Here is a 57,671-nt window from a genome sequence, read left to right as displayed (position 1 = left end):
CTACGAGCGAGCTAGCTTTCGTCCAGGAACTGCAAGACTCCTTCAGGTCCGCCTGAATCGATAATCCCCTTGAAGGAATCCAGCATCGCAGCCAGACCCCCCTCCGGAATGATCACGAGATCGGGACACTGAAAATATGCCCCGCCGGAGCATTCTCCAGTCTCCTTCCATCGATCCATCACTTGCGCGATCGCGCGCAGCGTCATGAACGTGGCACTCCACCGTGTCCCATCCGGGAGGGTGAGTTCCGCGTCTACATTCTCAACGGTTTCCTTGTCGTCCTCTGCACCCAACATGAAGAGCGCGCTGAACTGCTGGTTCTCTACGCGGTAGAGAGGATCACTGGCCATAGAGCTGATTCAGCCTCGCAATCACCTTGGACTCGTTCGCTTTATCGGACTTCCCGACGACCTGGATCCCTCCGTCAACGTTCCGGAAGAACAGGCGACCGCCGTTCCTTCCTCGCGCGTAGGTGACATCCGTTCCGGCCAACGCCTTACTTCCGAGGCCCGGATTCATATTTCCGCGCGACAGCTGCTGAAACAGGCTGTCCAGATCGGCCTGAACCTTCTGATTCTTCCCTGCCTGCTGTGCGGCCTTCGTCAGTGCTGAATCCTCGCCAATGACAGAAGACATCGTTGTGAGGGGGCAGTTGGAATTGTGAACCAGTACCGGAGTGGCGCCCGCCAGCACATAGTACGTGTGCAGGTCGTCGATGGTCAGGTTGTACGTCCGTGCATGGCGCGTGTACGCCCTGTTGCCGGTGACGGAGACCTCGGCGCCGCGGTCCGTGAGGAGCGTCATCCCCGGCTCGAGACTGCGGGCTTCGAGCCAGCGGTTTTCGGAGACCACCCAGAACGGGTGCTCGTGGGTCGCGGTGAGTTTCGCGGCCCCCTTCTCCGTGGCGACGGTCAATTCGTTGAAGTGCTTGTCGTCCTCGGTGACGATGAGCTGCGTGACCTTTCGGACACCGCGCTCGCCATTTTCCGGATCGGTCGCCAGAACTTCGTCGCCGACCTCGATCTTCTCGATGTCCTTGGTCGACCCGTCGGCCATGAGCACGTCCGTGCCCGCGAGGAAGCACTGATTGCAGTACCTCAGCGGAGTCGACGTCTGCCCCGCCTTCGCGTTCGCCTTCCCGCCGCCCTTTCCGGCGTGACCGGCGGCGCGCATCCCGCTGTCGTCCCCGAACTGCGCGGCGACGACGAGGACCTTGAAGAGGTCGAGGAACGCCAGATCCCATCGCATGTCCTCCGTGCAGATGCCCCCGTCGGGACCTCCGCAGGAGTTTGCGGCAGCGGCCACCAGATCTTCAGGAATGAAGTAGTCGCGCCAGGGCGCCTTGTGGAGCTCGCTCTGGTACTTCTTCCGCCATTTCTTGTACGCGGCGCCGGTGCCGAGGTTCTTCTTCGCCGTCGTGGTGATGAACTCTTCGACGATGTTGACCGGGTTGTCATTCGCGGTGACGTCATTGACCGTCAGGGTCTGACCGCCCCTGTCGTGCCGCTGCACCCCGTCGCCCTGGCCGGCCTGGCCGTCCGTCCGCTCGGTGTGGCCGGTTCCGTCGTCGAGACCGAGGCCCGTGGGGTCGGAGAACGTGACGGGGTTGTTGGCCGCGTAGCTGTAACCGGTCAGGGTCTGGAGTTTCTCGATCTCCAGCAGGGGGTCGACGCTGATGAAACGGCCGAGGTTCGGGTCGTATTCACGCGCGCCGATGTGGGTGAGGCCGGTGTCCAGGTCCTTGGTGCCGCCGACGAAGCCCTTGTCGCCGGTCCAGCCGGTGGGCTGGGTGCCGCGCGGTCCGCCGAAGATGCCGGTCTTGCGACGGGTGACGGTCTGCTTGGCGTCGGCGGTGATCTGGGTGGTGCTGGTGCCGAGGTGGTCGGCGAGGGTGAAGACGAGCCCCTTGGCGGTGCGCAGGGCGGTGGAGCCGTAGTAGCGCGTCGCGTTGGCGGTCGTGGCGCCCTTCTTGAGCTGCAGCTCGTTGCCTTCGGGCAGGTAGAACGTGGTGCCCGTGGAATCCCGCCGGAGCAGACGCTGGCCCGCGGTGTCGTAGACGAAGCTGCTGACGTCCGTGACCTTCGTGACGGACTTCAGGTGCCCTTCGTCGTCCCACTCGAACGTCTCGAGCGCGCTGTTGCCGATCTTGCGGGTCTTGGTGTTGCCGTTGTCGTCGTAGGTGTAGGTCTCGGTACGCGGGGCGGACCCGGTCTGGGTGACCGAGGTCAGGTCGTGCGTGCCGGGGGTCGGGTCCGCGTAGGTGCGGAGGGTGTCGGTGGCGGGGCCGGCGGGCGTCTGGTGCTGGACCTCCGTCTTGCGGTTGCCGACCGCGTCGTAGGTGTAGCTGGTCCAGTACGGGTCCTGGCCTCCGACGACCGCGGCGGACGGAGCCGCCGCACAGGTCTCACCCGTGTTGGTCCAAGCCTCGGTGATGCGCCGCAGGGCGTCGAGGGCGAAGCACTGGGTGTCGGTGGTGCGGGCAGCGTCCTGGCCGTAGCCGGCCGCGATCTGGGTGATGTTCCCGGCGAGGTCGTAGGTGTAGCGGGTGTCCTCGACGCGCTGGGGCGCCAGCTCCCGGTCGACGACCCTGCGGGTCAGGTTGCTCGTGTGGTCGTCGTACTCACTGGTGACGAAGAGCTGCTGGGCGAAGCTGCCGTACTCCAGGCGCGTGTTGCGCCCGTAGTGGTCGTACGTCGCGGCCGCGATCAGCGGGTCGACGCCGGAGTGCAGCGTGTTGAGCTGGCCGCCGTTGGTGTAGCTGTAGGAGACCATCTCGCCGGGCAGGTCGCCGATGGCCGGGTGTTCGGTCGCGACGGGCTGGCCGGTGTTCTGGTCGTAGTAGTGGAACCACTCGTAGGTCCCGGCGAGGGCCGCTCCCTCGGCCTCCGGGATGGTCACCGAGGTGCCGGCGGCGCGGTTCATCTCGTCGTACGCGGTGACGGCACTGGTGTAGGCGTTGCCGTTGGCGTAGCGGGTCGACGAGGCGGGCAGCCCCAGGGCGACCGTGTCGAAGGTCCACTCCGCCAGCTTGGTCGTGCCCTTGCTCAGGGCGGTGCGGCGGCCGAGCCGGTCGTAGGTGTTGCGGAGGGTGATCGACGGCTCGGTGGTCCGCACGGTGGTCATGTCGACGGGCCGGTCGGCCTTGTCGTACGTCGTTCTGACCGTGCCCTTGTCGGGGTCGACCGCCTGGGTCTGACGTCCCCGGACGTCATAGGTGTAGGACCACTTCGCGCCGGAGGCGTCGGTGATCTGCTCCAGGAGTCCGCGCTTGTCGTGCCTGAACCAGGTGGACTGCGGGGCGGTCAGGTTCGCGCCGGCGTACTCGCGCATCTCCGTGGTGCGGCCCAGCGCGTCGACCACGACGGTCTGCACGGTGCCGCCCGCGGGCGGGACGACCGTCGTCGTGTCACCCGTGTAGGTCGTGGTGGTGACCTCGACGGGGTCGGTGAACCGCTTCGACGTCACGACCGTAGGGCGGCCCGCGCCGTCGAAGGTCGTCTCCGTCGAGGCCGGGTACTTGGTCTGTTGCCCGGTGACGGGCGTAGTGGACGGCTGGAGCGCGGCGAAGTAGACGCCGGAGTCGAGCCAGGCCTCACCGCGGGAGTTGTAGTACGTCTCGCTGATGAGCGAGCCGACGCGGTCGGGCGACCTGGTCTGCGTCTGGCGGTGCCGCAGCAGGCCGTCGAGGTGCTCGTACGTGCTCTGGTACTCGGAGTTGTGGTCGAGCACCTTCTTCGTGATGACGGAGGAGTCGCTGGTGCGGATCAGGTAGTCGAAGTCGATGTGCGGGCCGTTGGGGTACGTGGCCTGGGGCCGCGTCGGCAGCCACACCTTGTCCGCGCGTCCGAGGGCGTCGTACGTGCTGGTGGTGACGTTGTTGTTGGCGTCCGTGATCTTCGTCGTACGGCCGCGAAGCGGCTCGAACTCGGTGACCACCTTGTGCTGCAGCGGGTTGGTGAGCGTGACCTTGGTCGCCGGCTCGCCCGTCAGCGGGTAGTGGTCGATGTACGAGATCTCCCCGTCGGCGTTCGACGAGGCGATCGCCCGGCCGTAGCGGTCGAAGCACAGCTGGGTCTTGGTCGCGCCGCAGACGCTGGGGACCGCGGTGTCGACGTCGTAGCCGGTGCCCGTTCCGTTGATCCGCTCCTTACGGGTGACGAGCCCCTTGGTCGGGGCCGTGCCGACGGCGGCGCCGTCGTACGCCGTGCGCACGTCGTCGATCACGTCGCCCGGCCGGGAGATCGCGGTCGCCTGGCAGTCGGCCGCCACCTTCTCGACGCGCGAGACGGTGGTCAGGATGTTGGCGCCGGTGTTGCGCGCGTAGGTGATGAACGAGCAGGTCTCGTCCCCTGCCTTGCTCACGTCACCGAGCTGCGACTCGGTGGTGAGCATTCCCTGGGCGTCGAACGTGCGGACCAGGCGCGTCGTCCGGACACCGCTGGACACGGTCTTCCTGGTCTCCTCCACCCCGACGTTCGTGTGGTAGGCGACGAGGTCGCCGACGGCCGCGGGCCGGGCGCGGGTCGCGGTCGCGGCGGACCGCCACGGCGTGTACGAGGTTGCCGAGACGAGGTCGCCGCCGTCGCCGTTGTAGACCGCTGTCTCACGGAGCATGCCGGCGAACTGCTCGCGGTCCGTGACGGAGACGTTCGCGGAGTTGGGAACGTCCTCGCCGTCGATGCCGCGGAAGTAGCGGTTCTCGGTCAGCGTCTTCGCCGTGGTGACATCGCCCTTGCGGACCTGGACCCGGTGGTAGCCGCGGGCGACCGAATACGTCAGGTCCTCGGGCTTGCTGAACTCGTCCTCGCTCTTCGCCCACTTCGCCCCGCCGAGGTAGGAGTACTTCGTGAGCGTGTTGGGCGTGGCGAGGACGTTGTCGTCCTCGGTGACGGTGTCGACGACGTAGGAGTTGAACCAGTCGAGCTTCTTGGTCTCCCCCTCGTACGCCCACTTCACCGGGTAGCAGCGCGTGGTGTTCGTGTCGTCGGCCGGTGGCAGGTTGGTCGGCGTACAGCCGGTGTCGAGGTAGTTCACGCCGATGGCGCCGCCGGATTCGGTGGTGATGGCGGCGATGCGCATCCGCACGAAGGGAGCGAGACCGTCGCCCACCGCGTCGACCCTGTTGGCCTTCTGCACCGGGGCGAAGGTGGTCGCCGGAAGGGTGAGGGGCGTCGCGCCCGCCCGTCCGGTACGGGTGATGCTGTTGAGCCACATGGGCGTGGAGATGCCGTCACCGGAGCCGGCCGGGAAGGTCTGCGCCAGGGCCCAGTGGTCGACGTCCTTGTAGACGCCGCCGGTCAGCACCTGTGTGGTGATGCTCGTCAGACGGGTGCGCGACCAGAAGGAGGGCGAGGTGTTGCCCGTGCAGGCGGTCGCCGTGTCCTTGCAGTACAGGTCGAAGGGGACGTCCGGCCAGTTCTTCGCGTTCGTCGCGTCGAACGTGCCGCACGTGGTCAGGCAGCGCTCGCCGAGGCCGAAGTTGACCTTGGCCATGGCCTTGGAGCGGTACGGTGCGGGGTCGGCCAGACCGTACTCGATCCGCTGCAGCGAACCGCCGCGGTGGTACGGGGTCTTGGTCGACGCGCCGGTCGTCACATTGACGTTCCGGCCGTAGTGGTTGGTGTCCTTGTTCCAGTAGTACGCCATCGCGTTGCCGCGCGGGTCGACGACGTAGTCCAGGTTCCAGCGCCAGGTCTGCTGGCACCAGGCGGCGGCGAAGGACGCGTTGTAGCAGGGCTCGCCGGAGTGGTTGCCGAAGACCGGGACCTGCCAGGCCGCGTTGGTGACCGGGTCGTCCGCCGCGGTGCCGTTGTCCTGCCAGCCGGGCAGCTTGTTGCGGCCGAAGAAGTACTGCGTGCCGTCCGCGGTGGTGATCTTCCAGTGCTCGCCGGTGCCGTCGACGCCAGCGGTGCCGCCGTCGCCGTTGTCGGCGCCGGTCAGCTTCTCGACCTTCTCGGCCGCGTCGTTGGCGGTGCGCCAGCCCTTGCCGGCTTCGTAGACGAGTTCAGTGGTCTTGCCCCCCAGGGACATGACCACGTTGTCGTTGAACCAGCACTGGTCACCGACCCTGGTGGTGTTCGTGCCGCCGGTCTTGTCGTCCTCGCAGGACTTGTAGCGGCGCTCGACGTATCCGGGGCTCCAGTCCCAGCCGTCGCCGATCCAGCTGGCCTGCGTGTTCGAGGCTCCGGTGAGGCCGTCGACCGCCTGCGAGTTGTAGGTCAGCGCGATGCCCGGCTGAAGGCCACCGGGAACAGCGGGTACGGAGACCGGGTACGACCAGTTGAACGCGCCCGTGGAACCCCCCGCGCTCCAGGAGCCGGACGGCTCCAGCGAGGTCGCCTTGTACGTTCCCGTCGGACCGCTGTCGCCGGCCGTCACGGCCAGCACCGTCGCGCCCGAACCCGAGGCCGAGGCGGCCGCGAGGGGGACGTCGGCGGCGAGCGTCCGGGTCTCCGTGTCGTTCGCCGTGGGCAGCGGCGTACCCGTGCGGCACTCCGTCTTCTCCGGCGTCGTGAGCGCACAGGCCGGCATCCGCACCAGGCGCAGGCGCGACGCCCAGCCGCCGCCGTAGGCGCCGCGGAAGGCGTCATAGCTCACCTCGACCCGGGTCGCCCCGGCGCTGCGGGCGCCGTCGGCGCGGCCCACCGACAGCAGGACGCCTTCCACACCCGCCTTGCGCGCCGCGTCCTGGCCGGTGACGGTGATCTGCACCTTGCCGGGCCGTTCGGCCGCGGTACGTGCGCGACCGGCCGGTGCCAGTGCGACCGGGAGGGCCTTCGCGCGCCTTGATGACGCCGTCCCGGTCTCGACCGTCTCGCTGCCGGCGGACGGCCAGGTGACCTTGGGCGCCTTCCACGCCGGAGCCGCCGTGGGCTTGACCTTGTCGCGGCCGAAATCCATCTCCCGGACGGCCACCCCGGGCGGCTGTCTCAGCTCCGGCAGGTCCGGCCCCTCCTGACTCATCGGCCCGGCGGCCGCCGTCGCGGGCAAGAGGCCCACGAGTAGAGCGGTCGCTACCGCTCCGATCCATCCACGCTCGCCCAATAGGCGCACGCCCCACCCCTTAATGGAGACAAAAATTCCCCGCACACTAACAAGGCACCAATGGAAAATAAAGATTCATGATGCAATCAGGAGCAATTGAGGCCTCTTGGGGGCTGATGTCCGCTTCAAGATCATTACGGCCCGGAGGGGCGCAATCGACCAAAAGGCGCCCGCGACAGCCAGGGTTAAGCTGGGCACGCTTTTCCAATAGGGAGGGGATTTCATGTCCATGACAGTTCAGAAATGGGGGGCGACGGGCAGACGCGGGAGACGTCTGCTCGTCGCCGTTCTCGCCGGGGGGCTCATGGCCTCCTGCGTGAGCGTCCTGCCGGCCCACGCCACCACTCCGGCCACCGCACCCGCGCTCGCGTCCATGGCGCTGGAGTCGGACCCCGTGGCCGACGGATCCATGACCGAGGCCGAGAAGGCGTCGCTCGACGCGGCCGCCACCGGCCGGCCCGTCGAGGTGGTCTCGCGCCGCCAGGAGGCCGCCGACACCTGGGCGATGCCGGACGGGACCTTCACGGTCAAACAGTACGCGTCCGTCAAGTGGGTCATGCAGGACGGCGCCTGGGTGGCCGCCGATCCCACGCTCGTCTTCGCGGCCGACGGAACCGTCGTGCCGAAGGCGGCCTCGGTCGGGATCCAGTTCTCCGGAGGCGGCACGGGCCCGATGGTCACCGGCGTGCAGGACGGCCGGACGCTCAGCCTGACCTGGACCAAGCCGCTGCCCGTCCCCACCCTGGCGGGCAACATCGCAACGTACGCCGAGGTCCTTCCCGGCGTTGACCTGCAGCTCAAGGCCGAGGTCGAGAGCTTCTCCCAGGTCCTGATCGTCAAGACCCGGGAGGCGGCGGCCAACCCCGAGCTCGACCAGCTGCGCTTCGCCACCAACACCGTGGGACTCGACCTGGCCAAGGACGAAACGACGGGCATGCTCGTCGCGACGGACTCCGACGGCCAGGAGGTCTTCACCAGCACCGCCCCGGCCATGTGGGACACCCCCGAGCCGACCGCGGCCCCCGCCTCCGGCGGCATGTCCGCCATGGCGATGGCCGCCGCGGGAGAGGGCGGGAGCGAGGGCGAGACGGCTGAACCCCAGGACGCCTTCGAGCCCGGCGTCGGCGCCACCGAGGCCGAGATGCCGACCACGCTCAGCAACGACGTCCTGACCGTCACGCCCGACCAGCAGCTGCTCCAGGGCGCGGACACCACCTATCCCGTCTACATCGATCCCGAGATCGACTACGGCGAGTGGAACCACTGGTCCTGGATCCACAGCCTCTGGCCCAACAACGCGTACTGGGACAAGGAGAAGGTTGTCCGGGTCGGCTACGAGAGCGACACCGGCGGAAAGTCGAACTCCTTCTTCCAGATGAACCTCGGCCCCGTGTCGCACACCAACGTCTCCAAGGCGACGTTCCGCATCAAGAACACCTGGTCCTGGTCCTGCACAGCACGACCGGTCGAACTGTGGCAGGTCAACGGAATCTCCCGGAAGACCACCTGGAACAACCCGCCCAGCAAGGTGGGTACGGTCCTCAGCAGCGTCAACGCCGCCAAGGGCTGGATCGCCGACGGTGCAAGCACCTCCGAGTGCGCGGCGGGCGACCTCGAATTCGACGCCACCCGCGTCGTCGCGCCGGCGGCGAAGCGCGGCGACCGGCACATCACGTTCGGCCTCTACGCCGACCAGTCCGACGTCTACGCGTGGAAGAAGTTCGACCCGAAGACCGCGGTGCTCGAGTTCGAGTACAACACCCTCCCGCCGGCTCCCGACCAGCTCGGAACCAGCCCCCACACCGCGTGCACCTCCGGCGGCGTCATCGGCAACACCAGTGTCAGCCTCCACGCCCGCGTGAGCGACGAGGAGACGGGCAACCTCACCGCCGAGTTCGTACTCGACGGTGCGCTGAGCGCCCCCAAGACCTACCGGATCCCCGGGGCGATCAACGGCCGGGTCGTCACGGTCGCCCTTCCGGCGGGAGACACCCCCACCGACAGCTACACGTGGAAAGTCCGCGCCTTCGACAAGGAGAACGCGGCCTCCCCGTGGAGCCCGACCTGCAAGTTCTCCGTAGACCGGACGCGTCCCTCCAAGCCGCCGACCATCACCTCGGTCGGAAACGTCTACCCCCGCGGTGACAACGGCTGGCCCAACCCCACCGGCCCGGCGCGGGCCGACGCCGACTTCACGTTCGGACCGGCGTCGGTCACCGACGTCCAGTCGTACGTGTGGTGGACGGACACGGACCCCAAGGTCCGCGAAACCCCCGCGACGAAGCCGACCGTGCGGACGCGCGTGGCCTCCGTCGGCCCCCACCTCATCTACGCCTACAGCGTCGACAAGGCGGGAAACCGCTCGGACACCGCCACGTACCTCTACTACGCCAACCGGGCATCGAAGGTCCGTGACGCCGACGGCGACCTCAACGGCGACAAATTCGCCGACATCTGGAGCGTCGACCGCTACGGCGCCCTGCTCACCTATTCCGGCCAGGGAAGCACCAATTTCAGCGCCGCCGTGAATGGCGGACAACTGGGCGAAAGCGATGCCAAATCCTTCCCCGATGAATTGGTTGCCTACAGCGGGGACTGGGGAGAAGACGGTTACAACGACCTCGTGGCCCTCGAATACAACACCGCGGACAGCGGTTACCGAATGGGCTTCTACACGGGCTCCGGATCCGGAGTCATCGATCCCAACCGCTTCACGGCATTCAACGCAGTCATCAAGCACTGGGCCCAGGCCAGTCAGGTGGCGGTGACGGACACCAACAAGGACCAGAAGCCGGACGTCCTCGTCAAGGTGGCCGGAAAGCTCTACGCCTACCTCGGCAGCCGACAGGCCAACCTCACGGCCATGGGCGGACCGAAGCCGGTCGGAGGCGCCGACTGGGACAAGTTCACCATCGCCACGCCCGGAGACCTCAACGGCGACGGCCTGGCGGACCTGCTGATGCGCGAGGACGCCACGGGCGACATCTACCGCTCCTACGGGTCGGAGAAGCTCAAGCAGTTCGATTACAGGCAGTGGGGCACCCCGGCCACCCGCACGAAGATCGCCACCGGACTGCTCCCCAAGGCGAAATACCCCACCTTCGGAACCCCCGGAGACTTCGACGGCCAGAAGCCGGCCACCGGGGCCACCGTCGTCGGCGACCAGATCGTCGACCTCTGGGCCCGCAGGACCGACAACACCATGACCGGCTGGCGCGGCACCGGCAGCCCCACGAACCTGACCGGTTTCGGGGCACAGTTCGCCATCGACGGCATCATCGGCGGAGCCCGGCTCTTCCCCGGCGCCACCCTCGCGTCCGGCCAGAGCGTCACCTCCAAGTCCAACACGCTGATCATGGGCGCGGACGGCAACCTCGTCATCAAGTCCAAGGCCAACAAGGTCCTGTGGTCCTCCCAGACCATCGGAAACAACGGCGCGACGGCTCACGTCGAACGCGACGGCAACATCACGATCCGCCGCACGGACGGCACCACGGTCCGCGCGCTGAGCGGCGTCTCCCCGAGCACGGCCGACGGCTACGCCGTCCTGACCGACCGCGGCGACCTCACGTTCTACGACGCGAGGGGACAGTCGTACTGGTCCAGCGGCTCGGCCGTCCGGCACGACTACAACAACGACGGCCGCAGCGACATAGCGGACTGGTACAACTACTCCGACGGCAGCGACAAGCTCCACACCTTCACCACCGACGCGAACGGCGTCTTCAACGCCCCCGTCCATGCCTGGGAAACCGCCTCCGGTAACTACTGGGTGGAGAACATGAAGCACACGACGGGTGACTTCAACGGTGACGGCATCGGAGACATCGCTTCCTTCTACGGCTTCGAGGACGGCCGCATGAATCTGCGCACCTGGCTCGGAAAGGGCGACGGAACCTTCAACGCCCCGTTCGTCTCCTGGCAGGTTCCCGCCGGCCACTGGAACTTCGACGCCATCCGCGTCCTGTCCGGTGACTTCAACGGCGACGGCCGGGACGACATCGCCACCTGGTATGCCTACGGCGACGGCAGCGACAAGCTGTTCACGTTCGTCTCGAACGTGCGGGGAGGCTTCAACTACCCCTTCGCCTCCTTCTACCGGGCCGACGGCTGGTACGCGCCGAACATGAAGTTCACGACCGGCGACTACAACATCGACGGCCGCGACGACATCGGCGTCTTCTACGGCTACGACAACGGCACCACCACGTTGTTCACCTTCACCGCCAAGCCGAACGGCGCCTTCAACGATCCCGTCACCCGCTGGACCAGCCCCGAGTGGGGCAGCTTCGACGCCACCTCCCTGCACTCCGGCGACTTCGACGGCGACGGCCGTGACGACATCCTCACCTGGTACGACTACGGCGACGGCCACGACGCCATGATCACCTTCACCTACAACCCGGCGACCGGGAAGTTCGACCGCAACGACCCGGCCGCGTGGTCCGTTCCGAGCGGCCACTTCTGGCGTCAGAACCTGAAGATCGTCACCGGCGACTTCAACGGTGACGGCCGTGACGACGTCGGCGGCATGTACGGCTACGAGAACGGCGGCGTCCGGATGCTCACCTGGACGGCACAGCCCGACGGCGACCTCAACAGCCACGTCGGCGGCTGGGAAGCGGACCCGGGCAACTGGTGGTTCAACTCGGTCCGCATGATCGAGCGGTACAGCCCGGCGTAGGGAAGCACCACCTCAGCCCCGCGGCTCTTCGCCGGGGTGACAGGCACAGGCCTCGACGGCCCGGGAGTGGCGACACTCCGCGGTGACGGCGAGGACCTGTGCCTGTTCTGCTGTACGGACCGGGGATCCGCCCCTCTCCCCCGTCACGCGCCCCGCACCCCTGTTCCGCGCCGCGCGACGACCAGCCGGACCAGTTCGGGGGCCGCGCCCAGCGGGGCGGCGAGGACGTCGGCGCCGGCGGTCGTCGCGTCGGCGGCGATGCGGTCGGGCAGGAGGCCGGGCGCGAGGACGTACGGGGCGACGGCCACGCGCGCGAGGCCGCGGGCGCGCAGGTGGCGTACGGCGTCGCCGGGGCGGAGCCCGGGGCCGGTGGCGTACGCGGGGAGGGCGTCGCCCCAGCCGGCCCGCCGCAGCTCGCGGGCGACGGCGGCGACGGAGGCGCGCGCGTCCGGGTCGCGGGAGCCGGTCGCGGCGACGACGACCCCGGTGCCGGCCCGGTCGGCGGGGCCGAGACCCGCCTCGTACAGCCGTCGTTCGAGGGCGGCGACGAGGAGGGGCGAGCCGCCGAGGACCTCGGTCGTGCGCACCGGCACCGGCCAGTCGCCGGCCAGGGCGGCGGGGAGGTCGGTGGTGGCGTGGTAGGCGCGGGAGAGCAGCAGGGGCACGACGACGACCTGCTCGGCTCCGGCGGCGACGGCGGCGCGCAAGGCGTCGGGGACGCCCGGCCGGTCGAACTCCAGGAAGGCGAGCGCGGTCCGTGGGCACCCGGCGGAGCGTACGGCCGTGGCGAGGCCGCGCAGGGTGGCCGCGTGGCGCGGGTCGCGGCTGCCGTGGGCCACCAGGAGCAGGGCGGTCGTCGACGGCGGCCGCCCGACGCGTACGCCCGGTCCCGGTACTGCGGCGGCGAGCGTGCGGCCCACGGCCATCGGGCACCTCCCGTCCCCTGCCCCGCGGCGGGGGGTCCCGTCGCGGGGGGCACGCTACGCGAGGCCGGTCACACGGCACTGACCGTGCGCTGACCGGCCCGGGAGGCGAGGCTGAGGTTCAGGCGCTGCGCAGCTGACCGAAGGGGGACTCTCCACGGACGACCGGGCCGCCGTTTCCGGCCACGTCGAGGGTGAGGGTGGGGTCCCGGCGGAGCATCCGCTGGTGCGCGTCGCGGACGGCCTCGGAGGGTTCGAGCCCGAGCTCGGTCACGAGCCGGGTGTGCAGACGGCGGTACGTCTCCAGGGCCTGCCAGATCCGTCCGACCTGGTACTGGGTGACCATCAGCTGGAGGTGGAACCGCTCGTGCATCGGGTAGCGGGCCGTCAGCTCGGTGAGGCGGCTCAGCACTTCGGCGGTGTGCCCGGCGGCCAGGTCCACGGCGACGCAGGTCTCCAGGACGCTGAGGCGGGACTCCTCGAGCCGCAGCGTCTCGACCTTGAGGGGCGGGCCCTGGGCGATGTCGGAGAGGGCGTTGCCCCGCCAGAGGGAGATGGCCTGGTTGAGGAGTTCGGAGGCGCGGGGGTGGTGCCCCCGGCGAGCGGCCAGGAGACCGGCGGCGGCGAGGCTCTCGTGCTCCAGGGCGTCCACGAAACCGGAGCCGATGTTGAGGACGTACCCGCCGTGCGTGGTCGCCAGGATCTCCTTGACGCGGCACTCCGCCCCGCTCTTGGCGCCGGCGGCGCTGATCGCCCGGCGCAGCTGCATCATGTACGTCTGCAGCGTCGCCTGGGCGCTGCGCGGTGGGCTGTCGCCCCAGAGCTCGTCGACCAGCTCCCACATCGGCACGGTGTGCCCGGCCCGCAGCGCCAGCAGGGCAAGCACCTGACGGTGCTTGGCCGCGCTGGGTGTCCATGGCGTACCCCCCAGGTGCGCGGCCAACGTCCCCAGCAACGTGATCTCCACTTTGCCATCCTCCCCCGGACCAGTGAGCACCTCGATGCTGGCACGGGCGATCGAACTCCAGTAGTGATCCGGTCATCAATCGATCGTGAACCGTCATGTGATCGCTTTGGCCGGATCTCGACTCCAGCGAAAGCCCAGAGGGGCATCAGACGCGTCTCAAGCACCGGCTGCTGGGGCCGTGTGAGGCTTCCCCCATGAGATTCACCATCCTCGGACCGGTCGGAATCATCACGAACAACGAGCTGACCCCCGTCGCCGGCCATCGGCAGCGGATCCTCCTCGCCTCCCTCCTCCTCGCGGACGGGCGGCTCCTCACCAACGAACAGCTCTACAACGAACTCTGGGGCGACGACCCGCCCCACACGGCCCACAACGCCCTCCAGGCGCAGGTGTCCCGGCTGCGCCGCACGCTGGGCCGCCTCTCCGCCTCCTGCGACGACATCCCGCCCGTCGTCACGCACTCGGCCGGTTACGTCCTCAAGGTCGACCCCAGCGCCGTCGACATGCACACCTTCCGATGTCGCACCACGGAGGCGAAACGCGTCGCCGACACCGACCCGGGCCGCGCCGTCGACCTCCTGGACTCCGCCCTCGCCCTCTGGCGCGGCAAACCCCTCCAGGACGTCGGCAACAGCCCCCTCTGTCACAGCATGGCCGTCCAGCTGGAAGAGGAGTACCTCACCGCCCAGGAGACCCGCCTGGAACTGAAGCTCCACTGCGGCCGCACCGAGGAGGCGATCGGCGAGCTCCGCGCGATCAGCGTGGTGCACCCGTGGCGCGAGAAGATCACCGAGATGCTGATGCTCTCCCTCTACCACGTCGGCCGCCGCGCGGAGGCCCTGGAGACGTACCACAGCGCCCGCCGCCAGCTCACCGACCACCTGGGCATCGAACCCTCCCGCCGCCTGAAGGACACGCTCCGCGTGATCCTCCACGAGGAGCCCACCCCCGCCCCGCGCCCCCGCCCGGCCCTGGTGCGCTGAGCGCCCGGCCTCTCTTGCCCCCGTCCGGCTCAGCTGCGGACGAGCGCGAGCTGCTCGCTCATGCGGGTGAGGAAGCGCACCACCACGTGGAGTTCGTCGGACGTGAACTGCGTGCGGGTCGCCTCGGTGCTGAGCGCGAGCGGACGGAAGTAGTCGCGTGCCACCTGCTTGGCGGCCTCGGCATAGTGGACGTGGACGACGCGCCGGTCGTCGGCGGACCGGACGCGGTGGATGTGCCCCGCCTTTTCCAGGCGGTCCAGGCAGGCGGTCATGGCTCCGGAGGTGAGGTTCATCTGCTTGCGCAGCCGGCCCGGGGTCATCGCGCCCTGGCCGTGCGCCTCCGAGTCCAGGACGGCGATCAGGGCCTGGACGTCGGTGAGGTGGAGTCCCTGGGAGTGGGCGAACTCCAGTGCGATGCGGTTGAACTCGGCGTTCATCCGTCGCAGGAGCACCGCGAAGGACTGCAGCCCGATCGGGTCGTCGGTCGGGAGCGAGGCGGTGATCGGACTTTCGGCGTCAGGCATGACCTCAGCATAAGAAGCCGCCTGACCGCCGCACCGTCGTCGGGCGAACGCCGTCAGGCGATCGTGGTCATGCGCTCGCGGTCGTGCTCGTGGTCCCGGTCGTGGTCCCGGTCGCGGTCGCGGTCGGCGGCAGGCTGGGCGGTCAGGGATTGTTCGAGGACGTCGAGCGCCTCGCGCATGCCGGCGATGCGCTCGGCGAGCTGCCGAGAGTCCACCGGTACGGGGTGAAGCTCGCCGTCCCGGAGCGCGGCCTCGTCGCGGGCCGCCTCGTCGAGCGCGGCCTTGTCGAGCTCGCGGGCCTCGTCCAGGCTGTTGAGCACGACGCCGATGAGGACGTTGACCAGGACGAACGACGCGAGCAGGACGTAGGAGCCGTAGTAGAGCAGGCTCAGCCGGGAGATGGCCAGCCCGTTGTAGATGGCGTCCTGCAGCCCCTCCAGCGTCATGAGCAGGAACAGGGTGAGCAGGGCCCGGCCCAGGGAGCCGAAGTGGGCCGGGTCGTGGGAGCCGAAGCAGACCCAGCCGACCATGGCGTACACGTAGAGGATCACGGCACCGACGAAGAGGAAGCTGACGGTGCCCGGCAGGCTGCGCGAGACGGCGACGAACAGGACGCGGAGCTGCGGCAGGAAGCGGGCCGTGCGCAGCACCCGCACCAGGCGCAGCAGGCGCAGGACGGTGGCGTTCTCCCGTACGAAGGGCACGTAGGCGCAGGCCACGACGGCGAGGTCGAAGACGTTCCACCCGTCGCGCCAGAAGTCCCCGGGGCGGTCGGCGTGCGCGAGCAGCCGCAGCAGCATCTCCGCCGTGAAGAAGGCGAGGCAGCCCTGCTCGGCCCAGCGCAGCTGCTCGGCGTGGTCGGTGGCGAATCCGCGGTAGGTCTCGGCTCCGAGCAGCACCGCGTTGAGGAGGATCACGGCCAGGACGGCGAACGAGAAGGCCGGGGCGTCGGTCAGGGTGCGGCAGGCGGCCGCGATCCGGACTCGGACGGGCGCCGGGGCGGTGGTCATGAGGGGTCTCCGTAGCGTGAAGCGCGCGAGCACCGTCCTGGTGAGGTCGGACGACACCAGGCAGCACGAGGGTCTTGTCCTTCCGCGCCTAACGTGCCGACACGCCGCTGGGCTGCGGGGTGCCGCGGAATTGAGTGAACGATTCATCCGCCCCGGCGAAAGACCGTCCGTCCGGTCTCCGTCGGGGCGCCCGATCCGTAACCCGCCCGGCCCAAGATCGTTGGTTCCGGCCGCGCGGCGCGAGGCCCGCCGGGCCCGCCGAGGCCCCGGCCGAGTCGCACCGTCCGGGATATCGGGTCAAGCTCGCCTGTACAGCCCTGTGCGGGAACGTCGGACCGAGGAGGCGGACGTGGGCGAGCTCATCGTCATCGGATACGACCACGGCGACGCGGCGCGCCGGGCCTGCGAGACGGTGCGGGAACTCCAGCGGGACTACGTCGTCCACCTCGACGGTCTGGCGGTCGTGGAGGTCGACGAGAACGGCCGCACCCACGTCGACTCCGACAGCCGCGTCGTGGGCACCACCGCGGCCACGGGCGGCATGTGGGGCGCGATCTTCGGCATCCTCTTCCTCAACCCCGCCCTCGGCCTCCTGACGGGTGCCGCCCTCGGCGGTCTCATGGGCAGGCTCAGCAGGTCCGGCATCGACGACCGGTTCCGTCAGCAGGTGGCCCATCTGCTGCGGCCCGGCTCCGCGGCGGTCGTGGTCATGGCCTCCAAGGTCACCGACGACAAGTTCACGGCGGCGATGCGGCCGCACGGCGGCACCGTCCTCAAGACCTCGCTCAGCGACGAGGACGAGAAGGATCTGGCCGAACAGCTCGCCGGACCGCAGTGACGCGAAGCGCGCCCCCTCCCGTCCCCCCTTCCAAAGGAGACACGACCGTGAGTCCTTCACCCGAGCGGCTCAGCCGCCCGGTCCGCTCCCGCGCCATGAGCGCGGCAGCCGCCGTCGTCCTCGTCGCCGTCGGCACGGTGACCGTCGCCGCCTGCGGCTCCGACGGCGACGACACGGGCCGACCGGGTTTCAGCGAACGCCCGACCCCACCCGTCACCGACTCCTTCGGCGGACTCCCGCCCTCCGCACTCGCCTCCTCGGCCTCCGAGGCCGTCGAGTCCGCCCGGGCCTCCGCCTCGTCGGCCGCCGCGTCCGCGTCCGCCGGGGAGGCGTCGCGCAAGGCGTCGATCGGGGCCGAGATCGAACGCTCGCGCCGCGCGGCCGAGGACGCGCTGAAGGACGTGCGGGGCCGGGGGAACGCCCTGGACCAGGTGGCGCTGACGGGCACGCCGCGCAAGGGCGACGACGGTGCCACGACCGCCGTCGTCACCATCACCAACAAGACGCAGGACACGGCCTCGTACGCCGTCCAGGTCGACTTCGTCGACACGGCGGGCAAGGTCGTCGAGACCCGGTTCGTCGGCGAGGAGGACCTTCCTCCCGGCGAGCGCAGACAGCCCCTGGTCGTCAGCCGGCCGGCGCCGGACACCGTCCTCACGGCGCGGCTGACCAAGGCCCAGCGGTACTGACCCCGACCCCGCTTCGCCAGGAGTGGCGAGGTGCGTCGTGGACCCCTCGGCCGCGCCGGGCCCGCCGGGACCTCACGAGCCCTCGCGGCTCACCGGTGCGCTGTCCCGCGTGTAGCGGTTGACCGGACGCGGCAGGCCGTAGTTCTCGCGGAGCGTGCGGCCGGTGTACTCGGTGCGGAAGAGGCCCCGGCGCTGGAGGATCGGCACGACGTGGTCGACGAAGTCGGTCAGGCCGGTCGGCAGGACGGGGGCCATGATGTTGAAGCCGTCGGCGGCTCCCTGCGTGAACCACTCCTCCAGTTGGCCGGCGATCTGCTCGGGGGTGCCGGCGAAGGTGCGGTGGCCGCGGCCGGCGCCGAGGCGGGCGATCAGCTCGCGCAGACTGAGCCCGTCGCGGCGGGCGAGCTCGGCGACGAGGGTGAAGCGGCTCTTGTTGCCGTTGATGTCCCGCTCCTCGGGGAGGTCGGGCAGCGGGCCGTCCAGGGGCAGGCCGGTGAGGTCGACGTTCAGCATGCCGGAGAGCTGGGCGAGGCCGTACTCGGGAACCTGCAGGTCGGTGAGCTGCTGCTGGAGGGCCTTCGCCTCGGCCTCGGTGGACCCGATGACGGGAGCGATGCCGGGGAGGACGAGCAGGTCGCTCTCGGCCCGGCCGTACCGGGCGAGCCGGGACTTGAGGTCCTTGTAGAAGGTCTGGCCGTCGGCGAGGGTCTGCTGGGCGGTGAAGACGGCTTCGGCGTACCGGGCGGCGAACTCCTTGCCGTCCTCGGAGGATCCTGCCTGCACGAGCAGGGGGTACCCCTGCGGGGAACGCGGCACGTTGAGCGGTCCGGCGACGCCGAAGTGCTCCCCGCGGTGGGCGGCGGGGTGGAGCTTGTCGGTGTCGGCGTAGACGCCGCGCTCCTTGTCGAGGACGATCGCGTCGTCCTCCCAGCTGTCCCAGAGCTTGGTGGCCACGTCGAGGAACTCGCGGGCCCGCTCGTAGCGGCGGGCGTGCTCCAGGTGCTCGTCCCGGTTGAAGTTGCGGGCCTCGTCGACGGTGCCGGAGGTGACGATGTTCCAGCCGGCGCGGCCGCCGCTGATGTGGTCGAGGGAGGCGAACTTCCGGGCCAGGTTGTACGGCTCGTTGAACGTGGTGGAGACGGTGGCGATCAGTCCGATGTGCTCGGTGACGGCGGCGATCGCGGAGAGCAGGGTGAGCGGCTCGAAGCCGCCGAGGGCGTTGTGGCGGGCCTTGCCCCAGAGGGCGACCCCGTCGGCGAAGAAGATCGAGTCGAGCTTTCCGCGCTCGGCGGTGCGGGCCAGCTCCTGGAAGTACCGCACGTCGGTGACGCGTTCGGGGCTGCTGTCGGGGTGACGCCAGGCGGCGTCGTGGTGTCCGGCGTTCATGAGGAACGCGTTGAGGTGCAGGGTGCGGGATGCGGTCATGTCCGGTCCTGGGATGTCGGTGGGCGAGACGGTGGCCGTCCGGGGCCCGGGTCGTGGTTGTCCGGCGAGCGCTGCTGCGGCGCGCGACGCCGTGGAGCGAGCGGCTCAGGCCGGGACGCGCCAGAGGCTGAGACGGCGTTCGATCGTGACCAGCAGCTGGTTGAAGGCCACGCCGACGGCCGAGATCGTGATGATGCCCGCGTACATCTGCGGGATCGCGAAGTTGAACTGCGAGGCGTTGATCAGGTACCCGAGGCCCGCCTTGGCGCCGATCATCTCGGCGGCCACGAGGACGAGGATGGACACGGCCCCGGCGAGCCGGATGCCGGTGAAGACGGCCGGAACGGAGGCCGGGAGGATCACCTTCTGGAAGAGCCTCGGGGTGGAGAGGTTCATCGAGCGCCCCAGCTTGACCAGGGTGGGGTCGGCGTTGCCGACGGCGCTGATGGTGTTCAGCAGGATCGGCCACACGCAGGCGTAGACGACGATGGAGACCTTCGAGGTCTCCCCGATGCCGAGCAGCAGCACGAAGACCGGCAGCAGGGCGAGCGCGGCGGTGTTCCGGAAGACCTCCAGGAGGGGGCCGAGGAGCGCGGCCACGGGCCGGTACCAGCCGATGAGCAGGCCGAGCGGGACGGCGACGGCCACGGCGATCCCGAAGCCGCCGAGGGAGCGGGTCAGGCTGGCCGAGGCGTGCTGGACGAGCTGGCCGTTGCCCAGCAGTTCCCACCAGGCCCCGCCGACCACGCTGACGGGCGGCAGGAAGGTGGCGTCGACCAGGCCGATCCGGGGTGCGACCTCCCAGACGGCGAGCAGGGCGAGCAGGGCGACCGAGCGCAGGCCTGCGGCCCTCAGTCCGCGCAGCAGTGCCGTGACGCGCGGCCGGACGCGCAAGGCCGCCGGGGCCGGGGCCGGGGTCGGGGCGGTGGCCGGGGCGGTGGCCGGAGCCGTGGCCGTGGCCGTGCGTGGATCATCGGCCGTCGGGGCCGGGGCCGGGGCCGTGCGCGGGTCATCGGCCGTCGGGCCCCCGGGCGAAGCCGGAGTGCGGGCGTCCTTTCCGGGCCGGGCCGGGACGGTGGGACCCGGGGTGCTCGCGAGGGTGGTGGTGTCGGTGGTCATACGGCGGCCTCCTCCTTCTCCAGTTGCTGGGCGCGCGCCACCTCGTCGTGGAGCAGGGTCCAGATCTCGTGGCGATAGCGGGCGAACTCCGGGCTGGATCGCAGGTCCTCGCCCAAGAGCCCGGCGGTGCGGGCCTCCCCGAAGGAGAGGGGAACGACCTCCTTGATGCGTCCGGGGCGGGAGGTCATGACGGCCACCTTCTGGCCGAGGTAGACCGCCTCCTCGATGCCGTGGGTGATGAAGACGACCGTCTTGCCCGTGCGCTGCCAGATGCGGCGCAGCTCGTCCTGGAGCGACTCCCTGGTCTGGGCGTCGAGTGCGGCGAACGGCTCGTCCATCAGCAGCACGTCCGGGTCGTACGCCAGGGAGCGGGCGATCGCGACGCGCTGGCGCATGCCCCCCGAGAGCTCGTGCGGGTAACGGTCCTCGAATCCGGCGAGTCCGACCAGTTCCAGGAACTCACGTGCCCGGTCGCCCCGTTGGCGTCTCGGTACGCCGGTCGCCTCCAGGCCGAACTCGACGTTTCCGAGCGCCGTCCGCCAGGGCAGCAGCGCGTACTGCTGGAAGACGATGCCCCGGTCGAGTCCGGGCCCGGTGACCGGCTCGCCGTCGAGCAGGATCCGGCCGGACGCGGGCCGGGACAGGCCGCCGAGGAGGTCCAGGAGGGTGGACTTCCCGCACCCGCTGGGGCCGACCACGACGACGAACTCCCCGGCCTCGATCTCCAGGTCGACGCCGTCGAGCGCCGTGAACTCCTCCTTGTTCCGCCTTCCCTTCGCCGGGAAGGTCTTCGTCACCGCCTCGAACACGATCTTCGCCATGCCGGTCAGCCCTTCCCGTACCCGTTGAACTCGTTGGTGTAGAGGTCGGACGGCTTGAACCGCCCCTTCTCGATCTCGCCGCGCTCACCGAGCCAGTCGAGCCAGAGCTGGAACTCCTTGTCGGGTATCCGGCCCCCCGGCTCGGCGATCCCGTAGGAGCGCCAGTACCGCAGGGCGCTGGTGTCCTCGTTGCGGCCGCGCTTCCTGACGATCTCCGTCATCCGCGCGACGACCTGGTCGCGCGGGGTGGTGCGGGACCACTCGATGGCCTTGGCCACGCCGGTCGTGAAGGTGCGTACGGTGTCCGGGTTCTGCTTGATGAAGCGCTCGGTCATGATGTAGGTGCCCGCGCTGAACGGCCCGAGGAGCTCGACGTCGGTGAACAGCGGGCGGATGCCGCCGCCCGCGACGGCCTTGTCGCGCAGGATCCCGGTGAGCACGCCGACCTCGATCTGCCCCTGGCGGAGCGCCTGCTCGGTGTTGACCGGCGGCACCACGAGCGGTTCGACCTTCTCCGCGTCGTCCTTGGAGAGCCCGTTGCGGCTGAGGTAGAGATCGAGCAGCGCCTGGTAGTGCGCGCCCAGGGTGTTCATTCCGACCTTCTTGCCGATCAGGTCGCGGGCGGAGCGGATCGGGCTGTCCTCCAGGACGTAGTAACCGGCGTAGGAGTGCCGGTCGGAGCCGTAGGACGAGATGACGGCCTTGATGGGGGCGTTGCCCGCGGCGAGTTTGATGACCGCGCCGTTGAAGGCACTGCCGAAGTGCGTCTGGCCGGTGGCGGCGGACTGGATGTCCTGCGGACCGCTGATGGTGTTGCCGACCCATTCGAGTCTGACGTCTCCGAAGTAGCCGAGGTCGGCGGCGAGTTCGGGGAGGGTGACCGCGCCGACCGCGCCCTGGTACTTCAGGGTCCTGATCTGCGCGCCGGAGCCCGATCCGCCGCCGGCGGTGGCTGTGCCGCAGCTCACCGCGGCCGCCGAGATGCCGAGCAGGGTGAGGAACTGGCGACGGGAGGTGGTGGTCGGGGTGAAGGCTGCGGCCATGACGGTTCCTTGTCGGTACGGGGGGTTACGGGGTGGCGGTGAGCGCTGCGGCGGGGGCGGACCGCAGGGCGTCGGCGAACTCGTCGACGGCCTGGTAGAGGTCCAGTTCCGCCTCGGGCCGCAGCCGGTCGGGGCCGCTGCCGCGCTCGACGGAGGAGTCGAGGACGAACCGGCCCGCCGTGACGTGCCGGGCGCCGAGCGCGGCGAGCACGGGGCGCAGGGCGTAGTCGATGGTCAGGACGTGTGCGAGGCTGCCGCCGGTGGCCAGGGGCAGGATCGTCTTTCCGGCGAGCCCGTCCTGCGGGAGCAGGTCGAGGAAGGCCTTGAGGAGGCCGGTGTACGAGGCCTTGTAGACGGGGGTCGCGACGACCAGGCCGTCGGCCTCGGCGACGGCTTCGAGCGCCCGGCGGACGGCCGGCTCGTCGCGGCGCCCGGAGAGCAGGTCGGCGGCGGGCAGGTCGCGTACGGAGAGGTGCGCGGTCTCGAAGCCGGAGTGCGCCAGGCGGCGCACCACGTGGTCGGCGACGACGGCGGTACGGGAGTGGGCGGAGGGGCTTCCGGTGAGGGCGAGCAGGCTGGGCACGAAGGGGCTCCTTGCGGCAGGGTCAGACGGCGGTCGAAGCTCCGGAGGCGATGCCGAAGGCGGGGTCCGGAACGCTCTCGGGGCTGATCAGTCGGGACGGCACGCCGTCGGGCCCGACCGGGACGTCCCCGTCGACCGTCACGCGGCGCAGGGTGCGCTCGTGCTCGTCGGAGTCGTCCACGCCGTAGTGCTGGGTGGCGCGGTTGTCCCAGATCGCGACGTCGCCCGCCCGCCACTGCCAGCGCACGGTGTTCTCGGGGCGCTCGATGTGCGCCTGGAAGAGGTCGAGCAGGGCGCGCGAGTCGCGGCCGGTGAGGCCGACGATGCGCTGGACGAAGTTGCCGAGCAGCAGGGAGGGTTCGCCGGTCTCGGGGTGCACGCGGACCACCGGGTGTTCCGTGAGGAACGAGGTGGAGGTGAACACCTCGCGGTACTGCGCCAGCGCCTCCGGCAGCGCGTCGGGACGGAGGGCGGCGTAGTCGTACTCGTTGGAGTGCAGCGCGCGCAGGCTGTCGGCGAGGGCGCGCAGGGGCTCGGGGAGACCGGCGTAGGCGGTGGCCGTGTTGGCCCAGAGGGTGTTGCCGCCGTACGGGGGGACGGTGACGGCACGGAGGACGGAGAAGGCCGGGTAGGCGGGGACGAAGGTGACGTCGGTGTGCCACTGGTTGGCGCGGGCACCGTGGTGGGAGTCGATGCCGAGGGCGTAACGCCCGTCCGCGGAGGGGACGGTGGGGTGCGCGACGGGCGTGCCGAGCAGCCGGGCGAAGGCCTCGTGCGCGGCCTCGTCGAGGTGGCCCTGGTCGCGGAAGAAGACGACCTTGTGGGCGAGCAGCGCGGCCCGGACCGCGGCGACGGTCTCCGTGGGGAGGTCGCCGCCGAGGCGGACGCCGCCGATCTCGGCGCCGATGCGGCCGCCGATCTTGGTGATCGTGGGCAGGGGGGTGGTAGCGGTGGCCATGGGAGCTCCCTGGGGGTACGGATGAGACACCCGCCGCGGTGAGGGCAAACGGGTGGGGAAGGAAAAGCGGAGCGGAGTGGTCCCGTACGGCGGACGCGGCAGCGCGGCCTCTCGGGCGCGGCGCGGCCCCGGCGGTCGGGACGAGCGATCAGACCGTGCTCAGGCCTGGCAGCGGCCCGGACACGCGCCCGGCGCGGTACGGGGGCCGGGGGTGTGGAGCCGCGGGACGAGACGTTCGTTCGCGGACATGTCCCGGAGCGTCTCAGCGCCCCCACCCCGGGTCAACCCCCGCCCCCACCCGCCCCGCTCCCCGCCCACCCCCGCCGACCTGCCCTTTTGCCGCCCCGGGTCGGCCGAAACCCGTGGCTGAATTTCACGCCCCCGCAACGCCCCCGCCACGCCGCCGCCCACGGCGCGGCTGCCGCCGGCCTGATCCAGTCTCTGGCGAGTGCCACGGAGCGGCGACAGGGCACCCGTGCGGGCGATCGGGGGCGGCTGCGGCTGCGGCAATGAGGGACGGACGGTAGACGCACCTGTCTGCCTAGGAAGTCCATGTACTTGCCCCCCAGGACATGCGGCCCGTGCCCCAGATTCGGAGGCGATCGGGGAGGTCAGCGCCGGACCGGAGGCCGGCGCTGCTTCCCTGTCAGTCCTCGGACAGCACGCACCTCCGGAGCAGCGGTTCCAGGCGCACGTGGCTCCCCTCGTGGTCGAAGACCTGCAGGGCGTCGAGACAGGTCACGATCCAGCGGGCTTCCTCCTCGTCCTCGATCCGGACGGCCACGGCGGTCACCGCGCTCTCCCTGTCGAACGGATCGTCCGGGAACTCCTCGGCGAGGGCCCGGTACCCGGTCACGAGCAACGGGTCCGCGTACACGCCGGTCGCCTCGGCGAAGGCGCGGGCCCGGCTCCGGTCCCCGCACAGGTCGGCCAGCCGGTTCAGCACCGCGTCCGGATCACCCAGTTCGCCGTGGAGACGGTGGGCCCGGTCGACCAGGGCCGGCCAGCCTCCGGTCAGCTCGTGGAGCCGGTCCAGACGGTCCTCCGTGTGAAACTTCTCGACCCGCTGCGCCCAGCCGCGCAGACTGCGGCGGTCGTGCCGGCGCAGCACCACGGGTGCGGCCGAGGTGGTTTCGGAGCCCGTCAACAGGGGGCGCCACAGGCCCAGCTGGGAGGGGTCCGTCACCACGACGACCGCCCGGGTGACCCCCGGCGTGACGGGCAGCAGCGTGTCGGCGAGATCCACGGCCTGTCGGGGCGCCTCGGGCCGGGCGTCCGGGTAACGGGCGAAGTCGCTGATGACGACACGACGCTCGCGCGGGCGCCCGCCGGTGAGTTCCTGCTTGTAGACACTGGGCTTGCCGACCGGGGGCAGCGTCCAGTCCGCGATCCGCCCGGCAACCGTACGGAGGGTGTCGCCCACGTCGCGGACACCGGTCGCCGTGCTCCCGAGGACGACCCTCGTCTGGTTGGACCGCTCGCCGAGGAGGTCGTCGAGCTGGGTGATGGTGAGCGGGGCCGGCCGGCCGTCGGGCAGCTCGGGGCGCCCCTCCTGCACGATGCTCTCCTGGAGCTCGCAGTCCTGCTCGGCCCTGAGCAGGCGGGCGTCCACCTCGTGAGAGGTGCCGATCATGCGCAGGGCGTTCGGGCCCCGCAGGTGCCAGCCCTGGCCGTCGTGGTTGGGGGCGAGCACACCGAGGCCCACCATCTCGGAGAGATACGCACGGAACCCCTCGGTGTCGAGCTGTTCGAAGCCCTTGCGCCAGAACGTCTCGCACTCCTCGCGCAGCTCGGCGTCGCTCAGCCGCACCTCCAGGCCGCGGTGGCGCGCGTGGTAGGCCAGCACGTTCGCGATCACGTCGTAGCGATGGTCGAGGCTCAGGGTGTCCTTGAACGCCGCCGAGATGCCGTCCCTGAGGCCGCTGTCCGACTCGACGACCTCGATGTCGGCGCCCTCCACCGCGTACGGAGGGCCTTCGACACCGCGCCGCGCCCGCTTGCGGTGCATCACCTCGACCAGTCGGTGACCGAACATCTGGAGGAGGAACGGCTGGTAGGAGCAGTAGCCGAGGACCCGGTTGACGAGGTCCACGTCCTGGAACTCGAAGCCGAGCGCCCGCATGGGGTCGACCAGCAGTTCGGCGGCGGACTGGGGTGCGAGCGGGCCGATCACCTTCGGGGTCTGCGCGAGATGACCGAACGGCCCGTTGCTGGCAAGCTTGGAGAACCGCTGTACGGAGTGCAGGCCAGCGAAGACGACCTTGGCACGGTCCTTCGTGTCGGACCCCAGGCCCTTGAGCTTCTTGGTCTGGTCGAAGCGGGGGGCGTCGGCCTCGAAGAACTGGTCGCACTCGTCGAGCAGGACCAGCAGCCGCCGACGGGAGTCGCCGTCGAGCCAGGCGCGGATGCCCGCGCGCACCCGTTCGGAAATGTCCTTCCCCGACTTGCGGCTCGGCTGCCCGCCCAGTACCTCCGACGCCCTGAGCTTCTGGTCGAGGACACTCCACAGCGCCTCAGGGCCCAGCGAGCTGCCCTTGCCGATGTTCTCCTGGTCGAGGTTCACGTACACCGCCAGCTGGTAGCCCGGGCGCTGCTCCTCGAACCGCTCCCCGGCGTCACTGAGCAGGGCGGACTTGCCGAGTCCCCGGCCGCCGAAGATGACCTGGGTGCCGCTCCGGTCGAGAACGCTCTTGCGCTCGACGTCCCGTCCGTAGAACATCTCGCGGCCGATCCGGCCACGCTTCTCCCGGATGTAGGGGTTGACGCCCGAGAACGGCAGCAGGGTCTGGGTGGCCGTGCTGACCTGCCGGTTCCCCCGTGCCGCGAGATAGGCCAGGGCGGCGTCGTCCACGACCAGCATCGGCTGCAACCGGGCCGACCCGACGGCGAGTTCGACGCGGGCCTCACGGCTCAGGGTGCCGAAGTAGAGGACCAGGAGGCTCGCACCGCTGGTGTCGCCCTCCGCCAGGCTCATCACGTACTTGGCGGACGGGCGGCCCCAGACCATCAGCACGCGGAGACTGCCGCCCTGCTCCCGGATCTCCGATCCGAACGCGGGGGCCTTCGCCCGGCCGTTGATCTCCACCTCCGTCACTTCGAAGAGGCGGTACTCGCGTCGCCGGTGCGACTTCTCGTCCAGCGGCTTGGCGCTCTTGGCGTCGTAACCGAGGAGTTTGAGGGCCGGGAGCAGCTGCCGCCGCGCCGATACTTCGAGCCGGTCCTTCGGTTCGGTGGCGCCCAGCTCGCGCCACTCCTCCAGGGCGTCCGCGGCCAGGGCCGCCTCGTCGGTCGACAGCGCACCGTACTCCAGGACGGGGACGTCCGGATGCGTTCCGCCGCACCGCACGAGGCCGACGAGGGCGCGGTCGATGCCCTTGGGCAGTCCGTCGGGCACGGCCGGGAAGAACTCGGTCAGGTGGGACTCGCCCCCGTCGATCTCCGGGACGTCCTCGCCGATCTCCAGGAAGTACACCAGGTCCGCTGCCGTGGCAAGACCGCCGGTGTCCAGGTGCCGCAGGACCTGCGCGCGCAGCGCCTCTGTGGGTTCCAGGGCGTCGAGCCGGGCTCGGATCCGGTCCGACGCCTGCTGCCGGAAGGCGGGGAGGTCGTTGCGTACGGTGTCCAGCGCCCGCCGTACGTCCACGAGGTCGTACGCGGCGGTGTCGTCGAGCCGGTCCTTGGCGTCGGCGAGGAGTTCCTGGAGGCGCAGGTCCTGGTCGTCGGTGACGGCGCCGTCGGCCTGAGCGCGGTGCAGCTCGGCGACGAGGTCGTCGTGCTCGCCCCGCAGCTCCGTTCGCCGTGCGGCCGCCCGGGACTCGATCTCGGGCACGGGGGGCGGGGTGAACCCCTCGGCCTGCACTCCCGGCAGCAGCCCGTGTCCGGCCAACTCGACGAGCGTGCGAGCCGCGGCGAAGGCGTCGCGGTCGAGCCGTTCGGCAAGGCCGTCCTGCCAGGTCCGGTCGACCGCGGCGAGCAGCTCGTCGAGCGACGGGCGCTCGTCTCGGCGGTCGCGGACCTTCAGCAGTTCCGCGTCCAGTACGAGTTCGGGATCCACCGGACTCCCGGGACGCGCGGGCGCGGCGTCACCGGCCAACAGGGCGAACAGCTCCTCCACCGAGGCGCGCGCCGCCCACGCAGTCGCGGCGTTGACCGCGCCGGAGTTCCGGGCCAGCTGCTCCAGTTCGGCCAGTGTCGCCTCCCGACCGTCCAGCAGGGACCGGCGCAGGGAAGAGATCTCTTTGACTGCGCGGTTGCCGTCCGAGCGGTCGCCGCGGCGGATGGTGTCGACCGCCAGGCACCACTCCTTGGCCAGGCCGACGGCTCGTTCCACGAGATGCACCAGGTCCTGTCGCCCGGAGCCCTGAAGCGGCTTGCCGCTGGGCGAGCGGTGCTTGCGGTCCATCCGGTCGATTTCGTTGCTGACCTCGGGCAGCTTCGACAGGCGCTCCGCCTGCTCGCGCACCCGTGCCGCCCCGTCGCGCTGGTCGGCGACCACGGTCGTGAGCAGCGACCCGAGGAGCCCGTCGTCGGCCAGCCAGCGCTTGGCGATCTCCGTCGCCCGCGCGAACCGGAGCCTCGGCGGTACGAGCAGGACACGACACTGCTCCAGCAGGTCCCGCAGCCGTGCCTCCGCCCCGGAGACGTCGGCGCTCACCACCAGGGGCGAGGCCATCATCAGGGCGCCGCTGAGGGTACGGTCGGCGACCGCGGTCGCCGCCTCGGCCAGCCGCTCCGGCAGCCGGGGCGCCAGGGCCTTCAGCTGGGCACCCGCCAGGTGGTCTCCGGTGATCAGCGCTGTGCGCAGCAGGGCGGGCAACAGAAGGAATTCGCTGCCTTCCGCGTCGCGGCCGGCGTGTCCGCCGTACCGCTGGAGCAGGTCGGCGGTCAGCCGGGCGCTCTGGCTGTCACCGGACGTCAGCAGCCCGGCGGCGCCGGCCAGGTGAAGCGCGGCCACCTGCGGCTCGGGGTGTCCGGCGGCGTGCGCCACGCGGTGGGCGAGCCCGAAGCGCCGCTCCACGACCAGCCGCGTCAGCGCCTGCTCCACCACGACCTCGTCGGAGTTCTCCTCGGTGGTGGCGGGGGCGAGGCCGTTCGGGGTCTGCGGCGGGCGCCGCGTTTCCTCGTCGTGCGACACGGTCGCGGCGGGGGCGGGCTCCGGGGCGAGCACGGACGGAAGGTCGGTCTCCGGCTGCACGGCCACTGCCAGCCGTTCGTCGGCCGGCGTCGCGGCCGGCTCGTCGGCGGGCGTCAGGGCCGAGTCCCCGTCGGTGCGCCTCCTGGCCGACGTGGCGTCGGCGGCGGGCGAACCGGATTCCGGCGTCTCGGGGGCGTGGCCGCCGGGGTCGTCCGCCAGGCTCTCGTCCGCCTGCCCGACGACGGGTTCCCCGAGCTCGGAGGTCGTCCCGCCCACGGCACGCTCGTCCGCTCCTCCGACCCCGCCTTCGGTGCTGCCCTCGTCCGCGGGGGCCTGGGCCTCCGCGCCGTCCGCGGCCGGGTCGAGGAAGTCCTCCTCCGGCCGCGTCTGCAGCACCAGCTCGGGGGCCATGACCACCGCCATGGCGCACGCGGGCAGAACCCGCACCATCCTGTCTTGCAGCGCCAGGATCTCCGTCGCCGCGTAGGCCTGGCGCCCCTCCCGGATCAGCCGTGCCAGGTCGGCAAGCGCGGCGGCTTCCTCCCGTTGGGGCTGCTCCCACACCACGGCGTCCAGCAGACGGCGGGCCGCTCCTCGTACGGCCTCGGCGGCGAAGGAGGCGGGGCTGTCGGGCCGGCCCGCGACCTCCACCAAGTCCCGCAGCGTCTCCCGTGCCCGGCGGTCGCGGTCGCGCGCTCCGCGGTACTCGCGCGCGGCCTGCGTCATGTCCTCGAGCCGACGGGGCACCCCTTTCATCCCCGCCGCGCGGAACGCCGCGTCGGCGCTGTCGAAGGCGACGCCCAGCGCGCCCAACGCGGCGAGGTCCTCGCCTTGCGGAGGGCGGCCGTCCGCCACCGTGCGCGTCACGTTCTCCGCGGCGTGCCCGGCCGCCGCGAGGGCCGACTGCAGGTGCCGGCAGGCCTCCTCCGGATCCGTCTCCTGGCCGGCGGGAGTGGCGGGGGCGGTCACCGACAGGTCGTGCGGGGCGCCGGTGTCCCATGCGACGCCCTCGGAAGCGTCAGCCTCATCGCCCGTCCTGCCGACGGCGGCGGGAGCGTCGTCCTTCCTCCCCCCGGTGGGCAGCCGATCGGCGTCTTCCGGTATGCCCTTGAAGCCCGGGTTGGCCGCCACGACGGACCGAGCCTCGTCGGCCACGGCAGCCAAGCGTGCGGCCTCCTCTCCGTCGGCCCTCCCCGTGAACCAGTCGTGTGCGGCCGCCCAGGTGAGGAGGTAGGCGTCGGCGACGGAGGCGTTGCACCACGCGAACACCGTGACCCGGAGGAGTGTCGCGCCCCAGCGGGACACGGGATCGGGCAAGGTCGTGCCGCCACGGGGAAAGGCGACCGCGGCGATCTGGTTCAACACGTTGGGCGTGAGGCCCCTGATGCCGTAGGTCGAGTTGTGCTGCCGGGCCTCGCGCCGCAGGCGGGAGAGGACGTCCTGGCAAAGGGCCCTGCCCGCACGTCGAGGGGCCGCCATGCGGATCCCCAGGCTGCCGAGCAGTTTCTGCCGCTCCTTGGGCGTCAGGGAGTTGAAGGCGAGTTCCACCATGTCGACCGTGAGTTCGCTCAGGGCGGCGTCGACCGGGTGTTTCAGGGCGTTGAGCGCGGCGGCCAGCCCCTTGAGGTCCTCGGCCGAGACGGTCGGCGGGGACAGCGGCGGCCCCGTGATGACGTGGTAGAGGTCGTGCATGGACGCCTACTCCGTTTCTGCGGTGGTACTGCGCGGTCGGCTCGCTCGACGCCGAGAAGCCAGGGAAGGACGAACGAGACGGGCAAGAAGAAGAGAAAGCCGGTGGAGGCGCGGGTCAGCAACCCCGTGTGTGCTCGATGACGAACGTGTAGCCGTAGGGCAGTTCCCAGCCGTCCGCCTTGCCGAGCCGACGGCAGTGTTCACGGAAGGCCGCTCGCTGCGCCTCGCTGGGCGAGCAGCCCGGCCGGAGGCGTCGCAAGTGCCCCGCGACGAACTGGAGGGGGAGTAGACCGGCGCCGTCCGGGTCCGCACCGCCCCAGGGGCGTATCACCCGTCGCGTGAGGGGGCGGTAGCCGATGAGCGGGATGGTCGGCTGCCCGTCCCGGGCCGGGTGATGTGGCTGGCCCCATGCGTCCCTGCTGCCGAGGGCCGGCTCCAGCAGCCGCTCGGCGAGCAGCTCCGCCACCGCCGTCTCCAGCGTGGCGGCCTGGGACCGCGCCGGCTCGCGCCCGTAGACCGCGCGCGGCAGGACCGAACGGTCCAGGAGGGCATGGCCGTCCAGTGTGAGCAGCCCGCAGCGGCGCACGGTGCGCATCACCAGCTGCCGGGGCCCCAGACCGGCCGCGCTGTCGCCGTGGCGATCGCTGCCGGGGGCGTCGTCTCTGGTGAGCACGCGGGGGTCGTAGCAGTGCTCGATCTCCCGGTCGCCGACGTGCATCGGCTCCGTGAGCGGGGTCGTGGCCGCTCGGATCACCGTGTCGCCGCGGAGCCAGCGCAACTCGAGCATCAGCCCCGGGAAGAAGTCGCGGGGCCAGTGAACGCCCGCCAGACGACCGGTGTCCCCGTCGAGTTCGGCCGCGACGTCCTGGACCGCGTGTTCGCGCGGGAGAGGACCGGTGTGGTCGAGAACGAGGCGCGAGGTGAGGCGCGGTCCGTGGGACAGGACGAGTGCGCGGGCGGCGTGCGGATGCAGGGGGAACCAGCCGCCGATGAGGTGGGGCAGTCGCAGGGGGGCGCGCCAGGCGATCTCCGTCGCGTCGTTCCGGAGGAGTTCGGCGGGACCGAGGGTTGCGTCGTCGGCGAGGGGAAGGTCGATCGGCGTGACGTCTGCTTCCGGTGCTACCGGCCGTGGCCGCGCGTCCGGCTCCGGCGGCGCGGGAAGGGTCGACGCCCAGCCACGCCCGGCCGGGGTGAGGGGGTCCGCGGGCGCTTCGACACCGCCGGGATGGTGAGACCGCCAGACTCCTCCGCTCTCGAAGGCGTCGTCGAGCGTGATCCGGGAGCCGTTCTCGAACAGCCCGTGATCGCTGTCCCCTCGGACGACGTCGGCGAGCGTCAGGTTCGCCCGGCAGACGGCCGCCGCGTACCCCACGCCCTTCAACAGCTCCGTCGCACCGGGGAACTGGCGGAGCCTCGGTCCGACCGCCGTGTAGACCGTGACCGGGGTGGTGAGGCCGTGGCGCCGCCTCGCCGGTGTGGCCGCGTGTTCCACCGCGGCGGCGAGGGCCCTGAGGTCGTCGCCGCCCAGTGGGCCGGCGTCGCTCCAGCACTCCGCGAGGGAGGTCCGGGTCACGGCGTAGTGGCCCCATGTGCGCAGGGAGGTGCTGGAGCCGAGGACGCCACGTACGGTGTCGAGCAGGCCGAGCAGCCCCACGCGCAGCTCCTCGTCGCTCGTGCCTCCCACGAGTTCGGCGAGGGACACGGGAACGAAGGGGCTGAGCAGCTGTTCCCGAGCCGTGGTCAGGAGATGGTCGGCGTAGGCCGTCAGGTCGTCGCGCCGTGCCGCTTCGGGGGACGGATAGCAGACGTCGACGACGACGTGCCCGTCCTCGTTGATCCAGCGCCGGCGCGTGCGTAAGCGGTGGAGCTGGGCCGGCGACAGGCTCAGGGCAGGACCGAAGGCATGGACGTCCGGGACGAGGAGTTCCTTTCGCCGGGGAGCGGCATCGGTGCCCGGCGTGCCTGGCCCCCGGGCGCCTGCGGGCGCCCCGGACACCCAGGCCGGCACGTCCCCCAGCGCTCCCACCTCCGGGTGGACGCCCTCTCGGTGGACGATCTCCGCGAAGATCGGGTCGGATCCTGTGGCCACGCACACCATGGCACCGACCGGCAGCACGGGAGCGCGCCCGCCGAGGGTGATCACAGGAAAGTCGTCGAGCCGCAGCGGGCTGCCGCCGTACCCGTCACCCCCGAGGTCGTATCCGAAGTACGCGGCGTTGAAGGCGACGGCGGTGTGCACGGGCGTCCGACGGGCGGCGACCACCGCCTCGAGGTAGCGCAGCAGCAGCTTCCGGTCCCCGTACGGTGTGGCGTCATGGCCCTTCGCCATGGCGGAGGTCAGCAGAGGCTGCTCCCCGTAGGGATCGGGCACCCCCGTCCCATCCTGCTCGCCGACCGTTGCTGACACGTACGGGTCCCCACCCATGGCACCTCCGCCGCACTCCGGGCCACCCCGACCCACCTGCGGTAATGCCCGCAGACTACGCCCGGGCGCAGCGTTCCTGTGGCACTTTCCCCACTTTGCGATCGCAGCTTCCCGCCCGTCGGCCGCACGCGCGGATCGCTCTCGGCGGCACAAGCGGCAGAGCGCCTTCCAGGCGTCCGCCGAACGTCCGCGATGCCCGTCCGCCAAAGCCCTCGCACTCGCAAAGCCGCGCCCTTCCGGCCCGTTTCACCGGCCCCGTCATGCGTCGCCTTCAGTCGGACAGCGCGGGGGCCCGTACTGCGATCCGATTCCGCGGTCAGGGTCTTCGATCGGGATAGGGCGCGGTCAGCCACAGCGCGAGCCGCTGGTTCTGTCCGGCGAAGGCTGTGCATCCGAGCAATGATCCGTTCTGCTCGCACGCCGTCCTCTCAGCGGAGTACTTTCACGGTCAGAGGCTCCATGGCCACCCCGTCGGACAAGAGGTGTCCGGGTTCCGGGAAGACCGTCCGTTGCGGATCACCGGCTACTCAACCGCATCATGCCCTCAGGTGCAGGCTGGAGATCGTCCTCAAAGACAGGGAAGCCGCGGCGTACTGGTAGACGCTCTTGACCCTCCAGCAGCTTCCAGTGACCGTCCGGTACGTGAAGTGACCAACCCCAGGAAGGACGCGTACGACCGCACCGCCATGGTCCGCGGGCCGGACTGCGTGACGCTGACCGACACGAAGGCGGGAGAGGCGGCTCCCTTCCGGGTCTGGCTGCGCAAAGAGAGTCCGACGAGCTCCGCCACACCTCTCGCGCCAGCATTTCCAACCAACAAGAACCCAGGTCAGATCCTTAACTCGCTGGCTCCAGAATCGCCATGCACTCGACATGGCGAGTCACCCCAAGCATGCGGCCGAAACAGAACAGTTCAGAGACGTGCTCGACCCAAAACGGGCGCACGAGCGATGCGCATGACGTGCGCTACGTGCCGTCTGTGAGGCGCGGCCGGGACGGTGACCGCCTGCCGCGCGCGCAAGTCGACGGCGAAGTTGCCTGAGGTGCCGTGATGCAGCACCGGACCCGGGTGGCGCAGCTCGTCTCGGCCTCCTGGTCATCCCGGCCGTCGGGGGGCTGCCGTCGGCCCCCCACGTGAGGCGGCTGCCCGTTCGGGACAAGCGCCTCCCCCTGACTCGTGCGGCCGGCTCAGCCGGGGACGATGTTCTGCGCCTGCGGCCCTTCTGGCCCTGCCCGATGTCGAACGCGACGTGCTCGCGGTGAGCTCGCGGTACCCGCTGCCTGTGATTTCGGCGTAGTGCGCGAACACGTCCGGTCCGCCGGCCCGGACCGTCACCCCGGCATCCTCGTCGGGGACTGTCGGTGCAAAGGCCGATGCCGCTCACGTCGTCACGGGCGGAGTGGGACCGTGCCAGTCCAGGCACAGGACGGTGGCGTCGTCCCGAGGCGGCTGTCCGTGGTAGGCGTCGCTGACCGCGCTGACCAGCGTGCGTACCACTTCGCGGGGGTGGTCGTCGGCGGTCTTGCGCAGGAGGCCCGGCAGGTCGACGGTTTCGGCGTCGCGTTCCTGCATGCCGTCCGTGTGGAGCAGGAGTCGGTCACCAGGTCGGAGGTCGAGGTGCTGGACCCGGTAGGCGCCTTGGGTGACGACGCCGAAGGGCAGGTTCACGGCCAGGCTCAGTTCGCTGACGGCGCCGTCGCGCAGGCGCAGCGGCCAGGGGTGGCCGGCGTTGACGAGCTGGGCGCCGGTGCCGTCGAGGGCGATGCGCAGGAGCTGACCGGTGGCGATGCTGTGGTGACCGTGGTCCAGGAGCGCCTGGTGGACTTGGCGGGCCTGTTCGGCGAGGCCTTCGCCGGCGCGGCGGGCGCCGCGGGAGGCGTTGACCAGGAGGGTGGCCATCAGGGACGCGCTGACGTCGTGGCCCATCGCGTCGGTGATCGACAGGTGCAGGGTGCCGGCGTCGAGGCTGTAGTCGTAGGTGTCACCGGCGATGTCGGAAGCCGGCACCAGGGCACCGGCGAGGGTGAACTGGGGAGCTTCGCAGGCGGAGGCGGTGGGAAGGAGCTGGCGCTGGATCTCCGCGGACAGGCTCACGTTCGTGGTGCGGTTGCCCCAGTGGTAGAGGTCGGTGAAGCGCCGGTCGGTGACGATGACGTACGCCAGCGCGTGCGCGGCCTCCTGGATCTGTTCCAGCACCTCAGGGGTGGCGTCGGCGAGGAAGAGTTCCAGGACGCCGATGGAGTCGCCGCGGTTGGTGACCGGCGCGAGCACCCGCTGACCGCCTGCTGCGCCGTCCGGTGCCCGGAGCAGGCGCTGGCTGCGCAGGACCTCGTCGTAGACGCTGCTGCCGGCCAGGGGGACCTGCTCAGCACGGTCCTCCTGCCGCTGGGTGGCGGTGTCGTGGACCCTCAGCAGGCGTCGGCCGACGACGTCGACGAACAGGAACGACACGTACCGGGCGCCGAACCGCTCCCGCAGGTTGCGTGCCACCACATCCAGCGAGTCCACCGGAGCAGCGGCCTCGGCGGCCGCCAGCACCTGCTCCAGCCCCATCCGGTCACCAGCCACATCAGCCTCCAACGCGTTGCAAGCTCTTCTTCCCCCTCGGCCGAAACAATCACGGGCGGTGCACCGCAGAAGTCCGGTCGAGGCGGCCGTCACGGCGGCGTCGGACGGGATCGTGTGGGGGCCGGATGGTCTGGCGGCCCCCGACCGCCCGCTCGACGGCGATGAGCGGGCGCACGCCCTGCGTCGGTGGCGACATCCGGATACGGGGTCTCGCGGTGCCGACACGACTGCGGAAACCGCATGGCCGACTCTGCGCGATCAGCGGCTTCCCCGGACGCCCTTCGCCAGCAGCCAGGCGATGCCCAGACAGCCTCCCGCCAGCACGAGGATCCGGCCCCGCGGCACTCGGCTGCCGGCCTGGAGGAGATCCCGCGCCCGGTCGAGGGCGCTCAGTGGTACGCCGAGGACGGCGTTGGTCGGCGGCCTCCGGGGCACCACCGGGTGGGGACGCGTGGGGGCGGTGCGGCGCACGGCTTCCCACGCCGAGCCGAGCCGACGCAGGTGGGTCCTGTCGAGGGACTCCTGCAACCGGGGCAGCAGCAGATCCTCCTCGTCGCGAATGTCCTGCCGGATCAACGCGAACGCCTCGGTGGCGAGCACATCGTGGCGGGGGTCGTCCGGCCCGATCCGCTCCATCGTCGTGACGAGGTCGTTGATCTGCTGATGCTCGCTCTCGACTGTCGCGGTCAGCTCCTCCCCATCGGGTGCGAGCCGACGCAGCACGGGCCACAGAACGGTCTCTTCGGCGAAGGCGTGACTGAAGGTGAGCTGCACGAGCGCCTTGAGCGTCCGCCGCCGCTCCTCCCGTGATCCCCGGCCGGACTCGTATGCCCGCATCAAGCGGTCCAGCTGAGCGTGATCCCGGCGCTGTCTCGCCAGGATGCTGGCGTTGCCGCCCAGCTGCTCGACGCTCTGGGCCGCGATCGGGAGGGTCATGATCAGTCTCCTTGCCCTCGACTGGTGCGTCGCCGTCCTGAGGACCGTCGCGGCACCGTGCCACGCCCGCCCGCGGATCACTCCGCCGATTACCCACTCGGAGCAGCTCTAGACGCGGATCGTGGCGGAGCCCGCAGACCGGATACAGGGAACGGGACGGGGTACCCGCTCCGTGTCACCGGCATGTCCGGTCGGTGGAATGGCTGCTTCGGAAAGGGCTGATCAGAGCATGAGTGACCCGATGAACTCCGAGCCGACGCCTTCCCAGGCGGAAGGGGAACCGGAGCCGCAGGAGGAGCAGGAGACGGAAGAGCCGACAGACGCCGACCGCCCCGACGTGCCACGCACGACCCCGTCTCAGGCGGAGGGAGAGCGCGGCACCGGCCCGGGCTGAGGGCGAGCGGCCACTGGCCCCGTCCGCCCGAGTGCGCGGAGGCCACGGCCGAAAGGTCGGCGCCCTGGAGACCCGTCCACCTGGCCCGTCGGGCCCGGCTGGAACAGCGGGGCTGGCCGCGGCAGCCGGCGAGCTCGTGGTCAGCGCCGGCGTCTCCGAAGGGCCGGTTTCGCACGACGAACGCACGTCCCCGCCTGGCGTCGATGAAAGCCGAGGCGCGCAGGTTCGCACCCAGCGCAGCGAGGAGTCTCCATGAAGGCCCTGACCTGGCACGGAAAGCGCGACGTTCGCGTGGACAGCGTGCCCGACCCCGTGATCAAGGCACCGACCGACGTGATCGTGCAGATCACGACAACCGGCTTGTGCGGTTCCGATCTGCACCTGTACGAGCTGTTCGGCCCGTTCCTCGACGTCGGCGACATCCTCGGCCACGAGCCGATGGGCGTCGTGGCCGAGGTCGGCCCCGAGGTGACCCGCGTGAAGCCGGGCGACCGGGTCGTCGTCCCGTTCAACGTCTCCTGCGGCACCTGCCACACGTGCGACCAGGGCCTCCAGTCCCAGTGCGAGACGACACAGGTTCGCGAGCACGGCTCCGGGGGCTCCCTCTTCGGGTACACGAAGCTCTACGGGCAGGTTCCGGGAGGGCAGGCGGAATACCTGCGAGTGCCCTTCGGGAACACCCTCCCCATCCCCGTACCGGGTGACGGCCCCGACGACCGCTTCGTCTACCTGTCCGACGTCCTTCCCACCGCCTGGCAGGCCGTCGAGTACGCCGCGATCCCTCCCGGCGGCACGGTGGCGGTCCTCGGTCTGGGTCCCATCGGGGACATGGCCGCCCGCATCGCCGCCCACCGCGGCGCCGGCCTCGTCATCGGCGTCGACCTCGTCCCCGAGCGCCTGCGGCGGGCCGCCGCCCGTGGTGTGCACACGCTCGATCTCTCCGCCCACGGCGAGGGCCTCGCCGACGAGGTACGAGAACTGACCGGCGGACGCGGACCCGACGCCGTCATCGACGCCGTCGGCATGGAAGCCCACGGTGCGCCGCTGGCGAAGGGGGCCCAGCACATGACCACCCTGATGCCCGACGCCCTGGCCTCCAGGATGATGCAACGGTTCGGCGTGGACCGTCTCTCCGCCCTCCACCTCGCCATCGAACTCGTTCGGCGTGGGGGCACCATCTCGTTGTCCGGCGTCTACGGCGGCATGGCCGATCCGATGCCGCTCCTGACCATGTTCGACAAGCAGATCCAACTGCGCATGGGGCAGGCCAACGTCTGGCGCTGGGTCGACGACCTCATGCCCCTCCTCACCGGCGCCGACCCGCTGGGTGTGGACGACTTCGCCACCCACCGGGTCCCGCTCGCCGATGCGCCCCAGGCGTACGAGATGTTCCAGAAGAAGCAGGACGGCGCCGTCAAGGTCCTCTTCACGCCCTGAGGCTCCGCGCCTCAGGGGTCCGGATTCCGCGCCGGTTCCCCGAAGTCGACGGCGTCCACGGGACAGACGGTCGCCCCCATGTTGCGCTCCATCATGCGCAGTGCCGCATCGGAGAGCTCGGGGTCGATGTGGGCGACCGCCTGCGGGCAGACGGTGACGTCAAGGTGCCGGATGTGCGCGTCCAGCGCCGAGTAGAGCACGCACTGCTCGGTCACCTGCCCGCACAGGACGAGGCGCTGTGCCTGCAGCTGGGAGAGCAGATACGCGAGGGGTGTCTCGAAGAAGGCGGAGTGGCGCGCCTTGAAGACGAAGAGGGAGTCGTCGTCCGGAACGATCGGCCGCACGAGTTCAGGGTGCCGACCGGACAGCGCTTCATCGAGGATCTCGCCGTGATGGGAGCGCCACTGCCCGAAGTTGTCGTTCACGTAGATCACCGGCGCGCCGTCGGCCCGCGCACGCCGCAGCAGTTCCTCCATGACCGGCAGGGCCTCGCGCACCGAGGGGACGAGCCGGTCGGCGTCCGGGTGGTCGTACGTGTTCAGCATGTCGATCACGACGAGCGCTGTACGCTCCATGGCCGGCCACCTCTCGCCCCGCAGACAGCTCTCCGGGTCGGCGTCCTGCCGCCCCGCGCAGGGCCTCTACCCGCGGCCGAGGCGTTGAGTCGCCTCGGCCGCGTACTCGACGCGCATCACGCCCACTCGGCAAAGCCTCAGGTCAGCGGCCCTTGTCAGCAGGGCGGCCCTTGTCAGCAGGCTCCAGGATCGCCACGCACTCCACGTGGTGCGTCATCGGGAAGAGGTCGAGCGCCCGCAGCGTCCGCACCCGGTAGCCGCGGTCCGCGAAGTAGGCGAGGTCGCGGGCCAGGGCCGCCGGGTCGCAGGCGACGTAGGCGATGCGGCGGGCGCCCAGGGCGGCGAGGTGGTGGACCGTCTGCTTGCCCGCGCCGGCGCGCGGGGGGTCAAGGACGATGAGGTCGACGTCAGTGATGCCCGTGCGCGGGAGGACCGACTCGACCTTGCCCTGTTCGACGCGGACGCGCGGGAACTCGGCCAGGTTGTGGCGCGCGTCCTCCACCGCGCGCTTGCTCGACTCGATGCCGAGGACCGCGCCCGTGTCGCCCACGCGGTCGGCGAGGGCGCCCGCGAAGAGGCCGACGCCGCAGTAGAGGTCGAGCGCGGTCTCGCCCTTGCGCGGGGTGAGGCCCTGCATCACCGCGAGCATCAGGGTCTGCGCGGCCTTCGGGTGGACCTGCCAGAAGCCGCCGTTGCCGACGCGGTACGTGCGGTTGTCGGCGCGCTCGCGGACGAAGGGGCGGCCGTGGACGCGGTGGACGCCGCCGTCCTTCTCCTCGACCCGCAGGACGGAGACCGGCTTGTCCAGCTCGACGAGCGGCAGCCGGGCGCCGGGGCGCGGGGTGAGGACGACCTGGCGGTCGCCGGAGCCGGAGGCGGCGATGGCCTCGACGGAGGCCATGCCCTCCCAGGTGCGCTTCTCGATGCCGAGTTCGCTGACGCCCTCGGCGGCGATCATGCAGTGGTCGATGACCTCGACCTCGTGCGAGCGGTGCTTGCGCAGGCCGGCCCGCCCGGAGGCGTCGACGGCGTACTGGACGCGGGTGCGCCACTGCGGGACCTCGCCCGCGGGCAGCTTGTCGCCCTCGGCCGGCATGACGGTGCCGTCCCAGCCGGCCTCCTCGGGGGTGAGCCCGGCCAGGCGCAGCAGCTGCTCGGCGATGACCTCGCCCTTGAGCCGCCGCTGGGCACCGGGCTTGGCGTGCTGCCAGTCGCAGCCGCCGCACTTGCCGGGCCCGGCGAAGGGGCACGGGGCCTCGACGCGGTCCTTGGAGGCGTCCAGGATCTCGACGGCGTCGGCGCGCAGGAAGCGGGAGGTCTCCTCGCCCTCGGTGACCCGGACCCGGACGCGCTCGCCCGGCAGGGCGTGCCGGACGAAGAGGACGCGCCCGGCGTCCGTGCGCGCGATGCAGTGGCCGCCGTGGGCCACCGGGCCGACCTCGACCTCGTACTCCTCCCCGACCAATGACGAAACAGGGGTGTTCTGCATGATCGGGGGCTCCTGGGAGAGAAAGAGAAGTGGGCTGCTGTTCGCACAGCAGCCCACCAGTCTAGTTGCTCTTTCCGGCCGGATCCTTCTGCCGCTTCTCGACCGGGCCCCGGCGGACGGCGCCCGGCGCGTTCCACTCCTGGCGCTTGCGCGCCCGGTTCTTCGCGGCCTCGGAGGACCGGAGCTGGTACGGCACGGAGGTCACCATGACGCCCGGGGTGAAGAGGAGCCGCCCCTTGAGGCGCAGGGCGCTCTGGTTGTGCAGCAGGTGTTCGTACCAGTGGCCGACGACGTACTCCGGGATGTAGACCGACACGGCGTCGCGCGGGCTCTCCTGCCGGAGGTTCTTGACGTACTCGATCACGGGCCGGGTGATCTCGCGGTAGGGCGAGTCGAGGATCTTCAGCGGTACGTTGATGCCGCGCCGCTCCCACTCCTCCTTGAGGGCCTTGGTCTCCGCCGGGTCGACGTTGACGGTGAGCGCCTCCAGCTCGCCCGCGTGCATGAGCTTGGCGTAGGCGAGGGCGCGCAGCGTCGGCTTGTGCAGCTTGGAGACGAGGACGAGGGAGCGGACCCGGGAGGGCCGCACGTACTCGTCGGGGCGTTCCTCGGCGGCGGCGATCTCGGCGGACACGGAGTCGTAGTGGCGGCGGATCGCGGTCATCGTCACGTAGAAGATCACCATGCCGAGCAGGGCGACCCAGGCGCCGTGGGTGAACTTGGTGGCGAGGACGACGACGAGGACGAGACCGGTGAAGAAGGCGCCGAAGGCGTTGATCGCGCGGGAGCGGATCATGTGGCGGCGCTTGGCCGGGTCCCGCTCCGTCTTCAGGTGCCGGTTCCAGTGCCGGACCATGCCGATCTGGCTGAGGGTGAAGGAGACGAAGACGCCGACGATGTACAGCTGGATGAGGCGGGTGGAGTCGGCGCCGTAGATCCAGACGAGGAGGGCGGCGGCGCCGGCGAGGAGCACGATGCCGTTGGAGAAGGCGAGCCGGTCGCCGCGGGTGTGCAGCTGGCGCGGCAGGTAGCGGTCCTGGGCGAGGATCGAGCCGAGGAGCGGGAAGCCGTTGTACGCGGTGTTGGCGGCCAGGAAGAGGACGAGCGCGGTGGCGGCGGCGAGGACGACGAAGAGGAACGTCCCGTCGCCGAAGACGGCGGCGGCGACCTGTGAGATGACCGGGTCCTGGACGTAGTCCTCGCCGACCGGGACGCCGTTGTGCAGCAGGTCCTGGGCGGGCTTCTCGGCCATCCGGACGTCGGTGGCCATGGCGAGGAAGATGATGCCGCAGAACATGGTGACGGCGAGGCCGCCCATGAGCGCGAGCGTGGTGGCGGCGTTCTTCGACTTCGGCTTGCGGAAGGCGGGGACGCCGTTGGAGATCGCCTCGACGCCGGTGAGGGCGGCACAGCCGGAGGAGAAGGCGCGCAGCAGCAGGAAGACCAGGGCGAAGCCGGCGAGCCCCTGGTGCTCGGGTTTGATCTCGAAGTCGGCCGTGGGGGCCTTCATCGTGTCGTCGAGGACGATCCCCCGGTAGGCGCCCCACGCGATCATGAGGAAGACGCCGGCGACGAAGACGTACGTCGGGATGGCGAAGAGGGTGCCGGACTCCTTCACGCCGCGGAGGTTCATCACCGTCAGGAGCACGATCACGGCGACGGCCGACGCGACCTTGTGCTCGACGATGAAGGGGACGGCGGAGCCGAGGTTCTCGATGCCCGAGGAGATCGACACGGCCACGGTGAGCACGTAGTCGACGAGGAGGGCGCTCGCCACGGTGAGCCCGGCCTTGGGCCCCAGGTTGGTGTTGGCGACCTCGTAGTCGCCGCCGCCGCTCGGGTACGCGTGCACGTTCTGCCGGTACGAGGCGACCACCGTGAACATCAGGACGACGACCGCGAGCGCGATCCACGGGCTGAAGTGGTACGCCGAGAGCCCCGCGATGGAGAGGACCAGCAGCACCTCGCCCGGTGCGTACGCCACCGAGGACAGCGGGTCGGAGGCGAATACGGGGAGGGCGACCCGCTTCGGGAGGAGGGTCTCCCCGAGCTTGTCGCTGCGCAGGGCCCGCCCGATCAGGATCCGTTTGGGCACGTCGGTCAGTTTGGACACGGAGAGGATCGTAAGCGTTCGAAAAGAGCCATGCTCACCGCGACCCCGGATCCATACGGAATCTTTCCGTCTACCACCTCGGATGCGGTCCCGGCCAGGGTTGCCGCTTAAGCTCGGACCGGGCAACCCGGCAGGGCGTTGCCCGCCGCGACCCGGGCCGAACGGGCGAGGAAAGTTGTGAGCAGGGTGTTTTCGCAGGTCAGCAAGGCGATCAGGAGTGCGGGGTAAGGGGACGTGCACATCGTCATCATGGGCTGCGGGCGAGTGGGAGCCGCTCTCGCGCAGACCCTCGAACAGCAGGGGCACACCGTCGCGGTCATCGACCAGGACCCGACGGCTTTCCGCCGTCTGGGCTCGGGGTTCGGCGGTCGGCGCGTCACCGGTGTGGGCTTCGACCAGGACACCCTCCGCGAGGCCGGGATCGAGGAAGCCGGTGCGTTCGCCGCGGTGAGCAGCGGTGACAACTCCAACATCATCGCCGCCCGGGTGGCGCGCGAGATGTTCGGCATCGAGAACGTCGCGGCGCGCATCTACGACCCGCGCCGCGCCGAGGTCTACCAGCGCCTCGGCATTCCGACCGTGGCCACGGTCCGCTGGACCGCCGACCAGATGCTGCGGCGCCTGCTGCCGTCCGGGGCGGAGCCTCTGTGGCGCGACCCGAGCGGCGCCGTGCAGCTCGCCGAGGTGCACACCTCCCCGGCGTGGATCGGCCACCGGATCAGCCGCCTCCAGGAGGAGACCGGCGTTCGCGTCGCGTTCCTCACCCGGCTGGGCGAGGCGATTCTGCCGACCTCCCAGACAGTGCTCCAGGAGGGCGATCTGGTGCACGTGATGATGCGTACGGAGGAGATCGCGAAGGTCGAGGCGGTCTTCGCCGAGGGTCCCGAGGAGGGCGGTCACTGATGCGTGTCGCTATTGCGGGCGCGGGCGCGGTGGGCCGTTCCATCGCCGGCGAGCTGCTGGAGAACGGGCACGAGGTCCTCCTCGTCGACAAGGCGCCGACGGCCATCTCGGTGGAGCGGGTGCCGCAGGCGGAGTGGCTGCTGGCCGACGCCTGCGAGATCACCTCGCTCGACGAGGCCGCGCTGCAGCGCTGCAACGTCGTCATCGCGGCGACCGGCGACGACAAGGTGAACCTGGTCGTCTCGCTGCTCGCCAAGACCGAGTACGGCGTGCCGCGGGTCGTCGCCCGGGTGAACAACCCGAAGAACGAGTGGCTGTTCAACGAGGCCTGGGGCGTGGACGTCGCCGTCTCCACGCCGCGCCTGATGTCGGCCCTGGTCGAGGAGGCGGTGAGCGTCGGCGACCTGGTCCGGCTGCTCCGCTTCAGCCACGGCGACGCGAACCTGGTGGAGCTGACGCTGCCGCCGGAGTCCGCCATCGCCGGTACGGCGGTGGGCGACGTGGCCTGGCCGCAGGACACCTCGCTGGTGACGATCATCCGCGGTTCGCGGGTCCTCACGCCGACCGCGGAGGAGACGCTGGAGGCGGGCGACGAGCTGCTGTTCGTGGCCGCGCAGGCGCGCGAGGAGCAGCTGGAGGACCTGCTGTCGGTGCGCCGGGAGCCGTCGGACGACTGACGCACGGGGGCGGGTGCCTCCCGGCGGGTACGACGCACGGGGAGGCGGGAGCCTTCCGGTGGGTACGGGGAAGGGCCCGGGACCGTGATGGTCCCGGGCCCTTCCCCGTACCGTTTCCGGCCGGCCCTACGGCGGGCGGGCGACGGGCGGGCGGCGGCGCGTCAGGCGTCCGGCCGGCCCTGTGCGGCGGCGTCGCGCTCCTCCGCCTCGCGCTCGGCCTTCCGCCGCTCCTCGCGCTCCTTCTCGGCGCGCTCCTCCGCCTCCATCTCGGCGAAGACGTCGATCGGCGGCGGCGCCTTGGAGAGGAAGACCCACGTCAGGTAGACGGCGAGCAGGAAGGGCGGGATCTTCAGGGCGACGGAGACCCAGCCGAACTTGGTCGGGTCGGCCCACCAGTACAGCGGGAAGAGGATCGCGCACTTTCCGAGCAGGATCAGTCCCCAGGCCCAGCTGGCCTTCGCGTACGCCTTCTTGCGTCCGGGGTTCCGGGTCCGCCAGGAGAGGTTCTCCTTGAAGACCGGACCGAGGATGAGGCCGATCAGTGGGACGCCGGCGAGGGTGGTGACGATGTACGCGAGGGCGAGGCCCAGCGTGTACAGCATGCCCGGCAGGTAGAAGTCCTTGGCGTTGCCGGTCATCATCGCGAAGACGACGCCGAAGCCGACACCGAAGACGCCGCTGAAGGCGTGCTTGACGGTGTCGCGGCGGGCCAGCCGGACGGCGACGAGGAGCAGCGAGACGGCGAGTGCGGCGATCGCCGAGAGCTGCAGGTCCTTCTTGACCGTGAAGATCGTCACGAAGAGGAGGCCGGGGACGACCGTCTCGATCATGCCCCGCACGCCGCCGAAGGCCTCGGCCATGGCGGCCTCGGTGACCTCCTTCGAGGCCCGGGCGTCGTCGCGCCCGCCCGCCGGGCCCGTCTCTTCGGACCGGTCCGGCTCGTCGGACCGGCCCGTCTGTTCCGTCGTCGGCTTGTCGAGGGACGTCACCGGCTACTCCTGTCCGAGCGGTCGGAGCTCGTATTTGGGGTTGAAGAGGACCCGCCGGCCGTGGCTCATGGAGATGCGGCCGGAGGCGATCAGCTTGCGGCCCGGTTCGATGCCCACGATGGAGCGCCGGCCCAGCCAGACGACGTCCAGCGGTGCCGTGCCGTCGAAGAGCTCGGCCTCCAGCGCGGGCACACCGGCCCGGGGGCGCAGCGTGACCGTGCGCAAGGTACCAGTCACCCTGACTATCTGGCGGTCGGAGCATTCGGCGATCCGCGTGCACCCCGAGGCCTGGGTGTCCTCCTGGAGCTCCTCCGACTCGAGGTCCTCCGGGCTGGAGGAGAGCCGGTCGAGCATCCGGCGGAACCGACCGGCCGGCTTCTCACTTCGTGGTGCAGCACTCATACAGAAAGCGTACCGGCCACCCCTGTCACCAGGACCGGCCCTCCGTGCGGCATGCGCTTCAGTGTTCGAAGCGGTACCCCATGCCCGGTTCGGTGACGAAGTGGCGCGGGTGCGAGGGGTCGGCCTCCAGCTTGCGGCGCAGCTGGGCCATGTACACGCGGAGGTAGTTGGTCTCCGTGCCGTACGAGGGGCCCCAGACCTCCTGGAGGAGCTGCTTCTGGCCGACGAGCCGCCCGCTGTTGCGGACCAGGACCTCCAGGAGGTGCCATTCGGTGGGCGTGAGCCGGACGTCCCGGCCGTCGCGGTGGACCTTCTTCGCGGCGAGGTCGACGGTGAAGCCCGCCGTCTCGACGACCACGGCGCCCTCCTCGGCGCCGCCGACCGGCTCGGCGCGGCGCACGGCGGCCCGCAGCCGGGCGAGCAGTTCGTCCATGCCGAAGGGCTTGGTGACGTAGTCGTCGGCGCCCGCGTCGAGCGCCTCGACCTTCTCGTCGGAGGTCTGCCGGGCGGAGAGGACCAGGATCGGGACCCGGCTCCAGCCGCGCAGGCCCTTGATGACGTCGACCCCGTCCATGTCGGGCAGGCCGAGGTCGAGGACGACGACGTCGGGGTGGCGCTCGGCGGCGAGCCGGAGGGCGGTGGCGCCGTCGGGGGCGGCGTCGACCTCGTACTTCCGCGCCTTGAGGTTGATCACCAGGGCGCGGACGATCTGCGGCTCGTCGTCGACCACGAGGACCCGGGTCATGGCGGGGGCCTTCCTTCTTCGGTGCCCCGGGGAGGGGCCTGGACGGGCGGTGCGGGCGGGGGCGGGGAGCTGCGGGCGGGTTCCGGGCCGTACGTCGCCGGGTCACGCGCACGGGCGGCGTACGAGCGGGGCGGCGTACGGGCGGGCGGTCCGGCGTCGGAGCACGGAGGGGTACGCGTCCGGGCGCGGCGGTCGGGTCAGGTCACGGCCTGCGCCGGGAGGTCGGGGGCGGGGGCCGGCGGCCCGCCGGGCGCGGCGCGCAGGGTGAGCACCATCGTGAGCCCGCCGCCCGGGGTGTCCTCCGCGCCGAGGGTGCCGCCCATGGCCTCGACGAAGCCGCGGGCGACGGCGAGGCCGAGGCCGACCCCGGCGCCGCGCGGGGCGTCCCCGAAGCGCTGGAAGGGCTCGAAGATGCCGTCCTTGCCGTTGTCGGGGACGCCGGGGCCGCGGTCGACGACCCGGAGTTCGACCCGCTCGCCGAGCGCGCTGGCCGCGACGGCCACGGGCACGCCGTCGGGGCTGTACTTCACGGCGTTCTCGACGATGTTGGCTACGGCCCGTTCCAGGAGGCCCGTGTCGACCTCGACCATGGGCAGCGTCTCCGGGATGTCCAGCTCGGCGCTGCCGTCGGGGACGCCGCCGAGGGCCATGGGGACGACCTCGTCGAGGTCGACGGCCCGGATCAGCGGCGTGACGGTGCCGGTCTGGAGGCGGGACATGTCGAGGAGGTTGCCCACGAGGTGGTCGAGGCGGTCGGCGCCCGCCTCGATGCCCTCCAGGAACACGGACCTGTCCTCCTCGGACCACTCGACGTCGTCGGAGCGGAGGGAGGAGACGGAAGCCTTGATGCCGGCGAGGGGGGTGCGCAGGTCGTGGCTGACGGCGGCCAGGAGCGAGGTGCGGATCTTGTTGCCCTCGGCGAGCTTCCTGGCCTCCTCGGCCTCCCCCACCAGCCGCTGGCGGTCGAGGACGACGGCGGCCTGGGCGGCGAAGGCGCCGAGCACCCGGCGGTCCTCGGCGGGGAGCACCCGGCCGGTGAGCGCCAGGGCGAGGTGGTCGCCGACGGGCATGTCGACGTCCGCGTCCTCGGGCCGGGCGGCCGGGTGGGGGCCGACACTGGCGGCGGAGGTCCAGGGCCCGCCGCCGTCGGCGCGTTCGAGGAGGGCGACGGACTCCATGGAGAAGGTCTCGCGGACCCGTTCCAGGAGGGCGTCGAGGCTGGTCTCCCCCCGCAGCACGCTGCCCGCGAGGTACGAGAGCACCTCGGCCTCGGCGCGGAGCCGGGCGGCCTGGTGGGTGCGCCGGGCGGCGAGGTCGACGACGGAGGCGACCGCCATGGCGACGCCGAAGAAGACGGCGATCGCGACGATGTTCTTGGGGTCGGCGACGGTCAGGCGGTGGACGGGCGGGGTGAAGAACCAGTTCAGGAGCAGCGAGCCCGCGGCCGCGGAGGCGAGCGCGGGCACGAAACCGCCGAGCAGGGCCGAGCCGACGGTCATGGCGAGGAACAGCAGCATGTCGTTGGCGAGGCCGAGGTCGGCGTCGACGTGGGTGAGCAGCAGGGCGAGGACGACGGGTCCGCCGACGCCGACGAGCCAGCCGCCGAGGATGCGGGAGCGGCCGAGGCGGGCGCCGCGGGAGACGGGCAGTCCGCGTCCCTTGGCGACCTCGCCGTGGGTGACGATGTGGACGTCGAGGTCCGGTCCGGAGTCACGGGCCACGGTCTGGCCGACGCCGGGGCCGAGGATGTACTGCCAGGTGCGGCGACGGCTGGAGCCGAGGACGATCTGGGTGGCGTTGACCCCGCGGGCGAACTCAAGGAGCGCGGACGGTATGTCGTCGCCGATCACGTGGTGGAACGTTCCGCCGAGGTCCTCGACGAGGGTCCGCTGGACGGCGAGCTCTTTGGGCGAGGCCGCGGTGAGGCCGTCGCTGCGGGCGATGTAGACGGCGAGGACCTCGCCGCCCGCGCCCTTCTCGGCCAGGCGGGTGGCGCGGCGTATCAGCGTCCGGCCCTCGGGGCCGCCGGTGAGGCCGACGACGATCCGCTCGCGGGCCTGCCAGGTGGAGCGGATGTTGTGCTCGCCGCGGTACCGGCGGAGGTACTCGTCGACCCGGTCGGCGGTCCACAGCAGCGCCAGCTCGCGCAGGGCGGTGAGGTTGCCGGGCCGGAAGTAGTTGGAGAGGGCCGCGTCGACCTTGTCCGGGGTGTAGATGTTGCCGTGCGCCATGCGGCGGCGCAGCGCCTCGGGCGACATGTCGACCAGCTCGATCTGGTCGGCCCTGCGCACCAGCTCGTCGGGGACGGTCTCCCGCTGCCGTACGCCGGTGATGGACTCGACGACGTCGCCGAGGGACTCCAGGTGCTGGATGTTGACGGTCGAGACGACGTCGATGCCGGCGGCGAGCAGCTCGGCCACGTCCTGCCAGCGCTTGGGGTTCCGCGAGCCGGGGACGTTGGTGTGGGCGAGTTCGTCGACGAGCGCGACGGCGGGGCTGCGGGCCAGGACGGCGTCGACGTCCATCTCGGAGGAGGTGGTGCCCCGGTGCTCGATCGCGCGGCGCGGCAGCTGTTCGAGGCCGTGCAGCATCGCCTCCGTACGGGGCCGTCCGTGGTGCTCCACGAAGGCCACGACGCAGTCCGTGCCGCGCTCCACCCGACGGTGGGCCTCGGCGAGCATCGCGTACGTCTTGCCGACGCCCGGTGCGGCGCCGAGGTAGATCCGAAGCTTGCCGCGTGCCATGCCCCGACCATACGTCCCGCCAATCGGACATTCCGCATGCGGGTGGAGGCCCCGGACCGTCTTGACGTGATCCTGATGCCGGGTCCGGGCCGGGAGCCGGGCGGGGCGGCCGCGCGTCGCGGGGGCCGGCCCCCCGGCCCGTGTCAGTGCTCGATGATCTCGCCGTCGCCGAGTTCGAGGACCCGGTCGGCGAGGCCGAGGAGCTGGGCGTCGTGGGTGGCGACGAGGGCGGTGCAGCCCTCGCTGCGGACCACCGCGCGCAGCAGCTCCATGACGGCGAGGCCGGTCTCGGCGTCGAGCTGCCCGGTGGGCTCGTCGGCGATGAGCAGCGCCGGCTTGTTGGCGAGCGCGCGGGCGATGGCGACCCGCTGCTGCTGGCCGCCGGAGAGCTCGCCGGGCCGCTGGTTCGCGTGGTCGGCGAGGCCCACGAGGCCGAGCATCAGGGCGACCCGCTCCTCGCGTTCCCTGGGGTCCGCCTTCCGCAGCCGCAGCGGTACGCCCACGTTCTCGGCGGCGGAGAGGATCGGCAGGAGGCCGAAGGACTGGAAGACGAAGCCGATCCGGTCCCGGCGGAGCTCCAGGAGCCCTTCCTCGCCGAGCGCGGAGAGGTCGGTCCCGTCGATGACGATCCGGCCGCCGTCGGCGCTGTCCAGGCCGCCCACGAGGTTGAGCAGCGTCGTCTTGCCGGAGCCGGAGCGGCCCTTGAGGGCCACCAGCTCGCCGCGCGGGATGTCGAAGGAGACCCCGCGCAGGGCGTGGACGGCGGCCTCGCCGGTGCCGTAGGAGCGGCGGAGGTTCTCGACGCGGACCATGGGCGTGCCCGCCGGGTCCGCCACGACGGCCGTGCCCGCTCGTGTGCTGCTCTCACTCACCCGCTGCTCCCCCTCCTCGAACACGTGCGCCCGCCAGTATGGTCCGCCGCCGTGCCGCGGGACCAGAGCCGGACCGGTGCGGTGGACCGGTGCGGACCGGTGCACCCTGCGGGTCGGCGGGGCGCGGAAAAGCCGGTGGGCCGCCCCCGTGTCGTACGGCGTGCGTACGGGGAGGGGGCGGCCCACCGGCAGGTGCGGGGCCTCGGGTCGGCGACCCGGGGGTCAGCGGACCTCGGAGATCTCCGGGCCGCGCTGGAGCTGGCCCATGCCGCCGGAGAAGCGGGAGTTCTCCTGCTCCTCCTGCTGCACGCCGTCCGGCACCATCTGCGCGTCGTTCGGCAGCTTGAGGACGATCGGGTCGCGCGGCGCCATGGGGCCCTCGCCGCGGACGACCACGGTGTCGCGGACGATCTGCTCCAGCAGGCCGGCCGCCTCGGGCTGGACCGCGCCCTGGCCGGAGATCACTCCGCGCAGGAACCAGCGGGGCCCGTCGACGCCCACGAAGCGGACGAGCTGGACGCCCCGGTTGCCGTCCGGCAGCTGCACGGGGACCTGGGCCCGCAGCTCCCAGCCCAGCGGGCCCTCGACCTCGTCGATGGCACCGCCCTGCTGGACGATGCCGGTGGCGATCTCCTCGCGGACCTCGCCCCAGATGCCCTCCTTCTTGGGGGCGGCGAAGGCCTGGAGCTGCACGGCGCTGTCGCGGAGCACGACGGTGGCCGCGACGATCGCGTCGCCCGCCACCTCGACCCGCAGCTCCATGCCCTCGACCCCGGGCACGAAGATGCCGCCGAGGTCCACGCGGCCCTCCTCGGGCCTGGAGACCTCGGAGACGTCCCAGGGGCCGTCGGGCCGGGGCGCCGGCGGAAGGTTCACCTTGCGCGGCTCGTCGGCCGAATCGGCCGTGCTGTCGGTGTCGACCGCGTCGACGACCTGCTCGGCCTCGCCCGCTGCGTCGGCAGCGGCACCGCTCTTCTTGCGACGTCCGAACACGTCACTGTCCTTCCCGGTCGGATACGACCGAAGCGTATCGATTCCCACCCGTGGTGCCGTCCACGGCGGCATGACCGCCGGTGGACCCGAAGCCCCCCTCGGCCCGCGCCGAGCCGGGAAGCTCCGCCACCTCGTGGAAGCGCACCTTCTCGACCTGCTGGACGACAAGTTGGGCAATCCGGTCGAACCGTTCGAACCGCACGCTCTCACGCGGGTCCAGATTGACCACGATCACCTTGATCTCTCCACGGTACCCGGCATCCACCGTCCCGGGGGCATTCACCAGGGCGACGCCGCAGCGGGCCGCCAGTCCCGAGCGCGGGTGCACGAAGGCGGCGTACCCGTCCGGCAGGGCGAGGGAAACCCCCGTGGGCAGGACGGCGCGCTCGCCGGGGGCGAGCACGGCGGCCTCGGTGGTGACGAGGTCCGCGCCGGCGTCGCCGGGGTGGCCGTAGGCCGGGATCGGCACCTCCGGGTCCAGGCGGCGGATCAGTACGTCGACAGGGTTGCGCATCAGGGGTTCACCTCGAAGGCGCGGGCGCGCCGGACCTGGTCGGGGTCGGACATGGCGGCCCGGATCTCCTCCGGGCGGCCGTTGTCGATGAAGTGGTCGACCTTGACCTCGACGAAGAGGGCGTCGGCGCGGACGGCGACGGGGCCCTCGGGCCCCCCGATCCGGCCGACGGCGGTCGAGTAGATCTTGCGGCCGTGCACGGCCGTGACCTCGGCGTCCAGGTGGAGCACGGTGCCGACCGGCACGGGCCGCACGAAGTCGGTCTCCAGGCGGCCGGTGACGGCGATGACGCGCAGCAGCCAGTTCAGGGAGCCGAGGGTCTCGTCCAGCGCGGTGGCGAGGAGGCCGCCGTGCGCGAGGCCGGGGGCGCCCTGGTGGTCGGGGGTCACGGTGAACTCGGCGGTGACGGTCACGCCCTCGCCCGCCCGGGCCTCCAGGTGGAGGCCGTGGGGCTGTCCGCCGCCGCACCCGAAGCAGTGCGCGTAGTGCGAACCGAGCAGCTCGCCGGGGGCGGGCGCGTCGGGGTGGCGCACCGGCGCTATGGCCTCCGGCGGCGGGGTGAGGGCGGCAGATGTTGCGGTCACAGGCGCAGACCTTACCCGCGCGGCCGGGCGCCGGTCTCGCCGTGGCAGGCTTGGACGCATGCAGCCTTCCGTACCGTCCCCCGCCCCCTCCCCCGAGACCCCGGCCTCACCGGCGGCGCCGCGCTTCGACGAACGGCTGACGGCGCCCCGCTCGTGGTGGGTGATCGTGGGCCTGCTGGGGATCTCCGGCGGCCTGGTGATGTTCCCGCTGGGTACGGTACCGACGCTCGGCGGAGTGATCGTCGCCGCGGTCCTGGCGGGCATGGCGGTCTCCTCGTACGGCTCCGCCCGCATCCGCGTCGTGGCGGGCTCGCTCGTCGCGGGCGACGCCAGGATCCCGGTCTCCGCGCTGGGGGCGGCCGAGGTGCTCGACGCGGAGGAGGCGCGCGCCTGGCGCACGTTCAAGGCCGATCCGCGCGCCTTCCTGCTGATGCGCAGCTACGTGCCGACGGCGGTACGGATCGAGGTGACGGACCCGGCGGATCCGACGCCCTACGTGTACCTGTCCACCCGGGAGCCGGAGGCGCTGGCCGCGGCCCTGGAGGCCGTCCGCGCGGACGGCTGAGGACGCGCCGGGGCCCGCGCGGGACCCTCGCGGGACCCTCGCCCGGGGCGGTCCGTGGCGACGCGTGCCGGGCGGCTCCCGGCGGTGGCCCGCCGCGGGCTCAGAAACCCAGCTCCGGCGGGTTCTCGGGCTGTTCGAGGGCGGGCAGCTCGGGCAGGGCGTCCCAGGGCACCTGGCGGGCGCGCAGGTCCTTGCGGATGTGCGCGGCGAGCTTCTTGGTGTCCCGGCGGTTCATGACGGCGCCGACGGCCGCGCCCACCATGAAGGGGGCGAGGTTCGGCAGGTTGCGCACCATGCGCTTCATGATCTGCTGGCGCAGCTCGCGCTTGAGCTGTCCGCCGAGGGCGGCGTTGACGGTGGTGGGCTTGGTGGGGTCGATGCCCCGCTCCTCCGCCCAGGAGGTCAGATAGGCGGCCGAGCGCTGGGTGAGGCGGCCGGGCGGCCGCAGGCCGTAGACCTCGTGCAGTTCGGCGATGAGTTTGAGTTCCACGGCGGCGACGCCGGTGATCTCCGCCGCCAGTTCGGCCGGCATGGCCGGCGGGACGGGCAGCATGGCGGCGGCGCCGATGCCCGCGCCGACGGTCGAGCTGGCGTTGGCGGCGCCGGCGACGAGTTTGTCGGCGATCTCCTCGGGGCCGAGCCCGGGGAAGTGTCTGCGCAGGGTCGCCAGGTCGCGGACGGGGATGCGGGGCGCGAGGTCGATGAGCCGGTCGGCCAGGTGGCCGATGCCGGCCTTCGCGCTGTCGCCGCCGCGTTTCACGCCCTGCCGGACGCCGTCGGTGACGCCGCGGCGTACGGCGTCGATCCGGGCGGACTCGATCGCGATCCGGTCGAGCCGGGCCCGCGCCGGGTTGGCCAGGCGTCGGACGGCGCCGAAGCGCCCGGGGTGCGCGCCGTCCCGCTCCGCGTCCGCATCCGCGTCCCGCTCGGCGGGGAGCGGTGCGGGGCCCCGCGTGTCCCCGGCGGCCGCTTCGAGCGAGGCCGTGGGGCCCCGCTCGTCGTCACGTGCGCCGAGGGAGGGCAGGGGGGCGGTGCGCTCGGCTTCAGGGGCCTCCTGGGCGCCCTCGGCCGGGCCCGAGCCGCCCTTGCGCGCCTTCGGCCACAGGGGCCGCGGGCGCCGCTTCCGGGACGGTGTGTCGCCTGCCACGGTCGAGCGGTCTCAGTCGCAGTCGCGGCAGATCGGCTGACCGTTCTTCTCCCGCGCCAGCTGGCTGCGGTGGTGCACGAGGAAGCAGCTCATGCAGGTGAACTCGTCGGCCTGCTTGGGCAGGACCCGGACGGCCAGCTCCTCGTTCGAGAGGTCGGCGCCCGGCAGCTCCAGGCCTTCGGCGGCCTCGAACTCGTCGACGTCGACGGTCGAGGTCGACTTGTCGTTCCGGCGGGCCTTCAGTTCCTCAAGGCTGTCCGAGTCGACGTCGTCGTCGGTCTTGCGTGGGGTGTCGTAATCCGTTGCCATGTCGCTCTCCCCCTCTGGGTGGTTGCGGTGTCTCCAGCGCACGTAACGCGTGAGAGGTCGGACTTGTGCCCGACCTGAGGCGGAGATTTTGCCTCACATCAAGGTCTGTTACTCAATCGACACCCGTCCCGCCCTCTCACGAGTGATCGGCATCGGGTGGCGAACCGGACCGTACACGGTCCCGAAGGCGCCCGGTGCGGGCGCCACCCCGAGTACTTCCCGTCATGCGGAGCCCCGGAAACCCGGACTTTTACTGGTTTTCCGAGGGAATTCACGATCACGGAGAGTGGGGGGCCGGACACCTGATCCTGTGATCGATCACACATGAGCGTCTCAGGATCGGGGACCCGGAATTCCGCGCAAAGCGAACGGAACCGGTCGGCACGTGCAGTGTGTCAGATCGGCAGAGTGACACGCATCACGAGCCCGCCGCCCTCGCGGGGCTCCGCGATGATACGGCCGCCGTGGGCCCGGGCGACGGACCGGGCGATCGACAGGCCGAGACCGACTCCCTTGTCGCTCCCGGTCCGCTCCTGACGCAGCCGCCGGAAGGGCTCGAAGAGGTTGTCGATCTCGTACGCAGGGACCACGGGGCCCGTGTTCGAGACCACCAGGACCGCCTGGCCGTCCCTGGCCTCCGTGGTGACCTCCACCCACCCGTCCTCCGGCACGTTGTAGCGCACGGCGTTCTGGAGCAGGTTCAGGGCGATCCGTTCGAGCAGGACGCCGTTGCCCTGGACGACCACGGGCGTGCGCTCGCCGCGGATCTCGACGCCCTTGGCCTGGGCCTCCGCGTGCGTCTGGTCGATCGCCCGGGAGGCGACCTCGGCGAGGTCGACGGCCTTGCGCTCGATGATCTGGTTGTCGCTCCGGGCCAGCAGCAGCAGGCCCTCGACCAGCTGCTCGCTGCGCTCGTTCGTGGCGAGGAGCGTCTTGCCGAGCTGCTGGAGCTCGACCGGCGCGCCCGGGTCCGAGAGGTGGACCTCCAGGAGGGTGCGGTTGATCGCGAGCGGGGTGCGCAGCTCGTGCGAGGCGTTCGCGACGAACCGCTGCTGGGCGGTGAAGGCCCGCTCCAGGCGGTCCAGCATCTCGTCGAAGGTGTCGGCGAGCTCCTTCAGCTCGTCGTCGGGGCCGTCCAGCTCGATCCGCCGCGAGAGGTCGGAGCCGGCCACCTGGCGGGCGGTCCGGGTGATCCGGCCGAGTGGGGAGAGCACCCGTCCCGCCATGGCGTAGCCGAAGGCGAAGGCGATGATGCTCAGGCCGAGGAGGGCGAAGAGCGAGCGGCGCAGCAGGTCGTCGAGGGCGAGGTCGCTCTGGTGCCGCAGGCAGACGGTGACGGCGTCGTTGAACTGGTCGCCGGTTCCCTGGACGGGCAGCTGGCACCAGGAGGTGGTGGGCTGGACCTTGCCCTCGGCGATCTTGAAGGGCAGCTGGGAGGCGCTGTCGCTCAGGGCCTGCGCGGTGAAGAGGTAGATGATCGACAGCAGGACGATGCCGGCGATCAGGAACATGCCGCCGTAGAGCAGGGTGAGCCGTATGCGGATCGTCGGGCGCAGCAGGGGCCGGACCGGGTCCCTGGGGTCCCAGGTCGGCTTGGGCGGCGCCTGGGGGTGGGGGTGCGGCGCTGGGGTGGTCGCCATGGGTCAGATCCGGTAGCCGGAGCCGGGGACCGTGACGATGACCGGCGGCTCGCCGAGCTTGCGCCGCAGGGTCATGACGGTGACCCGCACGACGTTGGTGAAGGGGTCGGTGTTCTCGTCCCAGGCCTTCTCCAGGAGCTGCTCGGCGGAGACCACGGCGCCCTCGCTGCGCATGAGGACCTCCAGGACGGCGAACTCCTTCGGCGCGAGCTGGACCTCCTTGCCCTCGCGGAAGACCTCGCGGCGGTTGGGGTCGAGCTTGATCCCGGCGCGCTCCAGGACGGGCGGGAGCGGGACGGTGGTGCGCCGGCCGAGGGCGCGCACGCGCGCGGTGAGCTCGGTGAAGGCGAAGGGCTTGGGGAGGTAGTCGTCGGCGCCCAGCTCCAGGCCCTCGACGCGGTCGCTGACGTCACCGGAGGCGGTGAGCATCAGGACGCGGGTGGGCATGCCGAGCTCGACGATCCGGCGGCAGACGTCGTCGCCGTGGACGAGGGGCAGGTCGCGGTCGAGGACGACGACGTCGTAGTCGTTGACCCCCACGCGCTCCAGGGCGGCGGCGCCGTCGTACACGACGTCGACGGCCATGGCCTCCCGGCGCAGTCCGGTGGCCACCGCATCGGCGAGCAGCTGCTCGTCCTCGACGACGAGTACGCGCACGTCGTTCTTCCTTCCTCGAACCGCGGTGCCGGGGGTGGGACCGCCTTGAGCCTGAGCACTGACTGTGCGTGTCCATCCTGCCCGGTACGCGCGTAAACCGGCTGTAAGACGGTGGTACGGGAGGCCGGGCTCGGGACGGGACGCGCGGCGGGCGCGCGACGGGGGCGTGCGGCGGGGTGGCGCGGGCGCCCGAAGAATTCACCTGATTCGCGGGCCAGTTGAGGTTTCTGTGAGGAAAGCGCTGGGGAGGACGTCTGCACACCCCGCGATCACGCCCTGTATGTGGCGCGCCACCGACCGCCTTCTGTCCCCCAGAGGCCGCAGTGTGTGATCGACCACCCTCGGCACACCCCCGTGCCACCGGACCCACGACGAGGGGGCGCACGATGGACGCTTTCACCGCAGGACTGCTGCACCGCATCAGGACCACGCAGTCGGACCTCACGCGCGCTCGTGAGACGGGCGACGACTTCCTCGCGGACGTCGAGCAGGCCGAGCTCGAGGACCTGCACCGCCTGGCCGCGGAGCACGGCGTGGAGGTCGCCGCACCCGGCGCCTGACGCCACGGACCACGCGCACGAGGAGCCCCGGCGCCGTCACCAGCGGCGCCGGGGCTCCCGTGTCTCCACCCCCGGGGGCGACGGGACGCGGGGCTCAGTCGCGCCAGGCCCCGAGGTCCTCCAGGAGCTCCTGGAGCGGGCCGAAGACGCCCTCGGGTGCGGCGACGGTCAGCTCGCCGGACTCGGGCTCTCCGGGGCGTCCGCCGGTCAGCGCGCCGGCCTCGCGGGCGATCAGGGCGCCCGCCGCGTGGTCCCAGGGGTTGAGGCCGCGCTCGTAGTAGCCGTCGAGGCGCCCGGCGGCGACGTCGCAGAGGTCGATGGCCGCGGAGCCGCCGCGCCGGATGTCCCGGACGCGCGGGACGATCTGGCGGGCGATCTCGGCCTGGTGGGCGCGGCGGGACCGGACGTAGCCGAAGCCGGTGGCGAGCAGGGCCTGGTCCAGCGGGGGTGCGGGGCGGACGGCGAGCCTCCGGTCGCCCGCGTACGCCCCGCCGCCGAGGACCGCGTGGTAGGTCTCGCCGCGCAGCGGCGCCTCCACCACGCCGACGACGGTCTCGCCGTCGCGCTCGGCGGCGATCGAGACGGCCCAGGACGGCAGCCCGTAGAGGTAGTTCACGGTGCCGTCCAGCGGGTCGACGACCCAGCGGATCCCGCTCGTACCGGTGCTGGAGGCGCCCTCCTCGCCGAGGACGCCGTCGTGGGGGCGGTGCTCGGCGAGGTAGCCGGTGATCAGCTTCTCGGCGGCGATGTCCATCTCGGTGACGACGTCGATGGAGCTGGTCTTGGTCTTCGCCACGGCGAGGTCGTCGGGGCGGCCGTCGCGCAGCAGTGCTCCGGCCCGGCGGGCCGCCTCCAGGGCGAGGTCGAGCAGTTCGGTGAGCAGGGGGTCGGTCACGGGGGCTCCTGGGTGCCGTTCAGGCGTAGGGGCTGTCGGCGCCGGCGGCGGCGGGGTGTGCGGTGCGGGCGGGGCAGCAGCCGACGGGGCAGAGGTCGTG

At 71.4% G+C, this 57,671-nt stretch carries 41 protein-coding genes and 1 pseudogene; 9 read left to right on the top strand and 33 right to left on the bottom strand.

What is annotated here, in order from left to right; genetic code table 11:
* Positions 1–11: 11 nt before the first annotated feature.
* Positions 12–350 carry a hypothetical protein gene (locus ACWDVG_RS16975; protein ID WP_210990285.1) on the bottom strand — a complete coding sequence of 113 codons (339 nt, stop codon included), beginning with the start codon at positions 348–350 and terminating at the stop codon, positions 12–14.
* Complete coding sequence (locus ACWDVG_RS16970) at positions 340–6,999, bottom strand: polymorphic toxin-type HINT domain-containing protein (protein WP_451699985.1); 6,660 nt, start codon at positions 6,997–6,999, stop codon at positions 340–342. Before ACWDVG_RS16970 ends, ACWDVG_RS16975 begins: the two co-directional genes overlap by 11 nt.
* Positions 7,000–7,267: 268 nt before the next feature.
* Between ACWDVG_RS16970 and ACWDVG_RS16965 the strand changes: the two genes are divergently transcribed.
* Positions 7,268–11,728 (top strand): FG-GAP-like repeat-containing protein, encoded by a 4,461-nt coding sequence (locus ACWDVG_RS16965; RefSeq protein WP_451699984.1) that lies wholly within the window; start codon positions 7,268–7,270, stop codon positions 11,726–11,728.
* 143 nt (positions 11,729–11,871) lie between these two features.
* Here the strand turns inward: ACWDVG_RS16965 and ACWDVG_RS16960 are convergent, their stop codons facing one another.
* Positions 11,872–12,654 carry a sirohydrochlorin chelatase gene (locus ACWDVG_RS16960; RefSeq protein ID WP_451699983.1) on the bottom strand — a complete coding sequence of 261 codons (783 nt, stop codon included), beginning with the start codon at positions 12,652–12,654 and terminating at the stop codon, positions 11,872–11,874.
* Positions 12,655–12,772: 118 nt separating this feature from the next.
* The gene (locus ACWDVG_RS16955) at positions 12,773–13,618 is read right to left on the bottom strand and encodes an AfsR/SARP family transcriptional regulator (protein WP_451699982.1); all 846 of its coding nucleotides are present in this window, start codon (positions 13,616–13,618) and stop codon (positions 12,773–12,775) included.
* Positions 13,619–13,812: 194 nt separating this feature from the next.
* Here ACWDVG_RS16955 and ACWDVG_RS16950 point away from each other — a divergent pair, with 194 nt between their 5' ends.
* Positions 13,813–14,601 carry an AfsR/SARP family transcriptional regulator gene (locus tag ACWDVG_RS16950; protein ID WP_451699981.1) on the top strand — a complete coding sequence of 263 codons (789 nt, stop codon included), beginning with the start codon at positions 13,813–13,815 and terminating at the stop codon, positions 14,599–14,601.
* A 29-nt stretch (positions 14,602–14,630) separates the two neighbouring features.
* Here the strand turns inward: ACWDVG_RS16950 and ACWDVG_RS16945 are convergent, their stop codons facing one another.
* Together ACWDVG_RS16945 and ACWDVG_RS16940 are read right to left on the bottom strand one after the other, a co-directional pair.
* Positions 14,631–15,125 (bottom strand): MarR family winged helix-turn-helix transcriptional regulator, encoded by a 495-nt coding sequence (locus ACWDVG_RS16945; protein WP_451699980.1) that lies wholly within the window; start codon positions 15,123–15,125, stop codon positions 14,631–14,633.
* Positions 15,126–15,178: 53 nt separating this feature from the next.
* A complete protein-coding gene (locus tag ACWDVG_RS16940) occupies positions 15,179–16,135 on the bottom strand; it encodes an ion transporter (RefSeq protein WP_451699979.1) in 957 nt (318 codons plus the stop codon).
* Between the two features lie 349 nt (positions 16,136–16,484).
* On the opposite strand from ACWDVG_RS16940, the gene ACWDVG_RS16935 reads away from it, so the two are divergent.
* On the top strand, positions 16,485–16,973 hold the full coding sequence (locus tag ACWDVG_RS16935; protein WP_451699978.1) for a DUF1269 domain-containing protein: 489 nt from the start codon (positions 16,485–16,487) through the stop codon (positions 16,971–16,973).
* Positions 16,974–17,020: 47 nt separating this feature from the next.
* Positions 17,021–17,662: a hypothetical protein gene (locus tag ACWDVG_RS16930; protein WP_451699977.1), complete on the top strand. Its 642-nt coding sequence runs from the start codon at positions 17,021–17,023 to the stop codon at positions 17,660–17,662.
* Between the two features lie 72 nt (positions 17,663–17,734).
* Here the strand turns inward: ACWDVG_RS16930 and ACWDVG_RS16925 are convergent, their stop codons facing one another.
* The 11 genes and pseudogenes from ACWDVG_RS16925 to ACWDVG_RS16875 form a co-directional block, all read right to left on the bottom strand.
* Positions 17,735–19,087 (bottom strand): LLM class flavin-dependent oxidoreductase, encoded by a 1,353-nt coding sequence (locus ACWDVG_RS16925; RefSeq protein WP_451699976.1) that lies wholly within the window; start codon positions 19,085–19,087, stop codon positions 17,735–17,737.
* Positions 19,088–19,192: 105 nt separating this feature from the next.
* On the bottom strand, positions 19,193–20,206 hold the full coding sequence (locus ACWDVG_RS16920) for an ABC transporter permease (protein ID WP_451699974.1): 1,014 nt from the start codon (positions 20,204–20,206) through the stop codon (positions 19,193–19,195).
* A complete protein-coding gene (locus ACWDVG_RS16915; protein ID WP_451699973.1) occupies positions 20,203–21,027 on the bottom strand; it encodes an ABC transporter ATP-binding protein in 825 nt (274 codons plus the stop codon). The genes ACWDVG_RS16920 and ACWDVG_RS16915 overlap by 4 nt, the downstream gene beginning before the upstream one ends.
* Positions 21,028–21,032: 5 nt before the next feature.
* A complete protein-coding gene (locus tag ACWDVG_RS16910) occupies positions 21,033–22,070 on the bottom strand; it encodes an ABC transporter substrate-binding protein (protein WP_451699972.1) in 1,038 nt (345 codons plus the stop codon).
* A 25-nt stretch (positions 22,071–22,095) separates the two neighbouring features.
* Positions 22,096–22,653 (bottom strand): NADPH-dependent FMN reductase, encoded by a 558-nt coding sequence (gene ssuE / locus ACWDVG_RS16905; RefSeq protein WP_451699971.1) that lies wholly within the window; start codon positions 22,651–22,653, stop codon positions 22,096–22,098.
* Between the two features lie 22 nt (positions 22,654–22,675).
* The gene (locus ACWDVG_RS16900; RefSeq protein WP_451699970.1) at positions 22,676–23,611 is read right to left on the bottom strand and encodes a TauD/TfdA dioxygenase family protein; all 936 of its coding nucleotides are present in this window, start codon (positions 23,609–23,611) and stop codon (positions 22,676–22,678) included.
* Between the two features lie 646 nt (positions 23,612–24,257).
* Entirely contained in the window at positions 24,258–30,437 is a 6,180-nt protein-coding gene (locus ACWDVG_RS16895) for a hypothetical protein (protein ID WP_451699969.1), read from the bottom strand.
* A gap of 115 nt (positions 30,438–30,552) precedes the next feature.
* A complete protein-coding gene (locus ACWDVG_RS16890; RefSeq protein WP_451699968.1) occupies positions 30,553–32,808 on the bottom strand; it encodes a hypothetical protein in 2,256 nt (751 codons plus the stop codon).
* A gap of 1,242 nt (positions 32,809–34,050) precedes the next feature.
* A pseudogene (locus ACWDVG_RS16885) lies at positions 34,051–34,183 on the bottom strand (cold shock domain-containing protein); the annotation flags it as partial.
* Positions 34,184–34,243: 60 nt separating this feature from the next.
* Positions 34,244–35,431: a PP2C family protein-serine/threonine phosphatase gene (locus tag ACWDVG_RS16880; RefSeq protein WP_451699967.1), complete on the bottom strand. Its 1,188-nt coding sequence runs from the start codon at positions 35,429–35,431 to the stop codon at positions 34,244–34,246.
* Between the two features lie 258 nt (positions 35,432–35,689).
* Positions 35,690–36,367 (bottom strand): hemerythrin domain-containing protein, encoded by a 678-nt coding sequence (locus ACWDVG_RS16875; protein ID WP_451699966.1) that lies wholly within the window; start codon positions 36,365–36,367, stop codon positions 35,690–35,692.
* A gap of 646 nt (positions 36,368–37,013) precedes the next feature.
* On the opposite strand from ACWDVG_RS16875, the gene ACWDVG_RS16870 reads away from it, so the two are divergent.
* Entirely contained in the window at positions 37,014–38,198 is a 1,185-nt protein-coding gene (locus ACWDVG_RS16870) for a zinc-dependent alcohol dehydrogenase (RefSeq protein WP_451699964.1), read from the top strand.
* Between the two features lie 11 nt (positions 38,199–38,209).
* On the opposite strand, the gene ACWDVG_RS16865 is transcribed toward ACWDVG_RS16870, so the two are convergent.
* The 3 genes from ACWDVG_RS16865 to ACWDVG_RS16855 all read right to left on the bottom strand — a co-directional run bounded on the left by ACWDVG_RS16865 (position 38,210) and on the right by ACWDVG_RS16855 (position 42,375).
* A complete protein-coding gene (locus tag ACWDVG_RS16865) occupies positions 38,210–38,773 on the bottom strand; it encodes an isochorismatase family cysteine hydrolase (RefSeq protein WP_451699963.1) in 564 nt (187 codons plus the stop codon).
* Positions 38,774–38,915: 142 nt separating this feature from the next.
* Positions 38,916–40,262, bottom strand: a complete 1,347-nt coding sequence (locus ACWDVG_RS16860; protein WP_451699962.1) for a class I SAM-dependent RNA methyltransferase — start codon at positions 40,260–40,262, stop codon at positions 38,916–38,918.
* Positions 40,263–40,323: 61 nt separating this feature from the next.
* A complete protein-coding gene (locus ACWDVG_RS16855; RefSeq protein WP_451699961.1) occupies positions 40,324–42,375 on the bottom strand; it encodes an APC family permease in 2,052 nt (683 codons plus the stop codon).
* 234 nt (positions 42,376–42,609) lie between these two features.
* Here ACWDVG_RS16855 and ACWDVG_RS16850 point away from each other — a divergent pair, with 234 nt between their 5' ends.
* Positions 42,610–43,278 carry a potassium channel family protein gene (locus tag ACWDVG_RS16850; protein WP_451699960.1) on the top strand — a complete coding sequence of 223 codons (669 nt, stop codon included), beginning with the start codon at positions 42,610–42,612 and terminating at the stop codon, positions 43,276–43,278.
* Complete coding sequence (locus tag ACWDVG_RS16845) at positions 43,278–43,955, top strand: potassium channel family protein (RefSeq protein WP_451699959.1); 678 nt, start codon at positions 43,278–43,280, stop codon at positions 43,953–43,955. The genes ACWDVG_RS16850 and ACWDVG_RS16845 overlap by 1 nt, the downstream gene beginning before the upstream one ends.
* A 161-nt stretch (positions 43,956–44,116) precedes the next feature.
* Here ACWDVG_RS16845 and ACWDVG_RS16840 read toward each other — a convergent pair whose 3' ends face one another.
* The 8 genes from ACWDVG_RS16840 to ACWDVG_RS16805 all read right to left on the bottom strand — a co-directional run bounded on the left by ACWDVG_RS16840 (position 44,117) and on the right by ACWDVG_RS16805 (position 51,798).
* A complete protein-coding gene (locus ACWDVG_RS16840; protein WP_451699958.1) occupies positions 44,117–44,944 on the bottom strand; it encodes a DUF3159 domain-containing protein in 828 nt (275 codons plus the stop codon).
* A gap of 3 nt (positions 44,945–44,947) precedes the next feature.
* On the bottom strand, positions 44,948–45,346 hold the full coding sequence (locus tag ACWDVG_RS16835) for an OB-fold nucleic acid binding domain-containing protein (RefSeq protein ID WP_451699957.1): 399 nt from the start codon (positions 45,344–45,346) through the stop codon (positions 44,948–44,950).
* A gap of 58 nt (positions 45,347–45,404) precedes the next feature.
* Positions 45,405–46,091, bottom strand: a complete 687-nt coding sequence (locus tag ACWDVG_RS16830; protein WP_451699956.1) for a response regulator — start codon at positions 46,089–46,091, stop codon at positions 45,405–45,407.
* A gap of 197 nt (positions 46,092–46,288) precedes the next feature.
* Positions 46,289–48,835 (bottom strand): DUF4118 domain-containing protein, encoded by a 2,547-nt coding sequence (locus ACWDVG_RS16825; RefSeq protein WP_451699955.1) that lies wholly within the window; start codon positions 48,833–48,835, stop codon positions 46,289–46,291.
* A gap of 143 nt (positions 48,836–48,978) precedes the next feature.
* Positions 48,979–49,647, bottom strand: a complete 669-nt coding sequence (locus ACWDVG_RS16820) for an ABC transporter ATP-binding protein (RefSeq protein ID WP_451700017.1) — start codon at positions 49,645–49,647, stop codon at positions 48,979–48,981.
* Positions 49,648–49,929: 282 nt separating this feature from the next.
* Positions 49,930–50,700, bottom strand: a complete 771-nt coding sequence (locus ACWDVG_RS16815; RefSeq protein WP_451699954.1) for a DUF3710 domain-containing protein — start codon at positions 50,698–50,700, stop codon at positions 49,930–49,932.
* A gap of 1 nt (position 50,701) precedes the next feature.
* Positions 50,702–51,214: a dUTP diphosphatase gene (gene dut / locus ACWDVG_RS16810; protein WP_345485073.1), complete on the bottom strand. Its 513-nt coding sequence runs from the start codon at positions 51,212–51,214 to the stop codon at positions 50,702–50,704.
* A complete protein-coding gene (locus tag ACWDVG_RS16805; protein ID WP_451699953.1) occupies positions 51,214–51,798 on the bottom strand; it encodes a PaaI family thioesterase in 585 nt (194 codons plus the stop codon). The genes dut and ACWDVG_RS16805 overlap by 1 nt, the downstream gene beginning before the upstream one ends.
* A 58-nt stretch (positions 51,799–51,856) precedes the next feature.
* On the opposite strand from ACWDVG_RS16805, the gene ACWDVG_RS16800 reads away from it, so the two are divergent.
* Entirely contained in the window at positions 51,857–52,363 is a 507-nt protein-coding gene (locus ACWDVG_RS16800) for a DUF3093 domain-containing protein (protein WP_451699952.1), read from the top strand.
* Between the two features lie 100 nt (positions 52,364–52,463).
* Here ACWDVG_RS16800 and ACWDVG_RS16795 read toward each other — a convergent pair whose 3' ends face one another.
* From ACWDVG_RS16795 to ACWDVG_RS16780, 4 genes are all read right to left on the bottom strand, one after another.
* The gene (locus ACWDVG_RS16795; protein ID WP_451699951.1) at positions 52,464–53,510 is read right to left on the bottom strand and encodes a hypothetical protein; all 1,047 of its coding nucleotides are present in this window, start codon (positions 53,508–53,510) and stop codon (positions 52,464–52,466) included.
* Positions 53,511–53,522: 12 nt separating this feature from the next.
* Complete coding sequence (locus ACWDVG_RS16790) at positions 53,523–53,819, bottom strand: DUF4193 domain-containing protein (protein ID WP_003955561.1); 297 nt, start codon at positions 53,817–53,819, stop codon at positions 53,523–53,525.
* Positions 53,820–54,214: 395 nt separating this feature from the next.
* A complete protein-coding gene (locus ACWDVG_RS16785; protein WP_451699950.1) occupies positions 54,215–55,459 on the bottom strand; it encodes a sensor histidine kinase in 1,245 nt (414 codons plus the stop codon).
* A 3-nt stretch (positions 55,460–55,462) separates the two neighbouring features.
* Positions 55,463–56,116, bottom strand: a complete 654-nt coding sequence (locus ACWDVG_RS16780) for a response regulator transcription factor (RefSeq protein ID WP_451699949.1) — start codon at positions 56,114–56,116, stop codon at positions 55,463–55,465.
* Positions 56,117–56,502: 386 nt separating this feature from the next.
* Between ACWDVG_RS16780 and ACWDVG_RS16775 the strand changes: the two genes are divergently transcribed.
* On the top strand, positions 56,503–56,676 hold the full coding sequence (locus ACWDVG_RS16775) for a hypothetical protein (protein WP_451699948.1): 174 nt from the start codon (positions 56,503–56,505) through the stop codon (positions 56,674–56,676).
* Between the two features lie 94 nt (positions 56,677–56,770).
* Here the strand turns inward: ACWDVG_RS16775 and ACWDVG_RS16770 are convergent, their stop codons facing one another.
* Complete coding sequence (locus ACWDVG_RS16770; protein WP_451699947.1) at positions 56,771–57,571, bottom strand: inositol monophosphatase family protein; 801 nt, start codon at positions 57,569–57,571, stop codon at positions 56,771–56,773.
* Between the last annotated feature and the right edge of the window lie 100 nt (positions 57,572–57,671).

The sequence above is a fragment of the Streptomyces sp. NPDC003327 genome, assembly GCF_053589515.1.
This window is presented reverse-complemented; position numbering and strand designations above follow the sequence as displayed.

Coding starts and splice junctions, on each gene's coding strand:
- ACWDVG_RS16845 (WP_451699959.1), top strand. CDS start 43,278: ATGCGTGTCGCTATTGCGGGCGCGGGCGCGGTGGGCCGTTCCATCGCC.
- ACWDVG_RS16860 (WP_451699962.1), bottom strand. CDS start 40,262: ATGCAGAACACCCCTGTTTCGTCATTGGTCGGGGAGGAGTACGAGGTC.
- ACWDVG_RS16950 (WP_451699981.1), top strand. CDS start 13,813: ATGAGATTCACCATCCTCGGACCGGTCGGAATCATCACGAACAACGAG.
- ACWDVG_RS16960 (WP_451699983.1), bottom strand. CDS start 12,654: ATGGCCGTGGGCCGCACGCTCGCCGCCGCAGTACCGGGACCGGGCGTA.
- ACWDVG_RS16865 (WP_451699963.1), bottom strand. CDS start 38,773: ATGGAGCGTACAGCGCTCGTCGTGATCGACATGCTGAACACGTACGAC.
- ACWDVG_RS16830 (WP_451699956.1), bottom strand. CDS start 46,091: ATGACCCGGGTCCTCGTGGTCGACGACGAGCCGCAGATCGTCCGCGCC.
- ACWDVG_RS16875 (WP_451699966.1), bottom strand. CDS start 36,367: ATGACCCTCCCGATCGCGGCCCAGAGCGTCGAGCAGCTGGGCGGCAAC.
- ACWDVG_RS16800 (WP_451699952.1), top strand. CDS start 51,857: ATGCAGCCTTCCGTACCGTCCCCCGCCCCCTCCCCCGAGACCCCGGCC.
- ACWDVG_RS16940 (WP_451699979.1), bottom strand. CDS start 16,135: ATGACCACCGCCCCGGCGCCCGTCCGAGTCCGGATCGCGGCCGCCTGC.
- ACWDVG_RS16920 (WP_451699974.1), bottom strand. CDS start 20,206: ATGACCACCGACACCACCACCCTCGCGAGCACCCCGGGTCCCACCGTC.
- ACWDVG_RS16785 (WP_451699950.1), bottom strand. CDS start 55,459: ATGGCGACCACCCCAGCGCCGCACCCCCACCCCCAGGCGCCGCCCAAG.
- ACWDVG_RS16975 (WP_210990285.1), bottom strand. CDS start 350: ATGGCCAGTGATCCTCTCTACCGCGTAGAGAACCAGCAGTTCAGCGCG.
- ACWDVG_RS16775 (WP_451699948.1), top strand. CDS start 56,503: ATGGACGCTTTCACCGCAGGACTGCTGCACCGCATCAGGACCACGCAG.
- ACWDVG_RS16915 (WP_451699973.1), bottom strand. CDS start 21,027: ATGGCGAAGATCGTGTTCGAGGCGGTGACGAAGACCTTCCCGGCGAAG.
- ACWDVG_RS16900 (WP_451699970.1), bottom strand. CDS start 23,611: ATGGCCACCGCTACCACCCCCCTGCCCACGATCACCAAGATCGGCGGC.
- ACWDVG_RS16945 (WP_451699980.1), bottom strand. CDS start 15,125: ATGCCTGACGCCGAAAGTCCGATCACCGCCTCGCTCCCGACCGACGAC.
- ACWDVG_RS16820 (WP_451700017.1), bottom strand. CDS start 49,647: ATGGTCCGCGTCGAGAACCTCCGCCGCTCCTACGGCACCGGCGAGGCC.
- ACWDVG_RS16825 (WP_451699955.1), bottom strand. CDS start 48,835: ATGGCACGCGGCAAGCTTCGGATCTACCTCGGCGCCGCACCGGGCGTC.
- ACWDVG_RS16870 (WP_451699964.1), top strand. CDS start 37,014: ATGAAGGCCCTGACCTGGCACGGAAAGCGCGACGTTCGCGTGGACAGC.
- ACWDVG_RS16965 (WP_451699984.1), top strand. CDS start 7,268: ATGTCCATGACAGTTCAGAAATGGGGGGCGACGGGCAGACGCGGGAGA.
- ACWDVG_RS16925 (WP_451699976.1), bottom strand. CDS start 19,087: ATGACCGCATCCCGCACCCTGCACCTCAACGCGTTCCTCATGAACGCC.
- dut (WP_345485073.1), bottom strand. CDS start 51,214: ATGCGCAACCCTGTCGACGTACTGATCCGCCGCCTGGACCCGGAGGTG.
- ACWDVG_RS16910 (WP_451699972.1), bottom strand. CDS start 22,070: ATGGCCGCAGCCTTCACCCCGACCACCACCTCCCGTCGCCAGTTCCTC.
- ACWDVG_RS16895 (WP_451699969.1), bottom strand. CDS start 30,437: ATGCACGACCTCTACCACGTCATCACGGGGCCGCCGCTGTCCCCGCCG.
- ACWDVG_RS16790 (WP_003955561.1), bottom strand. CDS start 53,819: ATGGCAACGGATTACGACACCCCACGCAAGACCGACGACGACGTCGAC.
- ACWDVG_RS16835 (WP_451699957.1), bottom strand. CDS start 45,346: ATGAGTGCTGCACCACGAAGTGAGAAGCCGGCCGGTCGGTTCCGCCGG.